The sequence below is a fragment of the Enterobacter cloacae complex sp. 385G4 genome, from assembly GCF_057320665.1.
The window spans coordinates 170916-227372 of record NZ_JBXWDD010000006.1; the positions used below are offsets into that span (position 1 = coordinate 170916).

The following is a 56457-nucleotide window of genomic DNA, read 5'->3' on the forward strand; positions in this document are numbered from 1 at the left end:
ACTGCTGGCGAAAATAAGATGCGTTGCGCTTCCCACCAGAGCGGCATCAATGGCAATCGCCCCGAAAGGGATCACATCCACAAGCGAGGCAGGATCGACCAGAACAAGGTAATGGCCCTTCCCGAGCACGGCCATATAGCGGTGAAAGCCAAGATCGTTCTGTGCGGTAAGCCACGCGCTGTAGCCATCTTCGGTGATACGCATGGGGGGAGGATAAGCGGCGGATTTACTGGCCTGCTCAAGCGAAGAGCAGAGGGGTTTAAGGTTGTCGATATAGATCACCTCCTGGATATAGCGCCACGAGAACGCGACCCGACGTATTTCCCTCAAATGCAGGGGACTACAGGGAACGCCCTTAAATCCCTGCAGGTGATTTAACGCTTCTTTAGCCTGATCCACGACCCTGTCGGTGCGCATCAGCACCCGGGAAGCATAGCTATCCAGCGCATCAACAAATTTCTCTTCTGCCTGGCGATGGGCAAGCCAGATGCTGAGGCAAATGGGAACCAGCACGGAAAAGATAAGTACGCCAGTCACCAGACTGACCAGATGTCGGGTTTTCATGCTGTCGTTTCCTTTCTCATATGCCCAAATCCGGACGCTGAGTTTCCTGCCTGAAGAGAAAGATTTTACCGCGAAATGAAATAGTTATAGCACGTGGGGGCTGGGTTTTCATGTTATCTAAAGCAAATTAGAAAATATCCTCAGGAGAGAGAGGGTTGTTTTTTCAACCTTGCCTGGATATTATTTTGTTATGTTATAACAAAACACAAAGGGTTTATGATGAAACCAAACATCCATCCAGCGTATCGCACCGTGGTATTCCACGACACCGGTGCCAATGAATACTTTAAAGTGGGTTCAACCATTAAAACCGACCGCGAAATTGAGCTCGACGGTGAAACGTATCCGTACATCACTATCGAGGTTTCTTCAAAATCGCATCCGTTTTATACCGGTAAGCAAAAAACGTTTTCCACGGATGGCAGCGCAGCGCGCTTCCGCAAGCGTTTTGGCGGTTTTCTTAATGCGAAGCGGGGCTAACCATGCAGGTGCTTAACTCATTGCGCAGCGCAAAACAGCGTCACCCGGATTGCCAGATAGTCAAACGCAAGGGACGCTTATACGTGATTTGCAAATCTAATCCGCGCTTTAAGGCTGTGCAGGGACGTAAAAAAAGACGCTAGACGCGCGTTTATCGCCAGCTTTCCAGGGATCTTTTCTGTTTGCCATCGGCAGTAAAATTGTCGGTGGCAAGCCAGCCTTCAAAGGCGCTCGCCAGCGCCGGCCACTCTTTGTCGAGAATCGAAAACCAGTCGGTATCCCGGTTACGGCCTTTTATGACCAGCGCCTGGCGAAAACGGCCTTCAAACTGAAAGCCCAGACGCAGTGCCGCTTTGCGTGATGGTTCGTTCAGGCTGTTGCATTTCCATTCATATCGCCGGTAGCCCAGGGTATCGAACGCGTACCGCATCAGCAGATATTGCGCTTCTGTTGACATGGGCGTGCGGCTTAACAGCACGGAGAAGTGAACGTGTCCCACTTCCACAACGCCGTTTTTAGGATCGATCCGCATCAGGGCCAGCGTCCCGACCGGGGCCTGGGTCTGATTATCGATAACGGTAAAGTGCATCGGGTCAGATAACTCACACACGCTTGCCACCCATTTGGCAAACTCAGCGGCCGTGGCATCGGGTTCACGCAGTAGCCACGTCCAGCTCCGGGTGTCTCCGGCCAGAGCATAGGCGGAGAACAGCGCCCCGGCATGCTCCACGCGCAGCGGTTCAAGCCGACAATAATGCCCCTGCAGTACCACCCGGGACGGATGAGGGCGAGGCTGCCAGTCGGTAAGGGCTTCGCCCACAGGTTGTCCAAACTCATTGAATGTCTTCATCTTTATTTCCGTGACGTTGAGAAGAGTTCCAGATTAGAAAATTACTGGTTCCTTAAAAAGAACCACTCGGCTATGTTTTGGTGGTACCACAAGGAGATGAGATGAACATACCGGGCGATGAACTTTATACCTTGCTCCATGCTGCGCTTAAAACGCGTGGTGAAGAGACGCTCCAGCGCGCGCTCTATCTCGCTTTGCGGGAGGCCATACTGGGCGGAAGGCTTCGGTCCGGCAGCCAGCTGTCCGGCTCGCGAACGCTGGCGCAGCAGCTTTCCGTTTCACGGAACACCGTCAATGCGGCGCTGGACCAGCTCACGCTCGAAGGCTATTTGCTGCGTAACCGTCAGGGGACGCGGGTGGCGCAATTCGCCCATCGTGCCAGCCCGCGGGTTCTGACCGATCCTGAGGTCAGGCTGGCAAAACGTGTCGTCCAGCTGCCTGCGCCTGTGCCGCGCGACACCCCGGTGATGGCCTTTACGCCGGGAACGCCCGCCATCAACTATTTCCCCTTGCCGCTGTGGCGGCGATTGTACGATCGCGTCCTGCGGGAGGAGGGGAGCGCTCTGCTGGGCTATGGCGACCCGGCCGGTGAGCCGTCGCTGCGGGCAGCCATCGCCCGTCACCTTGCGCTTTCTCGCGGCATTGACTGCGACGCCAGCCAGATTGTGATAACCGAAGGGGCGCTGGAGGGCGTCAATCTGTGCACGATGCTGTTAAGCGAGCCGGGGGATGTCGCCTGGGTGGAAAATCCCGGCTACAGCGGGGCCAAAAGCGCCTTCGTCAAAACCGGCCTTGCGATGACCGGCATACCGGTGGATGACGAGGGAATGTGCTGGGAAGGGCTGCATGCGCCTTCACCTGCGCTCGTTTTCACTTCGCCGTCGCATCAGTTTCCTTACGGGAGCGTGCTCAGCGCGCGGCGGCGTCTGGCGCTGCTGGAACTGGCCCGACAGCACAAGGCGTGGATCATTGAGGACGATTATGACAGCGAGTTCCGCTATGTCGGCGAGCCCGTACCGGCGATGCTGGGCATGGTTAACAACGCGCCCGTTGTGTATCTGGGGACGTTCAGTAAAACGCTGTTTCCGTCGCTCCGAATGGGGTTCATGGTGTTACCGCCAGCGCTGGCGAAAGCGGCGCGTCCGGCCATCGGCTCGCTGCTGCGCGGCGGGCATCGCGCAGAACAGCGCACCCTGGCGCTGTTTATCGAGGAGGGGCACTATGCCCGTCATCTTGCCGCCATGCGTCGCCTGTATCGTAAGCGTTACCGCCAGCTGCGGGAGGTGCTGAGCGCAGAGCTTTATACTCCGCACCGTGTTCTTGCCGGTGAAGGGGGAATGCACCTGACATTGGCGATTGACGGTATCGACGACCAGCGGCTGGTGGAGAAAGCGAGGGCATTTCAGCTGGCACCCGCTGCGCTGAGCGGCTATTACCTGGAGACGAAGCAGGGGCAAACCGGCCTGGTTTTAGGTTACGGCAACACCTCTGCTTCGCAGTTTGCGCCGGGTATCCGACGCCTGCAGGCGTTAATTACGCAGCAGCAGGGCGGGAAAGGGTAAAAACATCATAAAAAGAGAGCTGGCCTTTCGTTGCGATCATTTTCTGCAGCTTCTCTTTGTGCACGGTTTCGACAGCCGGAGAGTGCAGGATGCTGTCGATAAGCTCATTTGGCACAAAACGCGTGTTGTACCATTCGCCGTTGTAGCAGACCCGGAAATCGAGGACGTCGATATCTTCGTAACGGTAGCGGGGATTCACGTCGAAAAAGAAAAAGGCGTTAAACACGACAAACAGCACCACCAGCAGCCAGACGGAGTCCACCAGCGTTTCGGACTTCAGCATGACAATCAGCGTTGCCAGCCAGGCGGCATACATGGCAACAAACAGCCCGGGATGTTTGCGGATAAAGCTAATGCTAAAGCGCGGGCGATTGTCTCGCTTTTCGCGGTGGTTAAGATCGTCGATGGTGGCGGTAAGCAGGCGCTGTATCTCGGTCATTTTTGGCCTTTTGAGAGTTGACAATACAGGGTATCTGCCAATTTTAGGGGAGCCATCCGGCTGAAAAAAGTAACAGTCGGGCGCTAAAAGACCATAACAGTTGGCTCCCCGGATCGTTACAGCGTTTTGATGATTTTCGCCGGGTTGCCGCCCACGACGACGTTAGCCGGCACGTCTTTCGTCACGACGGCACCGGAAGCCACAACCACATTATCCCCGATGGTGACGCCTGGGTTAATGACCGCACGTCCACCAATCCAGACATTATTGCCAATGGTGACGGGCTTACCAAACTCCACTCCGCTGTTACGTTCTTGCGCATCCAGCGGATGGGTGGCCGTATAAATATGAACGCCCGGCGCGAGCATGCAGTTGTCGCCAATATGTACAGGGCAGACATCCAGCATTACGCAATCGAAGTTGGCGTAAAAGTCTTTGCCCAGATAAATGTTATATCCATAGTCACAGCGGAAGCTCGGCTCAATATACGCCCCTTCGCTTTGTCCCAGCAGTTCCGCCAGAATGTTCTGGCGTTCTGTTTTTTCGTCAGGCGCGGTGTGGTTATAGCGGTGAAGCAGATGGCGCGCCCGAAGCCGGTCGGCGCGTAACGTCTCATCACCAGGGCGGTAATGTTCACCTGAAATCATCTTCTGTTTTTCTATGCTCATCGGAAACCTCTCTGGATGTTATTCCTGAAGGGTAATCGCAACAGGCGTTAAGGGGAACGTTCCCGGAAGGCCGATGTGACCACAGTCACAACATTGTTGCTGATGAGCGCGTTTAACACGGAGACCTGGCTTTCGCGCAGGGAGCATAACGGGACAGGTGAATACAGCTTATAACGTGGCGTAGAAACTCTACAGACACACTTCAAAGATTAACGGACAAATTTCCATACAGAAGTAGGGATTTTGTCATACAGCTTATTCATCGTTAGCTCTGCAAGGCGATGGTCAGCGGCTGAATAAAATACCGCCAGTTCATTATCAGAAAGCTCGTATTTATTCTTTTCAATGACGCGTTCAAGGGTGTCAATTGACTGACAACGTCGTAAGCGCATCAAATAATCGATTTTTGTGAGTGGTTTATCAGACATAAATTCACCTTAGTAATTGTAATAATTTTAACAGGAAAGACTAACCGGGTTAGCTCTGCTCACGTTGACGAAACAGCGGAATAGCCGGTTTCCCGATTTACGCCATTTTTGCAAATCCTGAGTGTTAATGCCGTAACTGCTGAACAACATAAAGGTGTCGTCCAGGTATTCATCAATTTGCTCAATGAGCTTATTATCTTCATTGTACTTAATTTTATAATTAAGTGCGAAGGTAGCGATATGCTCTATCAGCTCATTCAATTGTAAATTGATGGCAGACGTTGGGTCATTTACCCAGCCATGGTTGCTTTCATCAAGATTGGCAAGGCAGTCATGGTACAAGGATTCGCAGAGAAATTTCAACTGCGCGATATCATGCCTTTTTGGCGAGTACTCGTCCATAGCGCATCCCCTTCTGAGTGATTTCTTACTCACCGAACATCATTGTCGGGATGGATACATCTGACTTAGCTACATGAGCGCTGTGTTCCTGATAACCTAACTATAAGCCACTCCTTCCTGGATTTCACCGCGCTATTACGAAAAATTACAAATAAAACCGCAGGCTGCGAGCGTCTACGCAAATGTTCATCCGAAACTGAACTTTTTTATCAGGATTAACGATAGTTTTTTCGCTTCCTTACATTTCATTGGCTTAGCTTACAGCCATAAGAAAAGTTCACATCCGGAGTTCCGTTTGTCTTAACTTTTAATTAGGAATATTCCTAACAACTTAAGCAAGGAAATAGATTTAAAAAAATCCTGAGTTCACCTATTAAGTTATCAGTTAAATATGATATGTCTGTTTAAGATGACAGAAAATAAATAGGACCTCAATAAGCTTATTTTATGATTTTTTTTGAAAATGAAAAAGGCCGCAAATGCGGCCTTTTTATTATATGAAACCGGTATCAGTGAGGTTCTACCGAATGACTGTGCTCAACATCTTCATTCTTCCGGCTGAAGCGGCGGCGCACCACCACGAAGAACACCGGGACGAAGAAGATAGCCAGTACGGTCGCGGTGATCATACCGCCCATTACACCTGTACCGACCGCGTTCTGCGCACCGGAGCCTGCACCGGAGCTAATAACCAGCGGCATTACGCCGAGGATGAACGCCAGAGAGGTCATCAGGATTGGACGCAGACGCATACGCACCGCTTCCAGCGTCGCCTCAATAAGGCCTTTACCCTCTTTCTCCATCAGATCTTTGGCGAATTCAACGATAAGTATCGCGTTCTTCGCCGACAAGCCAATGGTTGTCAGCAGGCCTACCTGGAAGTACACGTCGTTGGTCAATCCACGGAACGTTGCCGCAAGCAGCGCACCAATAACCCCGAGTGGAACCACCAGCATAACGGAGAACGGAATTGACCAGCTCTCGTACAGCGCCGCCAGACACAGGAAGACCACAATCAGTGAAATGGCGTACAGGGCAGGGGCCTGGTTACCGGACAGACGTTCCTGATAGGACATACCGGTCCAGTCATAGCCGATACCCGCAGGCAGTTTGCTGGCCAACTCTTCCATCAGGTTCATGGCTTCACCGGTGCTTCGGCCCGGTGCGGCCTGACCCAGGATTTCCATCGACGGCAGACCGTTGTAACGTTCCAGACGCGGAGAGCCGTATTCCCAGTGTGACGTTGAGAAGGATGAGAACGGCACCATCTGACCGTTGCTGCCGCGAACGTACCAGTTGTTAATATCGTTCGGCAACATACGGTACTGCGCTTCGGACATGACGTACACTTTCTTCACGCGACCACGGTCGATGAAGTCGTTGACGTAGCTACCGCCCCAGGCCGCACCCAGCGTGGTATTGATGTCGCTGATGGACACGCCCAGCGCCTGCGCTTTTTCCTGATCGATGTTGATCTTATACTGCGGCGTATCTTCCAGTCCGTTTGGACGTACGCCGACCAGCAGGTCAGGGTGTTTAGCCACTTCGCCGAACAGCTGGTTACGCGCCTGCGTCAGTTTCTCGTGACCCAGACCGCCCTGGTCGATCAGCTGGAAGTCGAAGCCGGTCGCCGTACCCAGTTCAACAATCGCTGGCAGGTTAAAGGCGAAGACCATCGCATCTTTAATCTGCGAGAAGGTGCCCATGGCACGGCCCGTGATCGCTTCAACTTTATTCTCATCGCCCGGACGATCCGCCCAGTCTTTCAGAGAAACGAAGGCGATACCGGTGTTCTGACCACGACCCGCAAAGCCAAAGCCGTTAACCGCAAACACGGATTCAACGTTCGCTTTCTCTTTGGTGAGATAGTAGTCCGTCACTTCGTCCAGCACCTTCTGGGTTCGCTCTTGCGACGCCCCTGCCGGAAGCTGTGCCATCGTCAGGAACACGCCCTGGTCTTCATCTGGCAGGAACGAGCTTGGCAGACGAACGAACAGGAACGCCATCCCCACTACGATGATGATATAGAGCAGCAGATAACGACCGGTGCTGCGCAGGATATTGCCCACGCTGTCGGTGTAGTGGTGTGTGCTCTTATCAAACATGCGGTTAAACCAGCCGAAGAACCCTTTATGCTCGCCGTGACCGCCTTTCTGAACCGGCTTCAGCATGGTGGCACACAGCGCTGGCGTCAGGATCAACGCTACCAGTACCGATAGCGCCATCGCGGAGACGATGGTAATGGAGAACTGGCGGTAAATCGCACCCGTAGAGCCTCCGAAGAAGGCCATCGGGATAAATACCGCGGACAGCACCATCGCAATACCGACCAGTGCGCCCTGGATCTGGCCCATGGATTTACGGGTGGCTTCCTTTGGCGGCAGACCTTCTTCCGCCATCACGCGCTCGACGTTCTCTACTACTACGATGGCGTCATCCACCAGCAGGCCGATGGCGAGCACCATCCCGAACATCGTCAGGGTGTTTATCGAGAACCCAAAGGCTGCAAGGATGGCAAAGGTCCCCAGCAGAACGACCGGCACGGCGATGGTTGGGATCAGCGTCGCGCGGAAGTTTTGCAGGAACAGATACATCACCAGGAACACCAGGATGATTGCTTCTACCAGCGTTTTAACCACTTCGTGAATCGAAATTTTAACGAACGGCGTAGTGTCGTACGGATAAACGATTTTCAGACCTGACGGGAAGAACGGTTCCATCTTCTTCAGTTCCGCACGGATCGCCGTCGCGGTGTCCAGGGCGTTCGCGCCTGTCGCCAGTTTGATACCCAGACCGGACGCCGGTTTACCGTTAAACTTCGCGATGATGTCGTAGTTCTCACCACCCAGCTCAACCCTGGCCACGTCACGCAGACGAACCTGCGAACCGTCCTGGTTCACCTTCAGCAGAATTTTGCTGAACTCATCGGCGGAGGTCAGACGGGTTTGCGCGATAATGGACGCGTTAAGCTGTTGGCCTTTCACCGGCGGCGTACCGCCTAGCTGACCGGCTGCCACCTGGGCGTTCTGCGCTTTAATCGCGTTAATCACGTCAACCGGCGTCAGCTGGAAGTTGTTCAGTTTGTTCGGATCCATCCAGATACGCATCGCGTACTGGGAACCGAACAGCTGAACGTCACCCACACCGGACGTACGGCTGATGGCGTCCTTCATGTTGGCGCCCACGTAGTCGGAAATATCCTCCTGCGTCATGGTGCCGTTGGTGTTAATAACGCCGACAACCATCAGGAAGCTGCTGGACGATTTCTCGACGCTCACACCCTGCTGTTGCACTTCCTGCGGCAGAAGAGGCATTGCCAGCTGCAGTTTGTTCTGCACCTGAACCTGCGCAATGTCCGCATCCGTACCGGATTCAAAGGTCAGGGTGATCTGAACCGTACCGGTGGAGTCACTGTTTGAGGACATGTACATCAGGTTATCGATACCGTTCATGTTCTGTTCGATAACCTGAGTCACGGTATCCTGCACCGTTTTCGCATCAGCCCCCGGGTAGGTTGCGGAGATCGTTACCGCCGGTGGCGCAATCGTTGGATATTGCGCAACAGGCAGCTTCAGGATCGCAAGTCCCCCGGCCAGCATGATGATAATGGCGATCACCCACGCAAATATGGGGCGATCGATAAAGAAATTAGGCATGTCTTAACGGCTCCTGTTTAAGTTAAGACTTGGTTTGTTCTGACTGGCCAGCGGCCGAAGCTTGTTGTTTATCGTCAGATGTCACTTCCTGTGCTTTTACCTGCGCGCCAGGACGTACTTTTTGCAAACCAGTAACAATCACGCGATCGCCATCTTTCAGACCTTCCGTCACCAGCCATTTATCGCCAATCGCCTGCGTGGCGGTGATATTGCGCGTTTCGACTTTGTTATCTGCCCCAACAACCAGTGCGCTAGCATCGCCGCGTGGCGTACGGGTCACACCCTGCTGTGGAACAAGAAGTGCGGTTGGATTCGTTCCTTCTTCCAGACGCGCGCGAACGAACATACCTGGCAGCAGATTTTTGTCAGGGTTCGGGAAAATCGCACGTAAGGTGATGGAACCGGTGGTCTGGTCGACCGTCACATCAGAGAATTCCAGAGTACCTTCCTGCGGGAACTTGATACCGTCGTTGGTAACCAGCTCCACTTTGGCTTTGCCGTTTTCCTGTTTCAGGGTGCCGTTAGCCAGCTCCTGTTTCAGGCGCAGGAAATCGTTGCTGGACTGCGTCACGTCAACGTAGATCGGATCAAGCTGCTGTACGGTAGCCAGCGCAGTGGTCTGCCCGTTCTGCACCAGCGCCCCTTCCGTCACGGAAGATTTACCAATACGACCGCTGATAGGGGAGGTCACTTTGGTATAGGCCAGGTTAATGCGTGCAGTTTCGACAGCCGCTTTGGCTGCTACCACGGCCGCGTTAGCCTGCTGGGCATCTGCCAGCGCGGTATCGTAATCCTGTTGACTGATGTACTTCGTGCCGAGCAGTTTCTGATAGCGGTTCAGCGTCAGCTGAGCGATTTTCGCCGCCGCTTGTGCTTTAGCCAGGTCACCTTTCGCGCTTTCATAAGAAGCCTGATAGGTCGCGGGATCAATCTGATACAGAGACTCACCGGCCTTCACATCGCCGCCTTCGGTAAAGTTACGTTTCAGGATAATGCCGCTAACCTGAGGACGCACTTCCGCAATGCGGTAAGCGTTTGTACGGCCTGGTAATTCTGTGGTGATCTGCAGAGGTTCAGATTTGAGTGTCACAACGCCGACTTCTGGCGCCTGCTGAGCTCCTTGTTGAGCCGGTTTGTCGTCACATCCTGTAAGCGCTAAGCTGCCTGAGAGCATCAGAACGACCGCCAGAGGCGTTAACCCTCTGTTTTTGTTCATATGTAAACCTCGAGTGTCCGATTTCAAATTGATCAAGGGTCCTGAGTCTAAAAACCCATTGCTGCGTTTATATTATCGTCATGCTATGGTACATACATTCACAAATGTATGTAAATCTGACTCCTGTAAATTCACCCACCTATGGCACGAAAAACTAAACAACAAGCGCTGGAAACCCGACAACACATTCTGGATGTGGCAATACGTTTGTTCTCTCAGCAGGGTGTTTCTTCTACCTCGCTGGCGCAAATTGCTCAGGCTGCCGGTGTGACGCGGGGAGCGATTTACTGGCATTTTAAAGACAAGTCAGATCTGTTCAGTGAAATCTGGGAGCTTTCAGAGTCCAGCATTAGCGATCTCGAGAGTGAGTATCGGGCAAAATTCCCTGACGATCCACTCTCAGTATTAAGAGAAATATTAGTATATATCCTTGAAGCAACGGTAGTTGAAGAGCGTCGCAGATTAATGATGGAAATTATTTTCCATAAATGTGAGTTCGTGGGAGAGATGGCGGTTGTGCAGCAGGCGCAGCGCAGTCTCAGCCTGGAGAGCTACGATCGTATCGAACAGAACCTGAACCTGTGTATGCAGGCAAAGCTGTTACCGGCCAATTTACTCACCCGCCGGGCGGCCATCCTGATGCGCAGCTACATTTCAGGTCTGATGGAAAACTGGCTGTTTGCGCCGCAATCCTTTGACCTCAAAGAGGAAGCCCGCAGCTACGTGGCGATTTTACTGGAAATGCTACAGCTCTGCCCGACGCTGCGCAGCGACGCGCCTTCGCTCACGGCCTGAACCCTTCCAGGATTTATCTCAGAGGCTTGCGTTCTCGCTATTCTGCTTCCGACGAGCGTGATATTCTTCACGCCGGACTATTTTCGGTCATCTGCTGACATCATTCACAATTATGCTGCCCATCAATCGCTCGCAACATCCTGTATTTGCATTGCTCTTTGCTATGCTGTTTTTCTTCTCCACCGCGCCGCTTTCCTGGGCCCGCGCAGACAACAGCACTGATATTCCCTCGCGCAGTGAAATTCAGTCGCAGCTCGACACCCTGAACAAACAAAAAGAGCTCTCTCCTCAGGAGAAACTCACCCAGCAGGATCTGACGGAAACGCTGGAAAACATTGATAAGATTGAGCGCGTTAAAGCTGAAACCACCCAGCTTCGTCAGAAGGTAGCGCAGGCTCCGGAGAACATGCGTAAGGCCACGGAAGCGCTGAGCGCGCTGAGCGACGTCGATAACGACGATGAAACGCGCAAAACGCTCTCCACGCTCTCCTTACGCCAGCTGGAATCGCGCGTCGCGCAATTGCTTGACGATCTGCAAACCGCACAGTCTGACCTCGCGACCTACAACAGTCAGCTCGTCTCCCTGCAAACCCAGCCCGAGCGCGTGCAAAACGCGATGTACGCCGCGTCTCAGCAGCTGCAGCAGATCCGCAACCGCCTGAACGGCACGACGGTAGGGGAGGGCACGCTGCGCCCGACCCAGCAAACCCTGCTGCTGGTTCAGCAGTCGCTGCTCAATGCGCAAATCGAACAGCAGCGTAAAAGCCTGGAAGGGAATACGGTGCTGCAGGACACGCTCCAGAAACAGCGTGATTACGTGACGGCGAATATTAATCGTCTAGAGCATCAGCTTCAGCTGTTGCAGGAGGCGGTAAACAGCAAACGCCTGACCCTGACGGAAAAAACCGCTCAGGAAGCCGTCTCGCCGGACGAAACTGCCCGCATTCAGGCCAACCCGCTGGTGAAGCAGGAGCTTGAGGCTAACCACCAGCTCAGCCAGCGCCTGATACTGGCGACGGAAAGCGGCAACTCGCTGGTTCAGCAAAATATTAAAGTGAAGAACTGGCTGGATCGCGCGCTGCAGGCGGAGCGCAACATCAAAGAGCAGATCGCGGTTCTGAAGGGCAGCCTCCTGCTGTCGCGTATTCTCTACCAGCAGCAGCAGACGCTGCCGTCTGCCGACGAGCTGGAGGACATGACCAACCGCATTGCGGATTTACGTCTGGAACAGTTTGACGTCAACCAGCAGCGCGATGCCCTTTTCCAGAGTGATGCTTTCGTCGCCAAAATCGAAGAGGGGCACTCCAGTGACGTAAATCCGGAAGTGCATGACGCGCTGCTCCAGGTGGTGGATATGCGCCGTGAACTGCTGGACCAGCTCAATAAACAGCTGGGCAACCAGCTGATGATGGCAATTAACCTGCAGATCAACCAGCAGCAGCTGGTCAGCGTGTCAAAAAGCCTGCAGGAAATTTTGACGCAGCAGATTTTCTGGGTGAACAGCAACAAGCCGATGGACTGGGACTGGATTAAGTCCTTCCCGGAGACGCTGAAAACGCAGATTAAGAGCATGAAAATCACCGTGAACTGGGAGAAAGCCTGGCCTGCGGTAATGATTGCTTTCCTGGCGGGCTTACCGCTGCTGCTGATTGCCGGTCTGATCCGCTGGCGTTTGAAATGGCTGAAACAGTACCAGGCGAAGCTGGCCTCGGAAGTGGGGCAACTGCGTAACGACAGCCAGCTCCATACGCCAAAAGCGATTCTGATCGATCTCATTCGCGCGCTGCCGGTGTGCCTGATTATTCTGGCCGTGGGCCTGATCCTGCTCACGATGCAGCTTAACGTCAGCGATCTGCTCTGGGCGTTCAGTAAAAAACTGGCTCTGTTCTGGCTGGTATTTGGCGTGTGCTGGAAGGTGCTCGAAAAAGACGGCGTGGCGGTGCGTCACTTCAACATGCCTGCGCAGCTGACCAGCCACTGGCGTCGCCAGATTGTGCGCGTCAGCCTGGCGCTCCTGCCGCTGCACTTCTGGTCGGTAGTCTCCGAGCTTTCCCCGCTGCATCTGATGGATGATGTGCTGGGTCAACTGGTCATTCTGCTCAACCTGCTGCTGATTGCGATCCTGATGTGGCCGATGTGCCGCGACAGCTGGCGTGATAAAGAGTCCCACAATATCCGTCTGGCCACCGTGACGGTGCTGGCGATCATTCCGCTGGCGCTGATGGTGCTTACGGCAACGGGCTACTTCTACACCACGCTGCGCCTGTCCGGGCGCTGGATCGAGACGGTCTATCTGGTGATCGTCTGGAACCTGCTCTATCAGACCGTGCTGCGCGGCTTAAGCGTCGCGGCCCGCCGCATTGCTTACCGTCGTGCCATTGCGCGTCGTCAGCATCAGGTGAAAGAGGGGGCTGAAGGCGCGGAGCCGCAGGAAGAGCCGACCATCGCGCTGGAGCAGGTTAACCAGCAGACGCTGCGTATCACCATGCTGGTGATGATCGCGCTGTTCGCGGTGATGTTCTGGGCGATCTGGTCTGATTTAATTACCGTCTTCGCCTATCTCGACAGTATTACCCTCTGGCAGTACAACGGTACCGAAGCCGGCGCGGCGGTGATGAAAAGCGTCACCATGGGCAGCCTGCTGTTTGCGCTGGTGTCGTCGGTGGTGGCCTGGGCGCTGATTCGTAACCTGCCGGGTCTGCTGGAAGTGCTGGTGCTCTCAAGGCTGAACCTGCGCCAGGGGGCGTCTTACGCCATCACCACCATCCTGAATTACGTCATCATCATCGTCGGGGCGATGACGGTATTCGGCTCGCTGGGCGTCTCGTGGGATAAACTGCAGTGGCTGGCGGCGGCCCTCTCGGTCGGTCTTGGTTTTGGCCTGCAGGAGATCTTCGGTAACTTTGTCTCCGGCCTGATTATCCTCTTCGAACGTCCGGTGCGTATCGGCGATACCGTTACCATCGGTACGTTCTCCGGGACCGTCAGCAAGATCCGAATTCGTGCGACCACCATCACTGACTTCGATCGTAAAGAGGTGATCATCCCGAACAAAGCGTTCGTGACCGAGCGTCTGATCAACTGGTCGCTCTCGGATACGGTGACGCGCGTGGTGATCCGCCTGGGCGTAGCCTATGGATCGGATCTGGATAAGGTGAAAGAGGTGCTGCTGAAGGCGGCGTCTGAGCATCCGAAAGTGATGCACGATCCGGCCCCGGCTGTGTTCTTCACCACCTTTGGGCCGAGTACGCTGGATCACGAGCTGCGTTTATACGTGCGCGAGCTGCGCGACCGCAGCTACACGGTGGATGAGCTTAACCGCTCTATCGATCGTCTGTGCCGTGAAAACGATATTAATATCGCCTTCAACCAGCTTGAGGTTCACCTGCGTAACGAGAAAGGTGATGAGCATACGGAAGTGAAGCGCGACATTAAGGGCGACGACCCGACTCCGGCTTAATCTATTTTCCCTCTCCCACAGGGAGAGGGTTAGGGTGAGGGGGAAGTTTCCCCTCAAAATCCCGCCGCACAATCTCCAGCGCTTTAAGCACCGTCTCGGCCGGGATCTCATGATTCTCCAGCAGCATAATCAAATCGACGGCCAGCTTGACCTCGTCGGGTGCATTTTCCAGTGACATAGATGTGGCTCCAGTTAACGGGTCAAGCGTGCAATCACGCGTTCAATCTCATCCAGCGCCTGACGGCAGCGGACGATGCGGCCTTCCAGCGCGCTAATCTCGCGCATCAATAGCTGCTGCTCTTCCAGCGTTTCGCTATTGTTCAGGCGGGCTTCGCGCTCGCGCTTCATCTCAAACAGACGCCGCTCAAACTCCTGATTCTCCAGCCGCTTGCGCTGCCATTTTCCCAGCCCAGGTGAGGCGCTGTCCCACGCCCGTAGCGGCCAGGCGGCGATTTCGCGGTGCAGGGCGGTGATCTGCTCGGTAAGATGCTCCGCAAGCCACACCACCTGTTCCTGCTGTTCACTCTCAACCGCGTGGCGAAGTTCATCGAGGTTGGTCTGCATCTCAGCAAGGTAATCCTGAATGACGGTGCTGCGGGTGCGGAAAAGCTGCCGGTCAAAGCGCGGTTTTAGCGTGGCGTGTCCCATCAGCGGCGTGGCCTGCGCCCGCAGAGCGATCAGCTGATTTTGCAGCTTCTCAAGAAGCAGTGCTGTTTTCAATGCGCTCTCCAGTGGTAAAGTAGCCGTTCAGTTTGATAACGATTCGCATTATGCAGCGTACTATTTTAATCATCATTGGCTGGCTCGCGGTAGTGCTGGGTACGCTAGGTGTGGTTTTGCCCTTGCTGCCGACCACCCCGTTTATCCTGCTGGCCGCCTGGTGCTTCGCCCGCTCGTCGCCGCGTTTTCACCACTGGCTGCTGTACCGCTCGTGGTTTGGCGGCTACCTGCGGCACTGGCAAAAACACCGGGCCATGCCGCCCGGGGCCAAGCCGCGCGCCATTGCCTTTATCCTGATCACCTTCGCCATTTCGTTATGGCTGGTGAACATGATGTGGGTGCGTATTCTGCTGCTGGCGATCCTGGCCTGCCTGCTGATCTTCATGTGGCGGATCCCCGTGGTTGATGAAAAGCAACAAAAGCACTGAAGCCTCATCATGGCGGTTGCAATTATGGCGCGCAGCCAGTAAATTCGACCGTTTTCGAGCACAGGTGCGCCTGGTCAAAGGTTAAACAACTGTTACTTTGACCGACTCGTCGCGCGCCGTGAGTAACACTGTTTCATTTAGGCACAAACCGATGACCGCAACTGCACAGCAGCTTGAATATCTGAAAAATAGCATCAAAAGCATCCAGGACTATCCAAAGCCTGGCATTCTTTTCCGTGATGTCACCAGCTTGCTGGAAGACCCGAAAGCGTACGCGCTCAGCATTGAACTGCTGGTCGAACGTTATAAAAACGCCGGGATTACCAAAGTAGTAGGTACCGAAGCCCGCGGCTTCCTGTTTGGCGCACCGGTTGCGCTGGCGATGGGCGTGGGTTTTGTGCCGGTGCGTAAGCCGCGCAAACTGCCGCGTGAAACCATCGCGGAGAGCTACGAGCTGGAGTACGGCACCGATCAGCTGGAGATCCACGTTGACGCGATCAAGCCCGGCGACAAAGTGCTGGTGGTGGACGATCTGCTGGCAACCGGCGGCACTATCGAAGCGACCGTCAAGCTGATCCGCCGTCTGGGTGGTGAAGTGACCGACGCGGCCTTCATCATCAACCTGTTCGATCTTGGCGGTGAACAGCGCCTGGAAAAACAGGGCATTACCAGCTACAGCCTGGTGCCTTTCCCGGGTCATTAATCCCGGTTTTCACAACCTCGCTCAATGGGTGAGGTTGTGATAGCATTCCCCTCCATAAATTCACCTTCCAGCGTTGCAGAGCCTGCCCATGAGTTATCAGGTGTTAGCCCGTAAATGGCGACCACAAACCTTTGCTGACGTTGTCGGTCAGGAACATGTGCTGACGGCCCTGGCGAACGGCTTGTCGCTAGGTCGCATCCATCACGCCTATCTTTTTTCCGGCACCCGCGGCGTCGGTAAGACCTCTATTGCCCGTCTGCTGGCGAAAGGTCTCAACTGCGAAACCGGGATCACCGCCACCCCGTGCGGCGTATGTGACAACTGCCGCGAGATCGAGCAGGGGCGTTTTGTCGATCTGATCGAGATCGACGCCGCCTCGCGTACCAAGGTGGAAGACACCCGCGATCTGCTCGACAACGTGCAGTACGCCCCGGCGCGCGGCCGCTTCAAGGTCTACCTGATCGATGAAGTGCACATGCTGTCGCGCCACAGCTTTAACGCCCTGCTGAAAACGCTGGAAGAGCCGCCCGCGCACGTTAAATTCCTGCTGGCGACCACCGATCCGCAAAAGCTGCCGGTTACCATCCTGTCGCGCTGCCTGCAGTTCCACCTGAAGGCGCTGGACGTTGAGCAGATCCGCGCGCAGCTTGAGCATATCCTTGATGAAGAGAAGATCGTTCACGAGCCGCGCGCCCTGCAGCTGCTGGCCCGCGCGGCTGACGGCAGCCTGCGTGATGCGCTAAGCCTGACCGACCAGGCGATTGCCAGCGGTGACGGCAAGCTCTCGACCGAAGCGGTCAGCACCATGCTCGGCACGCTGGATGACGATCAGGCGCTGTCGCTCATCGAAGCGATGATTGCCGCCAACGGCGAGCGCGTGATGTCGCTGGTCAACGCGGCCGCTGCCCGCGGTATTGAGTGGGAAGCGCTGCTGGTCGAGATGCTCAGCCTGCTGCACCGCGTGGCGATGCTGCAGCTGTCTCCGTCGGCCATCGGTGCGGACATGGCCGCCATTGAACAGCGGATGCGTGAACTGGCCCGCACCGTGCCGCCTGCCGACGTGCAGCTGTATTACCAGACGCTGCTGATTGGCCGCAAAGAGTTACCGTTCGCGCCGGACCCCAGGATGGGCGTCGAAATGACGCTGCTGCGCGCGCTGGCGTTCCATCCGCGCATGCCGTTGCCGGAACCGGAAGCGCCGCGGCAGTCTTTTGCGCCGGTTGCTCCGACCGCGGTAATGTCACCGCAGCAGGTGCCACCGCAGCCGACGCCGCCGCCACAGCAAAACGTACCGCTGTCGGATGCCACCAGTTCGGTGCTTGCCGCACGCAGCCAGCTGCAGCGTGCGCAGGGAGTAACCAAACCAAAAAAGAGTGAACCGGCAGCGCCAGGAAGAGCGCGGCCGGTGAACAACGCCGCGCTTGAACGACTGGCCTCGGTAACGGAGCGCGTACAGTCGCGTCCGGCACCGTCCGCGCTCGAGCAGAAAGCCCCGGTGAAAGAAGAGGCTTACCGCTGGAAGGCGACCACCGTTGTTGAAACGGTCAAGGAAGTGGTCGCCACGCCGAAAGCGCTGAAAAAGGCGCTGGAGCATGAAAAAACGCCGGAGCTTTCCGCGAAGCTCGCCGAAGAGTCCATCGCGCGCGACGCCTGGGCCGCTGAGGTCAGCAAACTCCAGCTGCCGAAGCTGGTGGAGCAGGTCGCGCTGAACGCCTGGAAAGAGCAGGACGGCAATCAGGTGCGTCTGCACCTGCGTCCGGGCCAGCGGCACCTCAATTCCCCTGGCGCGCAAAAGGCGCTGGCCGAGGCGCTTGCTGCTTTACAGGGTTCACCGGTTGAATTGACTATCATTGAAGATGATAATCCGGCAGTGAAAACGCCGCTTGAGTGGCGCCAGGCCATTTATGAAGAGAAGCTCGCGCAGGCGCGCGAGGCAATTATTGCGGATAACAACATTCAGACCCTGCGCCGGTTCTTCGACGCCGATCTGGATGAAGAGAGTATTCGCCCCATTTGATCGTGAGTCTGACTTACGGTTGTAATCCTTAAACGTGAAAGAAGAGAGAAGCCTATGTTTGGTGGAAAAGGCGGTCTGGGTGGCCTGATGAAGCAGGCTCAGCAGATGCAGGAAAAAATGCAGAAGATGCAGGAAGAGATCGCTCAGCTGGAAGTCACGGGTGAATCCGGTGCCGGTCTGGTCAAGGTGACCATTAACGGTGCGCACAACTGCCGTCGCGTTGAAATCGACCCGAGCCTGCTCGAAGACGACAAAGAGATGCTGGAAGATCTGGTTGCAGCCGCGTTTAACGATGCCGCTCGCCGTATCGACGAAACCCAGAAAGAGAAAATGGCCTCTGTTTCCAGCGGTATGCAGCTGCCGCCGGGCTTTAAGATGCCATTCTGATGCAAACCAGTCCGCTGCTCACGCAGTTAATGGAAGCACTGCGCTGCCTGCCGGGCGTTGGCCCGAAGTCGGCGCAGCGCATGGCGTTTACGCTATTGCAGCGCGACCGCAGCGGCGGGATGCGCCTGGCGCAGGCTCTGACCCGCGCCATGTCAGAAATTGGTCACTGTGCGGATTGCCGGACCTTTACCGAGCAGGACGTGTGTAACATCTGTACGAACCCGCGTCGTCAGGAGAACGGCCAGATTTGCGTGGTGGAGAGTCCGGCGGACATCTACGCCATCGAACAAACCGGGCAGTTTTCCGGCCGCTATTTCGTGCTGATGGGGCATCTCTCCCCGCTGGACGGCATTGGCCCGGACGATATCGGTCTTGACCGCCTTGAACAGCGTCTTGAATCCGAAACGATCAAAGAGGTGATCCTCGCCACCAACCCCACGGTGGAAGGGGAGGCAACCGCCAACTACATCGCCGAGCTGTGCGCGCAGTACGGCGTTGACGCCAGCCGCATCGCCCACGGCGTGCCGGTCGGCGGCGAGCTGGAAATGGTCGACGGCACCACGCTGTCGCACTCTCTGGCCGGACGTCACAAGATTATTTTCTGACCAAACGGAGGCCGCGCGCGCGGCCTCCGCTTGAAAATTTCCCCCCGTATCCCCATCTCTCACTCAACGTTTTAAAACCCCATTAAATGGCATTGTTGAGGTCGACATAGATGAAAGGACAAGAAACCCGTGGTTTCCAGTCAGAAGTAAAACAGCTTCTGCACCTGATGATCCATTCCCTGTATTCCAACAAAGAAATTTTCCTGCGTGAGCTGATTTCCAACGCCTCCGATGCGGCGGACAAGCTGCGCTTCCGCGCGCTGTCCAATCCGGATCTGTATGAAGGCGACGGCGAACTGCGCGTGCGCGTCTCTTTCAACAAAAAGAACCGCACCCTGACCATCGCTGATAACGGCATCGGGATGAACCGCGACGAGGTGATCGACCACCTCGGGACCATCGCCAAATCCGGCACCAAAGCGTTCCTGGAGTCCATGGGCTCTGACCAGGCGAAAGACAGCCAGCTGATTGGCCAGTTCGGCGTAGGCTTCTACTCGGCGTTCATCGTGGCGGACAAAGTCACCGTGCGCACCCGCGCGGCGGGTGACAGCGCCGAGAACGGCGTGCTGTGGGAATCCAAAGGGGAAGGCGAATACACCGTTGATGACATCACCAAAGCGGATCGCGGCACCGAAATCACCCTCCACCTGCGCGAAGGCGAAGATGATTTCCTGAACGACTGGCGCGTACGCTCCATCATCAGCAAATATTCCGACCACATCGCGCTGCCGGTAGAGATTGAAAAACAGGAAGAGAAAGACGGTGAAACCGTTGTTTCCTGGGAGAAAATCAACAAGGCGCAGGCGCTGTGGACGCGTAACAAGGCTGAAATCAAAGACGACGAGTACAACGAGTTTTATAAGCACATCGCTCACGACTTTACCGACCCGCTGACCTGGAGCCACAATCGCGTGGAAGGGAAGCAGGAGTACACCAGCCTGCTGTATATCCCGGCACAGGCACCGTGGGACATGTGGAACCGCGATCACAAGCACGGCCTGAAGCTGTACGTGCAGCGCGTCTTCATCATGGACGACGCCGAGCAGTTCATGCCGAACTACCTGCGCTTTGTTCGTGGACTGATAGACTCCAACGATCTGCCGCTGAACGTCTCCCGTGAAATCCTCCAGGACAGCACCGTCACACGTAATCTGCGTAACGCCCTGACCAAACGCGCGTTGCAGATGCTGGAAAAACTGGCGAAAGACGACGCGGAAAAATACCAGACCTTCTGGAAACAGTTCGGCCTGGTGCTGAAAGAAGGCCCGGCTGAAGACATGGCGAACGTTGAAACCATCGCCAAACTGCTGCGCTTCGCCTCTACGCACACTGACTCCTCCGCCCAGACCGTGTCGCTGGAAGAGTACGTCTCCCGCATGAAGGAAGGGCAGGAGAAGATCTACTACATCACCGCCGACAGCTATGCGGCAGCGAAGAGCAGCCCGCACCTGGAGCTGCTGCGTAAGAAAGGTATCGAAGTGCTGCTGCTTTCTGACCGCATCGACGAGTGGATGATGAACTACCTGACCGAGTTCGACGGTAAGGCGTTCCAGTCCGTTGCCAAAGCCGACGAGTCCATCGACAAGCTGGCGGATGAAGTGGACGAAAGCGCGAAAGAAGCCGAGAAGGCGCTGGAGCCGTTCGTTGAGCGTGTCAAAACCCTGCTGGGCGACCGCGTGAAAGAGGTGCGCTTTACGCACCGTCTGACCGATACTCCGGCGATTGTCACCACCGATGCGGACGAAATGAGCACCCAGATGGCGAAGCTGTTCGCCGCGGCGGGCCAGGCCGTGCCGGAAGTGAAATATATCTTCGAGCTTAATCCGGATCATCCGCTGGTGAAACGCGCGGCGGATACCCAGGATGAAGCTCGCTTTGCCGAGTGGGTTGAACTGCTACTGGATCAGTCCCTGCTGGCCGAGCGCGGCACCCTGGAAGATCCTAACCTGTTCATTAAACGTGTGAATGCGCTGCTGCTGGCGTAACTGACCACGTCTCCCCTGGTCTTCTCCCTCTCCCCGTGGGAGAGGGCCGGGGTGAGGGCACCAGACCGCACTCTCCCAAATTATCTCCCCCCATTAACCGTTTCAGCCTTCCCGCCTTCCTTGAGCCACGCCCGTTCTGGTGGTATTGTTTAGCGCTTTTGAAAAATTGAAACGACATTTGAGGGGATTTTCGCAATGCGTATTATTCTGCTTGGCGCTCCGGGCGCGGGTAAAGGAACTCAGGCTCAGTTCATCATGGAGAAATACGGTATTCCGCAAATCTCCACCGGTGACATGCTGCGCGCCGCTGTAAAATCTGGCTCCGAGCTGGGTAAACAAGCGAAAGACATCATGGACGCAGGCAAGCTGGTAACCGACGAGCTGGTTATCGCGCTGGTTAAAGAGCGCATTGCGCAGGAAGACTGCCGTAACGGTTTCCTGCTGGACGGCTTCCCGCGCACCATTCCTCAGGCTGACGCCATGAAAGAAGCGGGCATCAACGTGGACTACGTGCTGGAGTTCGACGTACCGGACGAGCTGATCGTTGACCGTATCGTTGGCCGTCGCGTGCACGCTGCCTCTGGCCGTGTTTACCACATCAAATTCAACCCGCCTAAGGTTGAAGGCAAAGACGACGTGACCGGCGAAGAGCTGACCACCCGTAAAGACGATCAGGAAGAGACCGTGCGTAAACGCCTGGTGGAATACCATCAGATGACCGCGCCGCTGATTGGCTACTACACCAAAGAAGCGCAGGCGGGTAACACCAAATACGCCAAAGTTGACGGCACCAAAGCCGTGGCTGACGTACGTGCAGAGCTGGAAAAAATCCTCGGCTAATCACGCGCCTCTCACCCGGGTTTCCGGGTGAGAAATATTCTCATCTTACCTATTACAGCAATGGGTTTCGTTTAAACGCATTTCCGCTACAATTGACAACCTATCAAATGGTTAAGAGGCGTGAATGAGTCAGGCGAAAACCGGCATCCTGCTTGCCAATCTGGGCACCCCAGAAGCACCCACTCCAGCGGCGGTAAAACGCTATCTGCGACAATTTTTAAGCGACACGCGCGTCGTGGATTTTCCGAGACTGCTTTGGTGGCCGCTGCTGCGTGGCGTCATTCTGCCGATTCGCTCTCCGCGCGTTGCCAAACTTTATCAGTCCGTCTGGATGGAAGAGGGCTCGCCGCTGATGGTGTACAGCCGTCGTCAGGAAAAAGCGCTTGCCGCCCGTCTGCCGGATATGCCCGTCGCACTCGGCATGAGCTACGGTAAACCTTCTCTGGAAAGCGCCGTCGACGCGCTGCTGGCACAGGGCGTGGATCATATCGTTGTGCTGGCCTTGTATCCGCAGTACTCCTGCTCGACGGTGGCCGCCGTCTGGGACGAGCTGGCGCGTATTCTGAAGACGCGTCGCCGCATTCCGGGCGTGACCTTTATTCGCGATTATGCGGATAACGATCTCTACATTAAGGCGCTTGCCAACAGCGCCCGAGCATCGTTTGAAAAGCACGGCGAACCGGATCTGCTGCTGCTCTCCTATCACGGTATTCCGCAACGTTTCGCCAATGAAGGGGATGATTACCCCCAGCGCTGCCGCGATACCACCCGCGAGCTGGTCTCCGCCCTTGGCCTGCCGCCGGAGAAGGTGATGATGACCTTCCAGTCGCGCTTTGGCCGCGAGCCGTGGCTGACGCCGTACACCGATGAAACCCTCAAAATGCTCGGCGAGAAGGGCGTGAAGCACATTCAGGTGATGTCGCCGGGCTTCTCGGCGGACTGCCTTGAAACGCTGGAGGAGATCGCGGTGCAAAACCGGGAATTTTTCCTTGAGGCCGGAGGCGAAAAGTATGAGTACATTCCGGCGCTTAACGACTCACCTGAGCATATCGACATGATGGTCTCGCTGGTGACGAACAGCCGCTGATCGCACTCCGGGCCGGGTTTGTGCTACCATTCCCGGCCCATATTCTTCGTACAGTTCAGACCATGAAATTTCCCGGTAAACGCAAATCCAAACACTACTTTCCCGTCGATGCCCGCGATCCGCTCCTGCAGCAAATCCAGCCTGAAAATGAAACCAGCGCGGCCTGGGTTGTCGGTATCGACCAGACGCTGGTGGACATTGAAGCGAAAGTGGATGATGAGTTTGTCGCCCGTTACGGTCTGAGCGCCGGTCACTCGCTGGTGATTGAGGACGACGTTGCCGAAGCGCTGTACCAGGAGCTGGTGCGCGAAAATCTGATTACCCATCAGTTCGCTGGCGGCACCATCGGCAACACCATGCACAACTACTCGGTGCTGGCAGATGACCGCTCGGTGCTGCTCGGCGTGATGTGCAGCAATATCGAAATCGGTGGCTACGCCTACCGCTACCTGTGCAACACCTCCAGCCGCACCGATCTGAACTATCTCCAGGGCGTAGACGGGCCGATTGGCCGCTGCTTTACGCTGATCGGCGAATCCGGCGAGCGTACCTTTGCCATCAGCCCGGGACACATGAACAAGCTGCGCGCGGAAAGCATTCCCGAAGAGGTGATCGCGGGCGCGTCTGCGCTGGTGCTGACCTCCTACCTGGTGCGCTGCAAGCCGGGCGAGCCGATGCCTGAGGCGACCATGAAGGCGATTGAGTACGCGAAAAAGTACGACGTGCCCGTCGTTCTGACGCTGGGCACCAAATTCGTGATTGCCGATAACCCGGAGTGGTGGCAGACCTTCCTGAAAGAGCACGTCTCCATTCTGGCGATGAACGAAGAAGAGGCCGAGGCGCTGACCGGTGAAAGCGATCCGCTGCTGGCGTCTGACAAAGCGCTGGACTGGGTGGATCTGGTGCTCTGCACCGCGGGTCCGGTTGGGCTGTATATGGCGGGGTTCACGGAAGAAGAGAGCAAGCGCAAAACCCAGCACCCGCTGCTGCCGGGGGCGATTGCGGAGTTCAACCAGTACGAGTTCAGCCGCGGCATGCGCCACAAAGACTGCGTGAATCCGCTGCGTATCTACTCCCACATTGCGCCGTATATGGGCGGGCCGGAGAAGATCATGAACACTAACGGCGCGGGCGACGGCGCGCTGGCCGCGCTGCTGCATGACATTACCGCGAACGCCTATCACAAAACTAACGTGCCGAACTCCAGCAAGCACAAGTTCAGCTGGCTGACCTATTCGTCGCTGGCGCAGGTGTGCAAGTACGCGAACCGCGTGAGCTATCAGGTGCTGAACCAGCATTCTCCACGCTTAACGCGTGGACTGCCGGAACGAGAAGACAGCCTCGAAGAGGCGTACTGGGACAGGTAAAAGCAAAACGGCAACCTGTGGTTGCCGTTTTTAGTATTTGTTCCCTCTCCCTGTGGAGAGGGCCAGGGTGAGGGCATCAGGCTGCAGCAAACTTACCCCGTAACCGCCTCTTCAACTGGCGGCTTCGTCAGCAGCGTCAGCATGGTGTTCGCAATCTCACGCTCGCCCATCACCACCTGATTCGCGCCGCGCTCGGTAATGTACTCCACCTCGTCGTCATAGTGCGCTCGGGCAATGATCTCAATACCGGGGCACTTCTCACGCGCGGAGGCCACAATCTCACCCGCTTCATAACCGTTTGGAATGGTCAGCAGCAGCCAGCGGGCGCAGTCCAGATGCGCCAGCTCCATGATCTCTTCGTTCGCCGCATTGCCCAGCACCGCACGAATCCCGCGCTCGCGAAGCTCATCCACGCGGGTGCGTGACGTCTCAATCACCACCAGCGGGATCCCCTGCGCCATCAGCTTCTCGCCGAGCAGGCTGCCGACGCGGCCAAAGCCCACCAGCAGGGCGTGATTACAAATATCCACCGGGATCTGCTTCTCTTCTTCCGTTGCCTCTTCCAGCGTCTGCTCTTCGAGGGTTTCGGTCTTCTCGAGGTATTTTTCCAGCAGGGCAAACAATACCGGGTTTAGCATGATGGAGAGGATTGCCCCCGCCAGCACCAGATTTTGCCCCGCCTGTGGCAGCAGGTTCAGGGCCATGCCCAGACCGGCCAGAATAAAGGCGAACTCGCCAATCTGCGCCAGGCTGGCGGCAATGGTCAGCGCCGTGCGCGGGGAGTGGCCGAACATTCGCACCAGGAAGAAAGCCGCGAGCGACTTACCAAAAATAATGATCGCCAGCGTGCCCAGCACGGCCAGCGGCTGCTGGATCAGTACCAGCGGATCGAACAGCATCCCGACGGAGACGAAGAACAGCACGGCAAACGCATCGCGCAGCGGCAGCGTGTCGTGCGCCGCACGGTGGCTCAGCTCGGATTCGTTCAGCACCATCCCGGCGAAGAACGCCCCCAGGGCAAAGGAGACATCAAACAGCTCAACGGCACCGAAGGCGATGCCCAGCGCCAGCGCCAGCACGGAGAGGGTAAACAGCTCGCGGGAGCCGGTCGCCGCGCTGCGGGACATGATCCACGGCACCAGACGGCGGCCCACCAGCATCATGATGGCGATAAAGGCCACCACCTTACCGATGGTGATGCTCATATCCAGCGCCAGCGAGGCGAAGCCGATGTTCTCTTTTTCCATCATCCCGGCGACGGCGGGCAGCAGCACCAGCGTCAACACCATCACCAGATCTTCTACAATCAGCCAGCCAATCGCGATTTGCCCGCGCTGGCTGTCTATCAACTGCCTCTCTTCAAGCGCGCGCAGCAGCACCACGGTACTGGCGGTGGAGAGGCACAGCCCAAAGACGATGCCGGTCATCAGCGACCAGCCCAGCACTGCCGAAAGCGCCATGCCCAGCAGCGTCGCCACCCCTATCTGGGCGATCGCTCCGGGTATGGCGATCGACTTTACCGCCATCAGGTCCTTCAGCGAAAAATGCAGACCGACGCCAAACATCAGCAGGATCACGCCCAGTTCCGCCAGCTCTGGCGCCAGTTTGGTATCCGCCACGAAGCCTGGCGTGAAAGGCCCCGCCAGTACACCCGCTAACAAATAGCCGACAAGAGGAGAAATACGCAGCTTATTGGCAATCATGCCAAGGATAAAAGCGAGCACAAGTCCACCAACAATGGTGGTAATAAGCGGTGTGGCGTGGTGCATTCCGTCTCCTTTCGTGGTGAGTGTTCCATTTTTGGCGTGAATACCAAAAAGCCAGGTAATAGTTTATGACAATTTTTGCCCTTATGTTTATGAATAATTGTTGAAGTTTGAATAAAACGGCAATATGCGATTAAAAAGGCGCATATTGATAAATTCAGAGTGGGGATGAAGAGGAAACCCTTATCGCATAAGGGGGGAGGGTAGCCAAAGCATAACTTTAGCTACCCGTAAATCACGCTTTATGACGATTATCAGGCAGGAATATGGTCAACATCCCAAGAAGCGGCAGGAAAGCGCAAATTTTGTAAACCAGGAAGATGCTGGTGTGATCCGCAACCATCCCTAATACGGCTGCGCCAAGGCCGCCCATCCCAAAGGCGAAACCGAAAAAGAGCCCGGAAACCATACCTATACGGCCCGGCAGCAGCTCCTGAGCATAGACCAGGATGGCGGAAAACGCGGAGGCGAGGATAAAACCGATTATCACGGTTAAAATCCCGGTCCATTCCAGACTTGCGTACGGCAAAATAAGGGTAAACGGTGCCACCCCGAGGATAGAGCCCCAAATGACATATTTACGGCCAATTTTATCCCCCACCGGCCCGCCAATCACCGTTCCTGCGGCCACCGCGAAGAGGAAAGCAAACAGGTGGAACTGTGCGTTTTGTACCGATAATCCGAATTTTTGCATCAGATAAAAGGTGTAATAGCTGCTGATGCTCGCCATATAGAAGTATTTGGAGAAAATCAGCACCAGCAGCACGGAAACCGCAAGAATGACCTTATTACGAGGCAGGGGATTGATAACCTTTGCTTTAGGTTTCCCCTTGTTCACGCGATGCTGGGCGGCGTACCAGCGGCTGATTTGTGCCAGCACGACAATGGCGAGCAGGGCGGCCAGCACAAACCAGGCCACATTGCCTTTGCCATACGGGGCGATAATCACCGCCGCCAGCAGCGGGCCGAGGGAGCTACCGAAGTTGCCCCCTACCTGGAAGAGTGACTGCGCCAGCCCGTGACGGCCACCGGAGGCCATACGCGCCACGCGGGACGATTCCGGATGGAAGACGGACGAGCCGGTTCCCACCAGCGCGGCGGCGAGCAGAACCGCTTCAAAACTGCCTGCCATGGCCAGCAGCACCAGCCCGCTTAAGGTAAAGCACATGCCTATCGGCAGCGACCACGGCATCGGGTATTTATCCGTCCAGTAACCCACCACCGGCTGCAGCAGCGACGAGGCCAGCTGGAAGGTCAGGGTGATCATCCCGATCTGTACGAAGGTTAACGAAAACTCGGACTGCAGCAGCGGGTAGATCGCCAGAATCAACGACTGGATCATGTCGTTGAGCAGGTGCGAGAGGCTGATTGCGCCTAAAACTTTAAAAGAGGTGCGCGACGCCGGCGCGCCCGGAGCGGGCTGGGTTGATTCACTGATTGCCATAAATACCACGTCAATTTGTTATTAGAGATGCAGGGAGTAATTATTATCCGACTAACATACTCGTCCGTGACATTTGAAGAAAGTCGCAATTCTGAAAACTTATTTGTCTATTCTTGTTAGTCACTGTAATTTTTGCCTTTGTCTATTGGTCAGGGAGAGAGAAGATGAAGTTAATGAAGCGGGGCGTCGCGCTGGCGCTTATTGCCGCATGGGGCCTGGCAAGCCTGCCCGCGCAGGCGTATGAAAAAGATAAAACCTATAAAATCACCATTCTGCATACCAACGATCATCACGGTCATTTCTGGCGCAGTGAATACGGCGAGTATGGTCTGTCGGCGCAAAAAACGCTGGTGGACGGCATTCGCAAAGAGGTGGCGGCCCAGGGCGGCAGCGTGCTGTTGCTCTCAGGCGGGGATATTAATACCGGCGTGCCGGAATCGGATTTACAGGATGCTGAACCCGATTTCCGCGGCATGAATTTAATCGGTTACGACGCGATGGCCGTCGGCAACCACGAGTTTGACAATCCGCTGAGCGTGCTGCGCCAGCAGGAGAAATGGTCCAAATTCCCGTTCCTCTCCGCCAATATTTACCAGAAAAGCACCGGCGAACGTCTGTTTAAACCGTGGGCGCTGTTTAAGCGTCAGGATCTCAAAATTGCGGTCATCGGCTTAACCACCGACGATACGGCAAAAATCGGTAACCCTGAGTTCTTCACCGATATCGAATTCCGCAAACCGGCAGACGAAGCGAAGCTGGTGATTCAGGAGCTGCAGCAGAACGAAAAGCCGGACGTGATTATCGCCACTACCCACATGGGACACTACGATAACGGCGAGCACGGCTCCAATGCGCCCGGCGACGTGGAGATGGCGCGCAGCCTGCCAGCGGGCTCGCTGGCGATGATTGTGGGCGGTCACTCGCAGGATCCGGTGTGCATGGCGTCGGAGAACAAAAAGCAGGTGGACTACGTGCCGGGCACGCCGTGTGCGCCAGATCGTCAGAACGGGATCTGGATTGTGCAGGCCCACGAGTGGGGTAAATACGTGGGGCGGGCGGACTTTGAGTTTCGTAACGGTGAGATGAAGCTGGTGCGCTATCAGCTCATCCCGGTGAACCTGAAGAAGAAAGTCACCTACCCGGACGGGAAAAGCGAGCGCGTACTTTACACGCCAGAGATTGCTGAAAACCAGCAGATGCTCTCCCTGCTGACGCCGTTCCAGAACAAAGGCAAGGCGCAGCTGGACGTGAAAATCGGCACGCTGAACGGTCGTCTGGAAGGGGACCGCAGTAAAGTCCGCTTCGTGCAGACCAACATGGGCCATCTGGTGCTGGCGGCGCAGATGGCGCGCACGAATGCGGACTTCGGCGTGATGAGCGGCGGCGGCATTCGTGACTCCATCGAAGGCGGAAACATCACCTATAAAGACGTGCTGAAGGTGCAGCCGTTCGGCAATGTGGTGGTGTATGCGGATATGAGCGGGAAAGAGGTCGTTGACTACCTGACCGCCGTGGCGCAGATGAAGCCGGACTCGGGTGCCTATCCGCAGTTTGCCAACGTCAGCTTTGTGGCGAAGGACGGCAAGCTCAACGATCTCAAAATCAAAGGCGAGCCGGTCGATCCGGCGAAAACCTACCGTCTGGCGACGTTAAGCTTTAACGCCACCGGCGGCGACGGCTATCCGCACATCGATAATAAACCGGGCTACGTAAACACCGGTTTTATTGATGCGGAAGTGCTGAAGCAGTACATCGAGCAGAATTCGCCGATTGACGTGAATGCCTATGAGCCGAAAGGTGAGGTGAGCTGGCAGTAGTGTTGTGCGGCCTGATGTCCTCACTCCAACCCTCTCCCACTGGGAGAGGGTGCGAACACAAAAAACGGTAACGCCTGTTACCGTTTTGCTTTTACCTCGTAGCCGCCACCCGGCTTTTTTTACTCCCGGCGGGCAATATCCGCAAACTTCGCATCCAGCATTTTCGCCAGATCGCCCGCGGCCAGTTCAATATCCAGCCCGCGTTTACCGCCCGAAATATAGATCGTCTCAAATTCCTGCGAAGGCGCATCGATCAGCGTCGGCAGGCGTTTTTTCTGTCCGAGCGGGCTGATCCCGCCCACCAGATAGCCCGTGGTGCGTTGCGCAACCATCGGGTCCGCCATATCGACCTTTTTCGCCCCCAGCGCTTTCGCTACCTTTTTGAGATCGAGCTGTCCGGCAACGGGCGTTACCGCCACGGCGAGGTGTTTCATATCGCCATTCACCGCCACCAGCAGCGTTTTATAGACCTGGTCAGCGTTCAGCCCCAGCTTGCGCACCACTTCATCACCAAAGTTGGTTTCGTTCGGATCGTGATCGTAGGTATGGATCCGGAAAGAAATATTGTTTTTTTCGAGTAATTTAACGGCGGGAGTCATAGCTATCCTTCTTACGACAGACAATTCATGCAGCCAGCATACGCCTGACGTTTGTCTAAAAAATAGCACCATCTTGCGCAATAGTGTTGGCAGTGATGGTCACTTTGAGCGACAATCGGCTCAGCCGAAGGTCACTTCGGTATAATAAAAACGATGAAATTCCTCTTTGACGGGCCAATAGAGATATTGGCCATTTTTTTATTTCAACAGCGACGGCAAATTCCCTTCGCCGTATAAATGCAGCGCCCCGACCGCGACCACGTACTCCCCCGCAGGTAAAGCATGCAGCGTCTCTCGCCAGGCTTTGTTGCGCGCATTCATCAGCACATCATAAAGCGATTCACTGAACGTCGACGGTAGCGCCAGCTTACCGTCCGCGGGCGGCGCATCCAGCCACCAGCCAATCATGGTTTGCAGCAGACGCGCGTTGGTGTGCCAGTGGGTCAGGGTATCATCCAGCAGCATCAGACCGTCGTCAGGAAGCTGGCGCAGGAGCGCAATCTGGCTATCCGTCCCTTCCAGCTCGATGATGGGCATACGGCGCGCCCGCGCCACGTTCAGCAGCTGGTAATCAATGCCATAGTCACCGCGCAGGCCCAGACGCTGCGCCTGCGTGGCCTGCAGCACCATTGCAATTTGCCACAGCGGCAGGGTGTCAATCATGGAGAGCGACACGCCGGTTTCTGCCGCCACGCGCCTCAGCTCCGCGAGCTGGTCGTCGTTCAGGCGCTCCGCCAGCGGGAGATCGCTTTCAAGCCCGGCAAACGGCGACTCGTGGCCGGAAATGTCCGCCTCGACGACCAGCGCGTCGGCGCGCTTCAGGCGTTTTATCAGACCGGATGGCAGAGGAGACATTCCCTGCGTGCCCATATGGATGCTGCCGACCAGGTGCAGGTGTTGCCCGCCGGGAAGCGAGATATCCAGGCCGGGCCAGGCATAGCGGCGGGGGAAGAGGGCGCGAAACGATGCTTTTATACGATTAAACAGACTCATACGCGCTCCATGACCGGAAAGGGTCATGCTAGCGCGTACGAGAACAAGGTTCAATCCTTCGGTTTAAACCGCAGCAGACGGTTGGCGTTGCTCACTACGGTAATGGAGGAGAGTGCCATCGCCGCACCCGCAACCACCGGGTTCAGCAGGGTGCCGGTCAGCGGCCACAAAATGCCCGCGGCAACCGGAATACCGAGCGAGTTATAGACGAACGCCCCCAGCAGGTTCTGCTTCATGTTGCGCAACGTGGCTTTCGAAATGGCCAGGGCGTCGGCAACGCCCATCAGGCTGTGGCGCATCAGCGTAATGGCGGCGGTTTCAATGGCGACATCGCTCCCGCCACCCATGGCTATCCCTACGTCCGCCTGGGCCAGCGCCGGGGCGTCGTTGATGCCGTCGCCCACCATCGCCACCTGGCGACCCTGACTTTGCAGGTTCTTGATGGCATCCGCTTTGCCGTCCGGCAGCACGCCCGCAATCACCTCATCAATACCGGCCTCTTTTGCGATGGCGTTGGCGGTGGTCGGGTTATCCCCGGTCAGCATCACCAGGCGATAGCCCGCGCGGTGCAGGCGCTGTAAGGCATCCACGCTGTCCTGGCGAAGCGGATCGCGCACGGCCAGCAGCGCGGCGGCTTTGCCATCCACCGCCAGCAGAACCGGGGTGGCGCCCCGAGACGCCTGTGCTTTCAGCTCTTCTTCCAGCGCGGACGTATCAACACCGTTTTCATTCAGCAGCGCCTGGTTACCTAGCAGCAGCGCGTGGCCGTCGGCTTCACCGCTGACGCCAAGCCCGCGCAGGGTACGGAAATTGCTGACCTGCGGCAGGGCTGCATCGCCCGCTTTGTCGAGAATGGCGCGGGCCAGCGGGTGGCTGGAACCTTGCTCCAGCGCGGCGGCAAGGCGCAGCGCATCCTCTTGCGCAATGCCTGCGGTGCTCACGGCCACTACCTGCGGTTTGCCTTCGGTCAGCGTACCGGTTTTATCAAAGACAATCGTATCCAGGGTGCTCGCCCGCTGCAGGGCATCCGCATCACGGACCAGCACGCCAAACTCGGCGGCACGGCCCACGCCGGAGATAATCGACATCGGCGTCGCCAGCCCAAGAGCGCACGGACAGGCGATGATCAGCACCGTAGTGGCGATGACCAGGGTGTAAACAATCTGCGGTGCCGGGCCGAAGAAATACCAGATCGCCGCGCTCAGCAGAGCAATGCCGACCACTACCGGCACAAAAATGGCCGAGATTTTGTCAGCAAGCTGGCCAATCTCCGGCTTGCTGCTCTGGGCCTGGCGGACCATGCGGATAATACGCGACAGCGTGGTGTGGCTACCGACGGCACTGGCGCGGAACAGCACGCTGCCGTCCTGCACTACCGTACCGGCATGAACCGCATCGCCCTGTGATTTTTGTTGGGGGATCGGCTCCCCGGTCAACATCGCTTCGTCCAGCCAGGCGTCGCCCTGGGTGATTTCACCGTCGACGGGCACCCGGTCGCCGGTGGTCAGGCGCAGCGTCATGCCCGGCTGTACCTCAGCCAGCGGGACGCTTTTTTCCCCATCGTCCGTGACCACGCGGGCCGTCGGCGGGGTTAAATCGAGCAAGCGTTCCAGCGCTTTCGAGGAGCGCTGACGGGCGCGCGCTTCCAGCATGTGGCCCAGGTTAATCAGGCCGATAATCATGGCGCTGGCTTCATAATAGAGATGGCGGGCTTCCATCGGGAACCACTGGGGCCAGACGTTCACGCTCATGGAGTAAAGCCACGCCGCGCCGGTACCGAGCGCAACCAGCGTATCCATCGTCGCCGTGCGGTTTTTCAGGCTCTTCCAGGCGCTGGTATAAAAATGCCCACCTGCAAAGACCATGACCGCAAGGGTAATTAAACCAATCACCAGCCACAGCGTGCGGTTATCTGCGGTGACCATCATGTTGTCACCCATCATGCCCCACACCATCACCGGAATACCGACCAGCAGGGCGACGATCGCCTGCCAGCGGAAGCGCTTCATGGTGGCAATAGCCGTTTCCTGCTGGCGTTCGCGGCGCTCGGCATCATCTTCGATGGCCTCCGCCCCGTAGCCCGCTTTTTCCACGGCCTGCACTAAATCTGCGGCGGAGGCACTGCCCATCACCAGCGCAGTACGCTCCGCAAGGTTGACCCGTGCCTGTGCGACGCCCGGTACCGCCTGCAGGGCGTTCTGCACGCGGGAGACGCAGCTGGCGCAGCTCATGCCGTTGATCAGCAGCTGTTGGCTGTCATCAATATCATCTGCTGCCGGAAGCTCAGGAGTGGCCGCTGTCAGCGCTTCCGACGGGGATGATGACTCTGCCAGCGGGTTAGCCTTTGGGTGGCTTAACTCCGCCCCATAACCGGCCTGTTTAATAGTATCAATCAGCGCGTCCGCGCTGGCGCTGCCGGTCACGGCGGCATGGTCGATAGTCACTTCAGCGCTTTCAACGTCAGGACGCTGTTCCAGGCTTTCTTTAACACGTTTGACGCAGTGGCCGCAGGAGAGGCCGTCCAGCGTCAGGTCGATAGTGTGAGACATAACAAAACTCCCGTATAATATATTGGTCAGTTGTTGACCGGAGTAACGCTTTTCGCTAACTGTTATGAAGGTTAAACCTTCCCTCAAGGGGAAGGTCAAGGGGGAAATGTGAATATCAGTGACGTGGCAAAAAAAACCGGCTTAACCAGCAAGGCGATCCGCTTTTATGAAGAGAAGGGGCTGGTAACGCCACCGCTGCGCAGTGAAAACGGCTACCGCAGCTACACGCAGCTGCATCTCGATGAGCTGACGCTGCTGCGCCAGGCAAGACAGGTGGGGTTTAACCTGGAAGAGTGCGGCGAGCTGGTTAACCTGTTTAACGATCCGAAGCGCCACAGCGCGGACGTGAAAAAACGCACGCTGGAAAAAGTGGCGGAGATCGAGCGCCACATCATCGAGCTACAGGCGATGCGCGAACAGCTGCTGCAGCTGGCGGAATCCTGTCCGGGTGATGACAGCGCCGACTGCCCGATTATTGATAATCTTGCCGGCTGCTGCCATCGCAAAACCCACGTCTAGCAGGCTTTTACCCGCAGCGTAATCCCTTCCACCGCAATGACCTCAACCTGCGTTCCGGCACTGAGGTCGTCGTCGGCCACCACCGGCCACGAGCTGTCGCCCACGCGCATGTGCCCGCGCCCGTTCACCAGCGCGGCGTCAAGCGTAAAGCGCTTGCCGACAATCTGCTGTCCGCGCTGGTTGAGATGCGCGTCCAGCGGTTTCTGCTCTTTGACCTGACGGTTAAGCCAGCGCCACCACAGCCAGGCGGCAACCAGCGTCAGCACGGCAAACAGCGCGCCCTGCCACGCCCAGCCCAGAGGAAGGATCCAGACCAGCAGGCCCGTAATGACAGCGGCAACACCGCTCCAGAGCAGGTAGCCGTTGCCGCCAAGCATCTCCGCCGCCAGCAATAAGCCACCGAGGCTTAGCCAGAAGGCATGAGGATGTGCAACGATGAGCTCAATCATTTTTTACGCTCGTTTCCGCTGTCTTTGATCAGTTCGGCGATCCCTGCGATAGAGCCCATCAGGCTGCTGGCGTCCAGGGGCATCATCACCACTTTGCTGTTGTTCGCGGAGCCGATCTCTTTCAGCGCATCGGTATATTTTTGCGCCACGAAGTAGTTCACGGCCTGGATATCACCGGCGGCAATCGCCTCGGAGACCATCTGTGTCGCACGGGCTTCCGCTTCTGCGGAACGTTCACGCGCTTCCGCCTGTAAGAACGCGGACTGACGGTCGCCTTCGGCTTTCAGGATCTGCGACTGTTTTTCCCCTTCCGCTTTGAGGATCTCCGCCTGACGGACCCCTTCGGCTTCCAGAATATAGGCACGCTTGGTACGCTCGGCCTTCATCTGCGCGTTCATGGAGGCGATCAGCTCTGCCGGTGGGCGCACGTCGCGGATCTCAATACGGGTGACTTTGATCCCCCACGGGTTCGTTGCCTCGTCAACAATGTGCAGCAGGCGGGTATTGATGCTGTCGCGCTGGGAGAGCATTTCGTCCAGCTCCATCGAGCCGAGCACGGTACGGATGTTGGTCATCGTCAGGTTGACGATCGCCAGCTCCAGGTTGCTCACCTCATAGGCCGCTTTCGGCGCATCAATCACCTGAATAAAGCAGACGGCATCAATGGTAACGTTGGCGTTATCTTTGGAGATCACTTCCTGAGAGGGGATATCCAGCACCTGCTCCATCATGTTGATCTTGCGACCAATCCGGTCCATGAACGGCACAATCAGGCTTAGGCCGGGCTGCAGCGTGTTGGTATAGCGGCCGAAGCGCTCTACGGTCCACTGGTAACCCTGAGGGACAATTTTGACACCTGCGCCCACGATAACCAGCGCGACGAATATAAGGACGGGAACAACGATGAGCATAAAAACCTCCTGTTTTGCATGCTTTGATGAGAAAAAGCGCGTGTTTACTATTCGTAAGTATATCGGCTAATGGGCTAAAATTCGCCCCGTCCGACGGGCGGGGCAGAGCGTTAGTGGTAGCTGTAGGTAAAGTCAGCGATCAGCGCATCGTCACCCGCATCGGCGATGGCTTTCGACAGGCCGTGATAGAAGGTCTCCAGCCCAATCTCTTCGACCTGGCGCAGCTGCTCGCGGATCGGCGCGCAGAACAGTTCCGCATTGCCCGCGCCCACGCGCTTGTTGTTCGGCGGAAGCTGACCGGTGATCCCTTTAAACCAGGTGCGTACCGCGCCCTTCAGAGAGGTGGGTGCGTCGTTGACGGCGTCGTGTCCCGTCAGAATTTGCAGCGTCGGGAACTGGTCTGCACAGACTGCCGTTTTCATACGCGCATAAAACTGGCTGAAGAGTTCGAAAGACTGCAGATCGGTGACTTTGGGTTTGGTCGTTTTGCCCTGAACGTTGCCGGTCTTTTTCGCCGCGGGCTGCGCGGGCGCCAGCTTATTGAGCTGCAGATCGAACAGCAGGTTCGCGTGTTCGCGTCGTTTGCTTACGTCCGGGAAGCGTTCGATAAACGCGCGGATAAATTCCGGCGTCATCAAGTCCGCAAAATCATGGTTGACCAGCCACTGGCCGCGGGCAAACTCACCGGGAGACTGGAACCAGGCCGGAACCTTGCCCGGCTCGAACTCTTTGACATTCCCTCTGCCGTCGATTTCAACGAAGCGAGTGCCGTTATCAAACGCAAAGCGGCAATTCTTCAGCTGAATGACCGGCTTCATCTTCAGCAGGCCCTTAACGAACCGGACAAGCTCTCCCCCGAACACATAAGCCGTAACGGATTCTGAAGCAATGGCAGCAAGCAGCTGATCGATGGTTTTCACGCCGGGTTCAAGTTCAGAAAACTCATAAAAAGTGTGAATATTAGACATTCTTGTACTTCCTTATTGTGTTGCGGGCAGAGCTTAACACCACTTTAACGAATGTTCTAAACCAGGGATACGGAAGTGTCGCTAAGGTCACGGCGTAAACTGTAAAGCGAAAGTGTAAAGCATGTCTAATGAATGCACGGTAAACACAATCGGAAGTCTTGGTGGCGAAAGGGGGCGCTAAAACGCGTTGTGACGAACGTGCGGCACGGATTATGCTAATAACGCTCAGGAGTTACTGGAAAAAATATGAACAACGAAAATGCAGTTTTGCAGATAAAGGACGTCGGCTTTCGTGTCGCAAATAACACGATCCTTCAGCACGTCGGGTTTAACCTTTCTCCCGGTGAGTTCAAGCTGATAACGGGGCCGTCAGGCTGCGGTAAAAGCACCTTACTGAAGATTGTGGCCTCACTGCTGAGCCCAACGGAGGGAACCATTCTGTTTGAAGGGCAGGATATTGCGTCACTTTCCCCGGAAAGCTATCGCCAGCAGGTCTCTTATTGCGTCCAAACGCCCGTGCTTTTTGGCGACACGGTTTTTGATAACCTGATTTTTCCGTGGCAAATCCGCAATAAAACGCCGGAGCCGGAAAAATTCATCGACGATCTGGCCCGTTTTGGCCTGGCGAAGGAGACGCTGACCAAATCCATCAGTGAGCTCTCGGGCGGCGAAAAGCAGCGCGTCTCGCTGATCCGTAATCTGCAGTTCTTACCGAAGGTATTGCTGCTGGATGAGATCACCAGCGCGCTCGATGATGCCAACAAACGCAACGTCAACGAGCTTATTCATCGTTACGCCCGCGAGCAGAATATTGCCGTGCTGTGGGTGACGCACGACTCAAACGAAATTACCCATGCGGATGACGTGATTACGCTCCAGCCGCACGGCGGGAAAATGCAGGAGGCCAACCGTGGGTGAGCATAACATTACCAATGAATCTCTGGCGTTTTCGATGGTGCTGGTGCTGATTGCTATCGTCGTCAGCTACCGGGAAAAGCTGGGCCTGGAAAAAGATATTGTCTGGAGTATCTGCCGCGCGGTGGTTCAGCTCATCATCGTCGGCTATGTGCTGAAGTATATTTTCAACGTCAACCACGCGGTGCTGACGCTGCTGATGGTGCTCTTCATCTGCTTTAACGCGGCGTGGAACGCGCAGAAACGCAGTAAATATATTGATAAGGCGTTTATCTCGTCATTTATCGCGATTACCACCGGGACGGCGCTCACCCTGGCGGTGCTGGTACTCTCTGGCTCGATTGAGTTTACGCCGATGCAGGTGATCCCTATCTCCGGGATGATTGCGGGAAACGCCATGGTGGCCGTTGGCCTGTGCTACAACAACCTCGGCCAGCGTTTCAGCAGTGAACAGCAGCAGCTGCAGGAGAAGTTAAGCCTGGGGGCGACGCCAAAAGTGGCTTCAGCGCGGCTGATTCGTGAGAGCATTCGCTCATCACTGATCCCGACCGTGGATTCTGCCAAAACGGTGGGGCTGGTGAGCCTGCCGGGCATGATGTCGGGGCTGATCTTTGCCGGTATCGATCCGGTAAAAGCGATTAAGTATCAGATCATGGTGACGTTTATGCTGCTTTCCACGGCGAGCCTGTCAACCATCATTGCCTGCTATCTGACCTATCGGAAGTTCTACAACCCGCGCCACCAGCTGGTGGTGACGCCGTTGAAAAAGACGGGGTAATATCGGTTTTTTGTAGGCCCGGTAAGCGTTAGCGCCACCGGGCATTTTTTGTTAGTAGAGCAGCGCGTACAACTGACGACGATACTTCGACGCCAGCGCGTCTCCGGTGCCCAGCGCGGCCAGGATCTCCTGGAACATCTTGCGCGCCTGACCGTCTGCGGCAGCCAGATCTTTCTGCAGGTGGCTGAACAGCAGCTCCAGCGCCTCTTCGTTACGTCCCACCTGATGCAGCTGGAGCGCCAGCTGGCTTGCCAGCGCGGCATCCGCCGGGTTGTCGGCCACCTGCTGCTGCAGCTGCTGAATTTCCGGAGTGTCCGCCGCCTGCTTTAGCAGCTCAATCTGCGCCACCAGCCCCTGATAGCGAGTATCCTGATCCTGCATTGGTACCGTCTTGAGCACGGCTTCCGCGTCTTCTGAACGGTGCAGGGCGATCTGCGTTTCCGCCAGCAGCAGGCCGATCTGGCTGTCCTGGTTCGACAGCTGCCACGCCTCTTTCAGCAGCGGCAGCGCCTCGTCGTATTTGCCTTCCTGCATCAGCACCATCGCTTCCTGCGCTTTCAGCTCTTCTTCGCGCGGCAGCACTTTATCCAGCAGGGCGCGAATCGCCTCTTCCGGCTGGGGGCCCTGGAAGCCATCGACAGGCTGGCCGTTCTGGAACAGATAAACGGTTGGAATGGCGCGCAGACCAAACTGCGACGCCACCATCGGCTCGGCGTCACAGTCCAGTTTCGCCAGAATGAACTGACCGTTGTACTGCGCGGCAAGGCTTTCCAGCACCGGCGTCAGCTGCAGACAGTGCTGGCTGCGCTCAGACCAGAAGTAGAACAGTACCGGTTTAGCCATCGACTGTTCGAGGACCTGTTGCAGGTTTGCTTCTGTAATATTGACGATATTCTGTACGGACATGCGGCTTTCTCTTTTGTCGGTTTACTCTTTACATGGGGATGAGCGTCGTCGCTTCAACTCAGCCGTGCAAAATTTTGTCCATTATCCTGCCCGGCAGCAGGCGCTTTAACCAGCCGACGGCATGGGTGACCAGCGTCACCGGATAGCGCATTTTGGGATGCTCGCTCTCAAAAGCATGGCGCACTTTGGCAACCACCGCCTCTGGCCCGAGGGTAAAACGTGCGGCGATGCCGGGATTTTCGACCGGCTTGTCCGCCTGGGTCTGGTTCACGTTTTCGGTAAAGCGGGTGCGGATCGGCCCGGGTTCAATCAGGCTGACCTTGATGCCGCTGTGGCGCAGCTCCATGCGCAGGGCGTCGGACCAGGCTTCCAGCGCATATTTGCTGGCGGCGTAGGCGCCGCGGCCCGGGGTGGAAATCAGCCCCATCACTGACGATGTCATCACGATGCGCCCTTCGCCGTGCGGCAGCATGGCCGGGAGCAGACGCATGGTGAGCTGATGGACGCCAAAGAAATTGGTTGAAAACTGCTTCTCCAGCGTTTCGCGCGAGAGCGTATCCAGCGGGCCATACACGCCGTAACCGGCATTATTAAAGAGACCGTACAGACGGCCTTCGGTCAGGGCTATCACCTCGTCGGCGGCGCGTTCAACGCTCTCCGGCGAGTCCATATCCAACTGTATGCCGGTAAAGCCCAGCCCGTTCATGCGTTCGACATCGTCAGGCTTGCGGCACGCTGCCAGCACCCTAAATCCCTGGCGCTTTAGTTCAAGCGCGCTTTCAAGGCCGATTCCGCTGGAACATCCTGTAATTAAGACCGATTTTTGCATAACTTTACCTGTCAGGAACTCCGCTGAATTACGAGTCATGTTTAACTAAAGGAGCCAACCGCGTTGCCATCCAGTCGGCAATAAACGGCTGCGCATCGCGATTGGGGTGGATACCGTCGTCCTGCATCCACTGAGGTTTGAGATAGACCTCTTCCATGAAAAATGGCAGGAGCGGAATATCAAACTCTTTGGCAAGCTTAGGGTAGATCGCGCTAAAGGCTTCATTATACCGACGACCGTAGTTGGCGGGCAGGCGAATTTGCATCAGCAGCGGCTGGGCGTTTGCCGCCTTGATGTCCTGCAAAATGGTGCGCAGCGTTTGCTCGGTTTGCTGCGGCTGGAAGCCACGCAGGCCGTCATTACCGCCAAGCTCAACCAGCACCCAGCGCGGTTGATGCTGCTTAAGCAGCGCAGGCAGGCGCGACAGACCCTGCTGCGAGGTATCGCCGCTGATGCTGCCGTTGATAACGGTCGTCTTGCTTTGCCATTTGTCATTGAGCAGAGCCGGCCAGGCCGCGCTGGCCGCCATGCGGTAGCCCGCGCTCAGGCTGTCGCCAAGAATCAGTAACGTGTCCGCTGCCGCCGCGCGGAAGGTCATCAGCATCAAAAACAGGAAGGGCAAATGCCAGCGGAAAACAGTGTTGAAGTTCATCGTCTTAAGAAGTCCGTCGGTCAGGGGGAGCAGGAGCTTTCAATCCTTACCGGAGTTGAACTCGTTGTCAAACGCGCCGAAACCATCGCGCTGATTGGCGAATCCGGTTCCGGCAAGTCTACGCTGCTGGCGATTCTGGCCGGTCTGGACGACGGCAGCAGCGGCGAAGTCCACCTGGTCGGGCAACCGCTGCACCAGCTTGATGAAGAGGCGCGAGCCGCGCTGCGCGCGCGGCATATCGGTTTTGTCTTTCAGTCTTTTATGCTGATCCCGACCCTGAACGCGCTGGAAAACGTCGAGCTCCCGGCGCTGCTGCGCGGCGAAAAGAGTCGCGAAAGCCGCACGCATGCGAAGGCGCTGCTGGAACAGCTCGGCCTGGGCAAGCGCCTCGACCATCTTCCGGCACAGCTTTCCGGCGGCGAGCAGCAGCGCGTGGCGCTGGCGCGGGCGTTTAATGGCCGCCCGGAAGTGCTGTTTGCCGATGAACCCACCGGCAACCTTGACCGTAAAACCGGCGACAAAATTGCTGATCTGCTGTTTTCGCTTAACCGCGAACATGGCACCACGCTGATCCTCGTGACCCACGATCCGCAGCTGGCCGCCCGCTGCGACCGCCGCCTGCGGCTGGTGAACGGTATTCTTCAGGAGGAAGCATGATCGCCCGCTGGTTCTGGCGCGAATGGCGCTCGCCCTCGCTGCTGATTGTCTGGCTGGCGTTAAGCCTGGCGGTGGCCTGCGTGCTGGCGCTCGGCAGCGTCAGCGACCGTATGGAAAAAGGGCTCAGCCAGCAGAGCCGCGAATTTATGGCCGGGGACCGGGCGCTGCAAAGCTCGCGTCCTGTGCCGCCTGGCTGGATTGAGGAAGCGCGCAAGGAAGGGCTAAAGGTGGGGGAGCAGCTCACCTTCCAGACCATGACCTTCGCGGGGGACACCCCGCAGCTCGCCAGCGTGAAGGCCGTGGATGACATCTACCCGATGTACGGGGAATTACAAACCAGCCCGCCGGGGCTAAAGCCGACGCCCGGCACGGTGCTGCTGGCATCGCGCCTGATGGCACTTCTCAACCTGAAACCCGGCGACAGTATTGACGTTGGCGATGCCACGCTGAAAATCGCCGGGGAAGTGGTGCAGGAGCCGGACTCCGGCTTTAACCCGTTCCAGCTCGCGCCGCGCCTGCTGATGAACACCGCTGATGTCGCTAAAACCAACGCCGTCCAGCCGGGAAGCCGCGTCACCTGGCGCTACAAGTTTGGCGGCACGTCCGCGCAGCTGGAGGCGTATGAAAAATGGCTTCTGCCGCAGCTCAAGCCGGAACACCGCTGGTACGGGCTGGAGCAGGACGAAGGGGCGCTCGGCAAATCCCTCGAACGTTCCCAACAGTTCCTGCTGCTGTCGGCGCTGTTAACCCTGCTGCTGGCGGTGGCGGCGGTTGCCGTGGCGATGGGGCACTACTGCCGCAGCCGCTACGACCTGGTGGCGATCCTTAAAACCCTCGGCGCGGGGCGGGCGCAGCTGCGCAAGCTGATCGTCGGCCAGTGGCTGATGCTGCTGGCCCTCTCTGCGCTTACCGGCGGAATAATAGGCCTGCTGTTTGAAAAACTGCTGATGGTGATGCTGAAACCGGTGCTGCCGGCCGCCTTGCCCCCGGCAAGCCTCTGGCCGTGGCTGTGGGCGATGGGCGCGATGACGGTGATCTCGGTGCTGGTGGGGCTGCGCCCGTACCGCCTGCTGCTCGCGACGCAGCCGCTGCGGGTGCTGCGCAATGATGTGGTGGCGAACGTCTGGCCGCTGAAGTTCTATCTTCCGGCGATTATTGCTGTTGCGGTCGGGCTGCTGGCCTGGCTGATGGGCGGCAGCACCCTGCTGTGGGCCGTGCTGGCCGGCGCGGTGGTACTGGCGCTGCTGTGCGGCGTGCTGGGCTGGATACTGCTCAACGTCCTGAAAAGGCTGACGGTAAAATCCCTGCCTGTGCGGCTGGCGGTCAACCGCCTGCTGCATCAGCCCTGGTCAACGCTCAGCCAGCTGTCGGCCTTTTCGCTGTCGTTTATGTTGCTGGCGCTGCTTCTCGTGCTTCGCGGAGATCTGCTGGATCGCTGGCAGCAGCAGCTTCCGCCGGAAAGCCCGAACTATTTCCTGATCAACATCGCACCGGAACAGGTGACGCCGCTGAAGGGCTTCCTGTCGGAGCATCACATTATTCCCGAGTCGTTCTATCCCATCGTCCGTGCGCGTCTGACGCAGATCAACGGCCAGTCAACCGAGGGGAACAAGGACGAGTCGCTTAACCGCGAACTCAACCTGACCTGGCAGGAGAAACGTCCCGACCATAACCCGATTACCGCCGGTAGCTGGCCGCCGAAAGCGGGAGAGGTGTCGATGGAAGAGGGGCTGGCGACGCGCCTGAACGTGAAGCTCGGGGACAGCGTGACCTTCACCGGTGATACCCAGGATTTTACCGCCAAAGTCACCAGCCTCCGTAAAGTGGACTGGGAAAGCCTGCGGCCAAACTTCTTCTTCATCTTCCCGCCGGGCGCGCTGGACGGGCAGCCGCAGAGCTGGCTGACCAGCTTCCGCTGGGAAAACGGCAACGGCATGCTGACGCAGCTTAACCGGGAGTTCCCGACGGTGAGCCTGCTGGATATTGGCGCGATCCTCAAACAGGTCGGTCAGGTGCTGGAGCAGGTGAGCCGCGCGCTGGAGGTGATGGTGGTGCTGGTGACAATCTGCGGCATATTGCTGCTGCTGGCTCAGGTGCAGGTGGGCATGCGCCAGCGTCATCAGGAACTGATAGTCTACCGCACGCTCGGCGCGAGTAAGCGGCTGCTGCGGGCGACGCTCTGGAGCGAGTTTGCGCTGCTTGGGCTGGTGGCGGGTCTGGTCGCGGCGATTGGCGCGGAGACGGCGTTGGCGGTGCTGCAGACAAAGGTCTTCGACTTCCCGTGGGAGCCTGACTGGCGTCTCTGGCTAGTACTCCCTCTCTGCGGCGCGGTGCTTCTCTCCCTCTGCGGGGGCTGGCTCGGGGCGCGATTGTTAAAGGGCAAGGCCCTGTTCCGGCAGTTTGTGAATTGATTTGGCATGGTAATAATTACGCACCGGTTTTTTATGCCGGTGCGCAATGCTTAAATAGCACAAAGTGATAATGCCAACGCATTTAGTAGCACAAAACATTAAAAACCCGCCCACACAGCCCGAAAATTTCCGGTTAATATTCACCAGCTAAATATTTAGCAGCGTGTCTATTAAGGAAAAATAATGACTATAAAAAAATCAGCGCTGGCGGCAACGATCGGCGCGGCAGTGGCATTGACTACTTTTGCATCTCAGGCAGAAATCACCGTACTTAAGCAGGATCCTCAGGCGGGTAACCCGCTGAGCCGCCTGAACTTCACCGTTGGCGGCAGCATTCGTCCGCAATTCCAGAACATGACCGGCGATGACGGCAAAAACGGCTACAAGCGTAACGGCTTTGACGGCGGTACCCGCTTCCGTTTCGCGGCAGACTACTACCTGTTCGATGACATCAGCTGGATCAGCTACTACGAGCTTGGTGTGAACATTCCGGCGCAGTTTAACTGGGATAACCACTACGCCGACGGCGCGCACGACACCTCACGCCGTATGCTCTACACCGGCCTGAAGAGCGATACCTGGGGTACGCTGACCTTCGGCCAGCAGAACAGCGTTTACTATGATGTGGTGGGCGCGAAAACCGATATCTGGGACTACGACATGATCGGCCAGGCGCCGGGTAACGGGATCAACGGCGACTACGACGGCTCTTACCGTTCACGCCAGATGCTGAAATATAAGAAAACCGTGGGCGATGCGGACATCTATGCATCCTACCTGTTTGAAGACAGCGAATACCTGCCGGGCAACGGCCTGCGCTACAAGCGGAAAGGTGGCGGCTCACTGGGTATCGATTACCACTTGACCACCGATCTGACCTGGGGCGCTGCGTGGAACTACACCCGTGCGGACATGCGTAATCCGGACAACGGCGACAGCAAATCCTACGACCAGAATATTGTCGGTACTGCGCTGAGCTGGACGCCGGACAACTGGACCTTCTCCGCTGGCGGCGGCTGGTACCAGAACTTCCTGACCACCAAAAAAGTGTCTGTTAACGACTACTTTGCGGGCGACGCGTGGGGTATTGAATACTTCGCAGGGTACAAATTCCCAATCGGTCAGTACGCGGTGAAATCCATCCAGCCTTACTTCATGGGTGACCGCATCGAGTACGTGAACGGCCGTAACTACCAGCGCATCGACAACGGCGTGGGTATCAGCTTCCAGCTGGATTACGGTTTCCGCGTGGATTACGAACACGTGTTCACCTCCAGCACCGACAACCTGGGCGACATGAACCTGGTGCGTCTTCGTTACGACTTCTAAGCGGTCTTGTAGGTTGCGGGCTGATGCCCTCACCCTGACCCTCTCCCACCGGGAGAGGGAACAAACATCAAAAACGGCAACCAGGTTGCCGTTTTGCTTTTACCTCGCCACCCGGCTTTCTTTTAGCGGTTAAGCCAGTCAGCGACCTCGCCGTACGTCCCGCGATAGACAATCTTCTCCGCCTTTTTCTCCAGCTGATAGCCGTACATCGGGTCGTAATAGTCCTTCAGCAGCGGTACAAGCCAGCTGAAGTGCGCGTCGGTGCTGCCCGTTCGCTGTTGTTCGGCAAGTGCCGCGTCCAGTAGCGCCGTAAATTCCGCAAAACGCTGTAGCCCAAGCCGACGGCGAATGGCAAACAGGCCGTGGTGCAGGTACTCGCTGTACTCCTTCCAGCCCGCCTCCTCACCGTACGCGGCAGTAAAATCCGCCCACATGTGGTCAAAATACTCTTCGCGCAGGCGCTCAAGACGGGTTTCAAACGGGTCTTCGACGACAACGATAGGGGCGTCAACCATGCGGTCGCGCAGGCACTCCGGCAGGTGGTTGGAGCCAATCATCCGGCCCTCGTCCTCCAGCACCCAGCGCGCGGCGTCTTTTTTCAAAAGCTCAACCGCAAGGTGATTCTCAAAGCTCGCCTGGGAAAGCTGCGGCGTAAGCGTGCGGCCAAACGACGAGCCGCGATGGTGCGCCAGCCCTTCCAGATCGATGCCCTGCGCGTGCTGCTTCACCAGCAGCGTTTTACCGTTGCCGGTACAGCCGCCAATAAGCACCATCGGCTTTTGCGACTGCTCAATGGTGACCTGAATTGCCGTCTGGCGCAGGGCCTTATAGCCGCCGCGGATCAGCGGGTAGTCGATGCCAGCCTCTTTCAGCCAGGCCTGAGAGATATGCGAGCGCTGACCGCCGCGCGCGCAGCAGAGATAGCCCTCGGGGTGCGCAAGGCTGGCTTCACGCCAGGCGTTAATGCGCGCCTCCCGCGTCTCGCCGCTCACCAGGCTATGGCCGAGCGCCAGCGCGGCGTCGGGTCCCTGGCGCTTATAGCAGGTACCGACGGCGGCACGCTCGTCGTCGTTCATTAAGGGCAGGTTGAGTGCGGCGGGCATCGCACCCTGGGCAAATTCGATCGGCGCGCGAACGTCGATTAAAGGGGTATCAGACGCGAGGATCGCGCGATAGTCCGTTCCATCGTTCATGGTGATTCCAGAAGAAAACTCAGCAGCAATGGGCGGGGATTGTACGCCGGGGAAGGGGAAGGTCAACTCCCCGGCGCAGATGTCTTACTTGAGCTTTGACTGTGCCCAGACAATTCCGCTCGCGTATTCTGGCGGCAGGAGAGGAACGATCGCCTCCAGGGTGGCGCTCAGGCGGTCGGTATCGCTGTCGTTCAGGTTGAGATGACCCACTTTACGACCCGCGCGAACCTCTTTGTCATACCAGTGCAGATGCACCAGCGGCAGCTTCAGCCAGTCGTAGTTCAGATCGGTCCCGATCAGGTTTATCATCACCGACGGGCTGTTAACGACGGGCTGTGGCAGCGGCAGGTCGGTGATGGCACGCAGGTGCAGTTCGAACTGGCTGATGGAGGCGCCGTTTTGCGTCCAGTGGCCGCTGTTGTGCACGCGCGGCGCCAGCTCGTTGATCAGCAGGCCCGACGGCGTGACGAAGCACTCCATCGCCATCACGCCCACGTAGTCCAGCTCGTGCATGATGGCAGAAAGCATCTCTTCCGCCTGCGCCTGCTGGTCGGCATTGGCGTGCGGGAAGGCGACGCTGGTGCGCAGAATGCCGTCCTGATGCAGGTTATGCGTCAGCGGGTAAAACACCGTGCGGCCATCGTGCCCGCGTGCGCCAACCAGCGACACTTCGCCGCTGAAGTTGATGCCCTGCTCAACGATGCACTCGCCGTAGCAGTCGTCCGGCAGCTCGGCGGTGTCGCCTGCGCGCAGGCGCCACTGGCCGCGGCCGTCGTAGCCACCCACGCGGCGCTTCACGATCGCCAGTTCGCCCAGCATGGCGAAGACGTCATTCCACTCGCTTTTATCAGACAACAGCTGCCACGGGGCGGTTGCGAGGCCCAGCTTGTCGAACAGCTGCTTCTGCGTCAGACGGTCGGCAATGATCGGGAACACGTCGCGGTTCACAAAGGCGTTATGGCGCGCCAGCTCGCGGGTCAGGGCGGTTTCCGGCCAGCGTTCAATTTCGGCGGTGATTACGCTCTGATGGAACGGCACCGCTTCCGGCTCGGCGTCCAGCCCGACGGGCCAGACGGCAATCCCCAACGGTTCGCCAGCCTGACGCAGCATGCGGCCCAGCTGGCCGTTGCCGAGGACGCAAACCTGCTTCATGCCGCACCCCGCGGGTCCGGATTATCCAGCACCTCGTCGGTCTGGGCTTTACGCCACTCCGCTAGGCGTTGGTGTAAATCTTTGTCGTGCGTTGCAAGAATTTGCGCGGCCAGCAGGGCGGCGTTCGCCGCGCCCGCTTTGCCAATTGCCAGCGTACCGACAGGAATACCGCGCGGCATCTGGACGATGGAGTAGAGGCTATCGACACCGCTTAACGCGGCGCTTTGAACAGGGACGCCCAGAACCGGCACCAGCGTTTTGGCGGCAATCATGCCCGGCAGATGTGCTGCGCCGCCCGCACCGGCAATAATCACCTCATACCCGTTCTCTTCGGCGCTTTCGGCGAAGCTGAACAGTTTGTCCGGCGTACGGTGTGCGGAAACCACTTCAACGTGGTGCGGAACATTCAGGATTTCAAAGATTTCGGCGGCGAACTGCATGGTAGCCCAGTCGCTTTTGGACCCCATCACGATGGCGACACGCGCCGGATTATTGCGGGAAGACATGCGTCTTAAAACTCCTGTGGTGCGAAACACACTGCTTTCGAGGGCACAGAGAATAGCATGTTATACGGGCAAGGAAAACGGTTGCGTGGCTGAGAAACAAGCGAAACGACGAGAAAACGTTAAAACGGAAAAGCGATCAGTTCGACACCTTCCGGGGTGACTTTGACCATCGAACCCTCAGTATGCCATGCGCCCAATACCACGCGATGGGCCGGTTCACCGTTGACGCTCAGAGAATGCACGTCCGGGCGATGGGTATGACCGTGGATCAGCCACTGAACGCCATGCTTTTCCATCACGCTCACCACAGCTTGCGGGTTAACGTCCATGATGGTCAGAGATTTGCTGCTATTGGCGGCTTTGCTGCCCGCACGCATTCTGGCGGCGATGCGGTTGCGGATAAACAGCGGCAGGGCAAGGAACACCTTCTGGATCCACGGGGTGTGGACCTTGGCGCGAAACGCCAGGTAGCCGGTATCGTCGGTGCAGAGTGTGTCGCCGTGCATGATCAGTACCTTGCGGCCATAGAGATCGAGCACCTGTTCTTCCGGCAGCAGCGTCATACCGCTTTCGCGGGCGTAGCGCTTGCCGAGCAGGAAATCACGGTTGCCGTGAATGAAGTAGCAGGGGACGCCAGAATCTACCAGCGTTTTAATGGCGGCAGCCATTTCACGATGCAGCGGGTTAGGATCGTCGTCGCCAATCCATGCTTCAAACAGATCGCCCAGGATGTACAGCGCATCGGCGCCTTTCGCTTCACCGCGTAAAAAACGCAGAAAACCGGCGGTTATCGCCGGTTCTTCTGTTTGCAGATGCAGATCCGCAATAAAGAGTGTCGCCACGAATTACTCGCTGACGGTCACGCTTGTAATCACAACGTCTTCTTTAGGAACGTCCTGGTGCATGCCGCTGCGGCCGGTAGAGACGGCTTTGATCTTGTCGACCACGTCCATACCTTCAACCACTTCTGCGAACACGCAGTAGCCCCAACCCTGCAGGCTTTCGCCGGAGAAGTTCAGGAAGTCGTTGTCCGCTACGTTGATGAAGAACTGCGCGGTGGCAGAGTGTGGTGCCTGAGTACGGGCCATTGCCAGCGTACCGCGGGTGTTTTTCAGGCCGTTGTTCGCTTCGTTTTTGATCGCTTCTTTGGTCTCTTTCTGGCGCATGCCAGGCTCAAAACCGCCGCCCTGGATCATAAAGCCGTTGATCACGCGGTGGAAAATAGTGTTGTTGTAGAAACCTTCGCGGCAGTAGTCCAGGAAGTTTTTAACTGTTTCAGGCGCTTTGTCATCAAAGGTCTTGATTACGATATCGCCATGATTAGTGTGGAAAGTAACCATTTTTGCATCCTGTTCCGTTATTGTGGTACGTCGACCCGCCTTCGGGTCATATATAGGGGCTTGTTATAGCATAACCACAGGACGCGATCACCTTGCATTGTGTGCTGATCCTATTCCGAATTATGGGTATTATATGGAACAAACAACTCACACACGTGTTTACATGGAATCTTCGATGTTAAAAATCTTTAATACAATGACGCGCCAGAAAGAGGAATTTAAACCTATCCATGCCGGGGAAGTCGGCATGTACGTGTGTGGTATTACGGTTTACGATCTCTGTCATATCGGCCATGGCCGTACCTTTGTCGCGTTCGACGTGGTCTCTCGCTACCTGCGCTTCCTGGGCTATAACCTGAAGTACGTGCGTAACATCACCGACATCGACGACAAAATCATCAAGCGCGCTAATGAAAACGGTGAAAGCTTTGTTGCGCTGGTGGATCGCATGATCGTTGAGATGCACAAAGATTTTGACGCCTTAAATATTCTGCGTCCGGACAGCGAGCCGCGTGCGACCCACCATATCCACGAAATTATCGAGATCACCGAAAAGCTGATCGAACGCGGTCATGCGTACGTAGCGGAAAACGGCGACGTGATGTTCTCCGTGCCGACGGACCCAACCTACGGCGCGCTTTCCCGTCAGGACCTGGACCAGCTGCAGGCCGGCGCGCGCGTGGACGTGGTGGACGTGAAGCGTAACCCGATGGACTTCGTGCTATGGAAGATGTCCAAAGAGGGTGAACCAAGCTGGCCATCCCCGTGGGGCGAAGGCCGTCCGGGCTGGCACATTGAATGTTCAGCGATGAACTGCAAGCAGCTGGGCAACCATTTCGACATTCACGGCGGCGGTTCGGATCTAATGTTCCCGCACCACGAAAACGAAATTGCGCAGTCCACCTGCGCCCACGGCGGCGAGTATGTTAACTACTGGATGCACTCCGGGATGGTGATGGTTGACCGCGAGAAGATGTCGAAATCGCTGGGCAACTTCTTCACCGTGCGCGACGTGCTGAAGTATTACGACGCGGAAACCGTGCGCTACTTCCTGATGTCTGGCCACTATCGTAGCCAGTTGAACTACAGCGAAGAGAACCTGAAGCAGGCGCGCTCGGCGCTGGAGCGTCTGTACACCGCGCTGCGTGGCACCGACAAATCTGTGCCTGCGGCGGGCGGCGAAGCGTTCGAAGCGCGCTTCGTTGAGGTGATGAACGATGACTTCAACACCCCGGAAGCCTACTCCGTACTGTTCGACATGGCGCGCGAAGTGAACCGCCTGAAGTCAGAGGACATGGCGGCGGCGAATGCGCTGGCATCTCATCTGCGTAAGCTCTCTTCCGTGCTCGGCCTGCTGGAGCAGGAGCCGGACGCGTTCCTGCAGAGCGGTGCGCAGGCGGACGACGGTGAAGTGGCGGAGATTGAAGCGCTGATTAAAGCGCGTCTGGAAGCGCGTCAGGCCAAAGACTGGGCGGCGGCGGATGCGGCGCGTAACCGTCTGACCGAGATGGGGATCATTCTGGAAGACGGCCCGCAGGGGACGACCTGGCGTCGTAAGTAAGTCTGTAACGCCCGGTGGCGCTAACGCTTACCGGGCCTACGGGTAAAAGTAGGCCGGGTAAGGCGCAGCCGCCACCCGGCTTTTTTTACCTTCTTTTCCACCACAACATCCCCATCAGCACCACCCCCGGCAGCCACACCCACAGCAGTTCCGAGGTAATGACCTCATGCCCGTACGGCGTGGCGTAGCGCGACAGCGCAAACGGCGCGACCTTAATCACCTGCCACGGCGCAAAGAAGCGCTCGTCTGACCACGGCCACAGCCAGCCGACGCCTTTTCCGCCGGTGGTAACGGAATCCAGCAGGCTGTGCGACAGCAGTGAAACGGTTAAGAACAGCCAGCAGCGCGTCAGGCTGGCCCGGAACCATCGTCGGCCAATCAGCACGCAGAGTATCGGTACCGCAAAGGCAAACAGCAGCGAATGGGTAAAGCCGCGGTGGCCGATAATATTCCCGTAGGCGACGCCGAATTTGAACGCCAGCACGTCGGCGTCCGGCAGCATGGCGAGCACGATCCCGGCAAACAGCAGGCGGGGAGGGATGACTTTCGTTCCCAGACCTAAGCCCAGGCAAAGGGGAACAGCAGCGTGAGTGATAACGGTAGGCATTGCAATTATCCATGGCAAATCACAGCAATATAGCAGCGAATTCGCTGCAGCAAACCTGTGTCAAATTCTGATTTTACGCCGACTCGCGGGCGATAAGCTGCCCGGACAGCGTAATGCGCTGGGTTTGCAGATCCGGCTCCTTAAGCTTGCGGATAATCAGCCCCGCCGCCTGTCGTCCTGTTTCATCGCTGGCCGAAGAGACGTAGGTGAAGGAAGGGGAGGTGAGGTTGACGTGGAGCATATCTTCAAAACCGATCAGCGCCACCTGCTGGGTCAGGAACACGTCTTTCCCCACGGTGCGGCCCACCTGATGAATGCCGGAAATGGAGCCGATCATCGCATCCGGGGAGTGGCAAAGCAGGGCGGTGATGGAGCTGTTTTTCTCCAGCAGCTGGCGCGTTGCCATCGCGGCGGCCTGGGTGTCGTCGCTGCAGGCCGGTGAATAATCATCGCGCCAGACCAGCCCGTTTTGCGTCATCGCGCTGCGAAAGCCGAGCAGGCGCTGCTCGCGAATAAGACAGCCCTCGCGCCCGCCAATGTAGGCGATCGTGCGGTGTCCGCGTTCGATAAGATAGCGTGCGGCCAGGTTCGCCGCCTGGCGATTATCGCGCATGACCAGATTGCATTTTTCGTCCAGCAGAGACTGCGAGACCGCCACCAGCGGCAGCGGGCACTGGCGGATCTGCTCCGGTAAAGCGGCGTTACGGGTGTCAGACGCCAGATAAATAACGCCCGCGACGCCCTGCTGCTTAAACGACAGCAGGGTCCGTTCCAGATGTTCCTGGTCGTTCAGCGGCTGGCCGAGAAACACCATATAACCCTGCTTCTCCAGCTCCTGAACGATGCTCGCCATCACCTTGATGGAAAAGCTGTCGCTGAAGTCGCGCAGGATCAGGCCGATAAGATTGGAGGTGTTGGCGCGGAGGTTGGCAGCGGCAACGTTATGAACATAGCCCAGCGTCGTGATGGCGGCATTGACCTTCTCGATCGTCGCCTCTGAGATTTTCCCTTTCTGACGTAGCACCAGCGACACGGTAGAGACCGAGACGCCCGCGTGCTTTGCGACATCAATGATGCTGACTTTCTTCAAAACCGCTCCCTGAAATTTACCGATTATCAGCCGGATAAGACACGTCTCCCAGCGTACAGGAGACGTGTCGTTCAGGCATCTTATTATTTGCCGATCATGGTGGACATGGTCTGGGCGATAAACTGTGCTCTGGCACCGAAAATCACCTGGATCCCGTTGTCGCCGACGAAGACCACGCCGCGCGCGCCGAGCCCGTTCAGTCCGTCCCTGTCCACCGCATCGCTCTTCGCCACTTCCAGACGCAGGCGGGTGATGCATGAGCCGACGGAGTCAATGTTCTGCGCGCCGCCCAGCAGGCCGATGATTTCGGTGGCAAGTTCGGAATCGGACTTGTCATTCGCGCTGGCGGTCACCTCCGTACGGCCCGGCGTTTTCACGTCGAAGCGACGGATCACGAAGCGGAACGTGAAGTAGTAAATCAGCGCCATCGGAATGCCGATGATAATGGCACTCAGGAAGTTGGTCTGATAGCCGTTAAACGACGGCAGGATCCCGAACGACAGGTAGTCGATAAAGCCCGCCGAGAACGATTTGGCGATATGCGCGTGCAGCAGGTACATGGTCATGTACGCCAGGCCCGCCATGATGGCGTTGAAGACGTACAGAATCGGCGCCACGAAGATAAAGGTGAACTCTACCGGCTCGGTGATCCCCGTCAGGAAGCAGGTGAGGGCAGCGGAGAAGAGAATACCGGCCGCGATTTTCTTATTCTTCGTATGCGCTTCGTGGTACATCGCCAGGCATGCCGCGGGCAGCGCGAACAGCATCAGCGGGAATTCGCCCTGCATGAACTTACCGGCGTTCTGGTAGGTGTCGCTGCTGAAGGATTTCACCCCCTCTTCGAGCATTTTGAACCAGATGGTCTGGTCACCGTGGATCACCTGGCCCGCCTGGGTGGTGTAATCCCCGAACGAATACCAGAAGGACGGATACCAGATGTGGTGCAGGCCGAGCGGGATCAGCGCGCGCTCCACCAGCCCGAAGATAAAGGTTGATGCCGCCTGGTTATCACCGTTTACGATCACGGAGAGCGCGTCGATACCGGCCTGAATATGCTGCCAGACGTACGGTAGCAGCAGCCCCATCAGGAAAGAGAGGAACGCCGTGGCGATCGCCACAAAGCGCTTCCCGGAGAAGAAGCCCAGGAACTCCGGGAGCTGCATGGTGTGGAAGCGGTTGTAGCACCAGGCTGCGAGAATGCCGCAGATAAGCCCGCCGAAGACGCCCATCTGCAGCGTCGGGATGCCGACCACCATGGCATATTTTCCGCCCTGTGAGGCCATTTCCGGCGTAATGCTTAATACGGTACTGATGGTGATGTTAGTGACAAACACCGACACCGCCGCCGAGAGTGCTGCAATGCCGGATTCCGAGGCCAGACCTACAGCAGAGCCGATGGCAAACAGCATCGGCAGGTTATCAAAGATAACCCCGCCAGCGTTCATCATCAGCGGCAGGTGGAACTTATCGCCGAAGGCCAGCAGCAGGCCCGCAGCGGGAAGCAGTGAAATTGGCAGCATTAAGGCGCGACCAATCATCGATAACTTAGACAGCGATTTAACAAACCCTGATATCAGACTCATGCTGATTTCCCCCGAGTAGCGCTTTTTAAGCGCTGTTATTGTAAGTAGAACGTTTTAGTAGAACGTTCTACTTATCGTGGGGAAAGAGTGAAAAACGCGCAACTGAAATCTCACCTTTCAACAGATGAAATAGTGATTATTTGAAGTTGATCGATAAATAACCGTGATGGGTGTGAGGGGATAGAGATAGAAATTGCCGGGTGGCGGCTTCGCCTTACCCGGCCTACAAACGGAGACAGTACGTAGGCCCGGTAAGCGCAGCGCCACCGGGCAACAAACGGCTTACGCCGTTACGGTCACGCTCTGCCCTTCAAAACTCACGGTCTGGCCGGCGACAATCTTGCAGCGCTTGCGGGTTTCCACCACGCCGTCTACTTTCACCTGCCCGTCGGCGATAACGATTTTCGCCTGCGCGCCGCTTTCGCTCCAGCCTTCGAGCTTGAGCAGATCGCACAGCTCAACGTGCGGGTGTTTGCCTAATGAAAATGTGGCCATCTTATGCTTCCTCTACATCGTGGTACTCTTCGCATGCCTGCAAAGTATTCTGAATCAGCGTTGCTACAGTCATCGGGCCAACGCCGCCCGGCACTGGCGTAATGTAAGAGGCGCGAGCCGCGGCATCTTCATACACCACGTCGCCGACTACTTTGCCGTTTTCCAGACGGTTAATCCCGACGTCCACGACAATCGCGCCCTCTTTGATCCACTCGCCCGGAATAAAGCCCGGCTTGCCGACCGCGACGATCAGCAGATCGGCGTTTTCAACGTGGTGACGCAGGTTTTTGGTAAAGCGGTGGGTCACGGTGGTGGTGCAGCCGGCCAGCAGCAGCTCCATGCTCATCGGACGGCCCACGATATTGGACGCGCCGATGACCACGGCGTTCAGGCCGTAGGTGTCGATGTTATAACGCTCCAGCAGCGTCACGATGCCGCGCGGGGTGCACGGGCGCAGACGCGGCGCGCGCTGGCACAGGCGGCCCACGTTGTACGGATGGAAACCGTCGACGTCTTTATCTGGCGCGATACGCTCCAGCACCTTCACGTTGTCGATGCCCGCAGGCAGCGGCAGCTGAACCAGAATGCCGTCGATCTCTTTATCGGCATTCAGGGTGTCAATAAGTTCCAGCAGTTCCGCTTCGCTGGTGGTTTCCGGCAAATCGTAAGAGCGGGAGACGAACCCCACCTCTTCACACGCTTTGCGTTTGCTGCCGACATAAATCTGTGATGCCGGGTTGCTGCCAACCAGCACAACGGCCAGCCCGGGAGCGCGTTTTCCGGCGGCTTTACGCGCCTTCACTTTTTCCGCGACCTCAGAGCGCACCTGCTGCGCAATCGTTTTACCGTCAATAATCTTTGCTGCCATCAGAGAGAAGATTCCGTCTGTAACGTTTAAAAGGGGGGATTGCCTGTATTTTGTCAGAAGCGAGCGCCGCTGTCAGTCACCCTTTACGAGTTTTCATCCGTGAGGCGCAAAAACCCTTCTTAAGTGATGGTCAATTTCTTAGACGGGATTAGGATGTGACCTGGCGAAATGGCAGTGTTTTGACATATTTAAAAATTACATCCTGAGCTACTTTGTCTCCTCCGAAATAAGTTTTCAATTATGCAATTGAACGTATTTCTTATTCCCGATTTTTCGCGGGAAGGGTTATTTACATTTTAAAGGAATAGACATGAAACTCAGCAACATTGCTTCTTCTGTTATTGCAACACTGGCCCTGGTCGCGGGTGCCGCTAATGCAGCCGATCCCGTTACGCCGGTTACCGTAAATGGCGGTACCGTGCATTTTAAAGGTGAACTGGTTAATGCTGCTTGTTCAGTAAATACCGATTCTTCCGAGCAGACGGTTAATCTCGGTCAGTATCGTACCGCGAAATTCACCAAAGTGGGCGACACCACCTCTAATATTCCGTTCAACATTGAACTGAATGACTGCGATCCGCTGGTTGCGAAAACCGCTGCCGTTGCTTTCACCGGCCAGATCGACGCGACCGACAAAACCCTGCTGGCCGTGACGTCCGGTAACAACGACAACACCGCGAAAGGCGTGGGTATCGAGATCCTCGATAGCAAATCCAGCGTGCTGACCCCGGACGGTGCCACCTTCTCTGCCGCGAAAGACCTGATTAAAGGGACTAACACCCTGCAATTCACCGCGCGCTACAAATCAACGGCTGCAACCACCGAGCCAGGCCAGGCGAACGCTGACGCCACCTTCGTAATGAAATACGAATAATACCCTCGCACAGGGATGTTCAGGCCTCAGGGACGAG

At 57.1% G+C, this 56457-nt stretch carries 54 protein-coding genes and 1 other annotated feature (1 of these 55 cut by a window edge); of the genes, 23 read left to right on the top strand and 31 right to left on the bottom strand.

What is annotated here, in order from left to right:
• Positions 1-564 carry the 5' portion of an EAL domain-containing protein gene (locus tag AC2FAJ_RS16655; RefSeq protein ID WP_048957838.1) on the bottom strand. The gene continues 1002 nt to the left of window position 1, outside the view, so the window shows 564 of its 1566 coding nt (coding positions 1-564); the start codon lies at positions 562-564; its stop codon lies off the left edge, out of view.
• Between the two features lie 219 nt (positions 565-783).
• On the opposite strand from AC2FAJ_RS16655, the gene AC2FAJ_RS16660 reads away from it, so the two are divergent.
• Together AC2FAJ_RS16660 and ykgO are read left to right on the top strand one after the other, a co-directional pair.
• Positions 784-1044: a type B 50S ribosomal protein L31 gene (locus AC2FAJ_RS16660; protein ID WP_485454338.1), complete on the top strand. Its 261-nt coding sequence runs from the start codon at positions 784-786 to the stop codon at positions 1042-1044.
• Positions 1045-1046: 2 nt separating this feature from the next.
• The gene (gene ykgO, locus AC2FAJ_RS16665; protein WP_003859006.1) at positions 1047-1187 is read left to right on the top strand and encodes a type B 50S ribosomal protein L36; all 141 of its coding nucleotides are present in this window, start codon (positions 1047-1049) and stop codon (positions 1185-1187) included.
• Positions 1188-1195: 8 nt separating this feature from the next.
• Here the strand turns inward: ykgO and AC2FAJ_RS16670 are convergent, their stop codons facing one another.
• Positions 1196-1894 (bottom strand): GNAT family N-acetyltransferase, encoded by a 699-nt coding sequence (locus AC2FAJ_RS16670; RefSeq protein ID WP_485454333.1) that lies wholly within the window; start codon positions 1892-1894, stop codon positions 1196-1198.
• A gap of 101 nt (positions 1895-1995) precedes the next feature.
• Between AC2FAJ_RS16670 and pdxR the strand changes: the two genes are divergently transcribed.
• Entirely contained in the window at positions 1996-3456 is a 1461-nt protein-coding gene (pdxR, locus tag AC2FAJ_RS16675; RefSeq protein WP_041911064.1) for a MocR-like pyridoxine biosynthesis transcription factor PdxR, read from the top strand.
• Here pdxR and AC2FAJ_RS16680 read toward each other — a convergent pair.
• From AC2FAJ_RS16680 to acrA, 6 genes are all read right to left on the bottom strand, one after another.
• A complete protein-coding gene (locus AC2FAJ_RS16680) occupies positions 3428-3895 on the bottom strand; it encodes a YlaC family protein (RefSeq protein ID WP_041911063.1) in 468 nt (155 codons plus the stop codon). The genes pdxR and AC2FAJ_RS16680 overlap by 29 nt on opposite strands.
• 116 nt (positions 3896-4011) lie before the next feature.
• On the bottom strand, positions 4012-4563 hold the full coding sequence (gene maa, locus AC2FAJ_RS16685; protein ID WP_028012187.1) for a maltose O-acetyltransferase: 552 nt from the start codon (positions 4561-4563) through the stop codon (positions 4012-4014).
• A 209-nt stretch (positions 4564-4772) separates the two neighbouring features.
• A complete protein-coding gene (locus tag AC2FAJ_RS16690; RefSeq protein ID WP_008499287.1) occupies positions 4773-4991 on the bottom strand; it encodes an HHA domain-containing protein in 219 nt (72 codons plus the stop codon).
• A 27-nt stretch (positions 4992-5018) separates the two neighbouring features.
• Complete coding sequence (tomB, locus tag AC2FAJ_RS16695; RefSeq protein ID WP_028012188.1) at positions 5019-5393, bottom strand: Hha toxicity modulator TomB; 375 nt, start codon at positions 5391-5393, stop codon at positions 5019-5021.
• A gap of 509 nt (positions 5394-5902) precedes the next feature.
• Positions 5903-9049 (bottom strand): multidrug efflux RND transporter permease subunit AcrB, encoded by a 3147-nt coding sequence (gene acrB, locus AC2FAJ_RS16700; protein WP_041911061.1) that lies wholly within the window; start codon positions 9047-9049, stop codon positions 5903-5905.
• A 22-nt stretch (positions 9050-9071) separates the two neighbouring features.
• Positions 9072-10265, bottom strand: coding sequence for a multidrug efflux RND transporter periplasmic adaptor subunit AcrA (gene acrA / locus AC2FAJ_RS16705; protein ID WP_041911060.1), 1194 nt, complete (start codon positions 10263-10265; stop codon positions 9072-9074).
• Between the two features lie 141 nt (positions 10266-10406).
• On the opposite strand from acrA, the gene acrR reads away from it, so the two are divergent.
• The gene (gene acrR / locus AC2FAJ_RS16710) at positions 10407-11060 is read left to right on the top strand and encodes a multidrug efflux transporter transcriptional repressor AcrR (RefSeq protein ID WP_023310602.1); all 654 of its coding nucleotides are present in this window, start codon (positions 10407-10409) and stop codon (positions 11058-11060) included.
• A 112-nt stretch (positions 11061-11172) separates the two neighbouring features.
• A complete protein-coding gene (mscK, locus tag AC2FAJ_RS16715; RefSeq protein ID WP_045259916.1) occupies positions 11173-14520 on the top strand; it encodes a mechanosensitive channel MscK in 3348 nt (1115 codons plus the stop codon).
• A 1-nt stretch (position 14521) separates the two neighbouring features.
• Here mscK and rsmS read toward each other — a convergent pair whose 3' ends face one another.
• Together rsmS and priC are read right to left on the bottom strand one after the other, a co-directional pair.
• Positions 14522-14698, bottom strand: a complete 177-nt coding sequence (gene rsmS / locus AC2FAJ_RS16720) for a pleiotropic regulatory protein RsmS (protein WP_045631461.1) — start codon at positions 14696-14698, stop codon at positions 14522-14524.
• Between the two features lie 14 nt (positions 14699-14712).
• Positions 14713-15240, bottom strand: a complete 528-nt coding sequence (gene priC / locus AC2FAJ_RS16725) for a primosomal replication protein N'' (protein ID WP_041911058.1) — start codon at positions 15238-15240, stop codon at positions 14713-14715.
• A gap of 50 nt (positions 15241-15290) precedes the next feature.
• Here priC and AC2FAJ_RS16730 point away from each other — a divergent pair, with 50 nt between their 5' ends.
• The 9 genes from AC2FAJ_RS16730 to AC2FAJ_RS16770 all read left to right on the top strand — a co-directional run bounded on the left by AC2FAJ_RS16730 (position 15291) and on the right by AC2FAJ_RS16770 (position 24659).
• Positions 15291-15668, top strand: coding sequence for a DUF454 family protein (locus AC2FAJ_RS16730; RefSeq protein ID WP_041911057.1), 378 nt, complete (start codon positions 15291-15293; stop codon positions 15666-15668).
• 151 nt (positions 15669-15819) lie between these two features.
• Positions 15820-16371: an adenine phosphoribosyltransferase gene (apt, locus tag AC2FAJ_RS16735; RefSeq protein WP_000127359.1), complete on the top strand. Its 552-nt coding sequence runs from the start codon at positions 15820-15822 to the stop codon at positions 16369-16371.
• An 88-nt stretch (positions 16372-16459) separates the two neighbouring features.
• Positions 16460-18388 (top strand): DNA polymerase III subunit gamma/tau, encoded by a 1929-nt coding sequence (dnaX, locus tag AC2FAJ_RS16740; protein ID WP_041911056.1) that lies wholly within the window; start codon positions 16460-16462, stop codon positions 18386-18388.
• Positions 17718-17782, top strand: a sequence feature (DnaX frameshifting element). Its footprint overlaps the gene before it by 65 nt.
• 54 nt (positions 18389-18442) lie before the next feature.
• Positions 18443-18775, top strand: a complete 333-nt coding sequence (locus AC2FAJ_RS16745; protein WP_003858972.1) for a YbaB/EbfC family nucleoid-associated protein — start codon at positions 18443-18445, stop codon at positions 18773-18775.
• Entirely contained in the window at positions 18775-19380 is a 606-nt protein-coding gene (gene recR, locus AC2FAJ_RS16750; RefSeq protein WP_006809843.1) for a recombination mediator RecR, read from the top strand. Before AC2FAJ_RS16745 ends, recR begins: the two co-directional genes overlap by 1 nt.
• A 110-nt stretch (positions 19381-19490) precedes the next feature.
• Positions 19491-21365 carry a molecular chaperone HtpG gene (gene htpG / locus AC2FAJ_RS16755; RefSeq protein WP_333059808.1) on the top strand — a complete coding sequence of 625 codons (1875 nt, stop codon included), beginning with the start codon at positions 19491-19493 and terminating at the stop codon, positions 21363-21365.
• Between the two features lie 195 nt (positions 21366-21560).
• Positions 21561-22205, top strand: coding sequence for an adenylate kinase (gene adk / locus AC2FAJ_RS16760; RefSeq protein ID WP_006809841.1), 645 nt, complete (start codon positions 21561-21563; stop codon positions 22203-22205).
• A gap of 124 nt (positions 22206-22329) precedes the next feature.
• A complete protein-coding gene (hemH, locus tag AC2FAJ_RS16765; protein WP_041911054.1) occupies positions 22330-23292 on the top strand; it encodes a ferrochelatase in 963 nt (320 codons plus the stop codon).
• Positions 23293-23354: 62 nt separating this feature from the next.
• Positions 23355-24659 (top strand): inosine/guanosine kinase, encoded by a 1305-nt coding sequence (locus AC2FAJ_RS16770; protein ID WP_045260696.1) that lies wholly within the window; start codon positions 23355-23357, stop codon positions 24657-24659.
• 92 nt (positions 24660-24751) lie between these two features.
• On the opposite strand, the gene ybaL is transcribed toward AC2FAJ_RS16770, so the two are convergent.
• Both ybaL and AC2FAJ_RS16780 read right to left on the bottom strand, forming a co-directional pair.
• Positions 24752-26428, bottom strand: coding sequence for a YbaL family putative K(+) efflux transporter (ybaL, locus tag AC2FAJ_RS16775; protein ID WP_041911052.1), 1677 nt, complete (start codon positions 26426-26428; stop codon positions 24752-24754).
• A 232-nt stretch (positions 26429-26660) separates the two neighbouring features.
• Positions 26661-27869 (bottom strand): MFS transporter, encoded by a 1209-nt coding sequence (locus AC2FAJ_RS16780; protein WP_028012201.1) that lies wholly within the window; start codon positions 27867-27869, stop codon positions 26661-26663.
• Between the two features lie 164 nt (positions 27870-28033).
• Between AC2FAJ_RS16780 and ushA the strand changes: the two genes are divergently transcribed.
• A complete protein-coding gene (gene ushA, locus AC2FAJ_RS16785; RefSeq protein ID WP_028012202.1) occupies positions 28034-29686 on the top strand; it encodes a bifunctional UDP-sugar hydrolase/5'-nucleotidase UshA in 1653 nt (550 codons plus the stop codon).
• A gap of 119 nt (positions 29687-29805) precedes the next feature.
• Here ushA and ybaK read toward each other — a convergent pair whose 3' ends face one another.
• From ybaK to copA, 3 genes are all read right to left on the bottom strand, one after another.
• Positions 29806-30285 carry a Cys-tRNA(Pro)/Cys-tRNA(Cys) deacylase YbaK gene (ybaK, locus tag AC2FAJ_RS16790; protein WP_008499307.1) on the bottom strand — a complete coding sequence of 160 codons (480 nt, stop codon included), beginning with the start codon at positions 30283-30285 and terminating at the stop codon, positions 29806-29808.
• A gap of 198 nt (positions 30286-30483) precedes the next feature.
• Entirely contained in the window at positions 30484-31278 is a 795-nt protein-coding gene (locus AC2FAJ_RS16795; protein ID WP_045631425.1) for a TraB/GumN family protein, read from the bottom strand.
• Between the two features lie 50 nt (positions 31279-31328).
• Complete coding sequence (gene copA, locus AC2FAJ_RS16800) at positions 31329-33827, bottom strand: copper-exporting P-type ATPase CopA (RefSeq protein WP_047362420.1); 2499 nt, start codon at positions 33825-33827, stop codon at positions 31329-31331.
• Positions 33828-33935: 108 nt separating this feature from the next.
• Between copA and cueR the strand changes: the two genes are divergently transcribed.
• A complete protein-coding gene (gene cueR, locus AC2FAJ_RS16805; protein WP_028012206.1) occupies positions 33936-34346 on the top strand; it encodes a Cu(I)-responsive transcriptional regulator in 411 nt (136 codons plus the stop codon).
• Here the strand turns inward: cueR and AC2FAJ_RS16810 are convergent.
• The 3 genes from AC2FAJ_RS16810 to AC2FAJ_RS16820 all read right to left on the bottom strand — a co-directional run bounded on the left by AC2FAJ_RS16810 (position 34343) and on the right by AC2FAJ_RS16820 (position 36674).
• The gene (locus AC2FAJ_RS16810) at positions 34343-34795 is read right to left on the bottom strand and encodes an NfeD family protein (protein ID WP_028012207.1); all 453 of its coding nucleotides are present in this window, start codon (positions 34793-34795) and stop codon (positions 34343-34345) included. The two genes, cueR and AC2FAJ_RS16810, sit on opposite strands and share 4 nt — an antisense overlap.
• Positions 34792-35706, bottom strand: coding sequence for an SPFH domain-containing protein (locus tag AC2FAJ_RS16815; protein ID WP_008499312.1), 915 nt, complete (start codon positions 35704-35706; stop codon positions 34792-34794). The genes AC2FAJ_RS16810 and AC2FAJ_RS16815 overlap by 4 nt, the downstream gene beginning before the upstream one ends.
• 110 nt (positions 35707-35816) lie before the next feature.
• Positions 35817-36674 (bottom strand): hypothetical protein, encoded by an 858-nt coding sequence (locus AC2FAJ_RS16820; protein ID WP_041911048.1) that lies wholly within the window; start codon positions 36672-36674, stop codon positions 35817-35819.
• Positions 36675-36920: 246 nt separating this feature from the next.
• Between AC2FAJ_RS16820 and fetA the strand changes: the two genes are divergently transcribed.
• Both fetA and fetB read left to right on the top strand, forming a co-directional pair.
• Positions 36921-37592 carry an iron efflux ABC transporter ATP-binding subunit FetA gene (gene fetA, locus AC2FAJ_RS16825; protein WP_060573177.1) on the top strand — a complete coding sequence of 224 codons (672 nt, stop codon included), beginning with the start codon at positions 36921-36923 and terminating at the stop codon, positions 37590-37592.
• Positions 37585-38367, top strand: coding sequence for an iron efflux ABC transporter permease subunit FetB (gene fetB, locus AC2FAJ_RS16830; RefSeq protein ID WP_041911046.1), 783 nt, complete (start codon positions 37585-37587; stop codon positions 38365-38367). The genes fetA and fetB overlap by 8 nt, the downstream gene beginning before the upstream one ends.
• A gap of 51 nt (positions 38368-38418) precedes the next feature.
• Here the strand turns inward: fetB and AC2FAJ_RS16835 are convergent, their stop codons facing one another.
• From AC2FAJ_RS16835 to tesA, 3 genes are read right to left on the bottom strand one after another with little or no spacing between them, the layout of a single operon-like run.
• The gene (locus AC2FAJ_RS16835; protein ID WP_041911045.1) at positions 38419-39273 is read right to left on the bottom strand and encodes a co-chaperone YbbN; all 855 of its coding nucleotides are present in this window, start codon (positions 39271-39273) and stop codon (positions 38419-38421) included.
• Between the two features lie 58 nt (positions 39274-39331).
• Positions 39332-40141 (bottom strand): SDR family oxidoreductase, encoded by an 810-nt coding sequence (locus tag AC2FAJ_RS16840; RefSeq protein ID WP_102863616.1) that lies wholly within the window; start codon positions 40139-40141, stop codon positions 39332-39334.
• A complete protein-coding gene (tesA, locus tag AC2FAJ_RS16845; RefSeq protein ID WP_041911043.1) occupies positions 40131-40754 on the bottom strand; it encodes a multifunctional acyl-CoA thioesterase I/protease I/lysophospholipase L1 in 624 nt (207 codons plus the stop codon). Before tesA ends, AC2FAJ_RS16840 begins: the two co-directional genes overlap by 11 nt.
• On the opposite strand from tesA, the gene ybbA reads away from it, so the two are divergent.
• The 3 genes from ybbA (at position 40725) to AC2FAJ_RS16860 (ending at position 45151) form a co-directional block, all read left to right on the top strand.
• Complete coding sequence (gene ybbA / locus AC2FAJ_RS16850; protein ID WP_041912055.1) at positions 40725-41411, top strand: putative ABC transporter ATP-binding protein YbbA; 687 nt, start codon at positions 40725-40727, stop codon at positions 41409-41411. The two genes, tesA and ybbA, sit on opposite strands and share 30 nt — an antisense overlap.
• Positions 41408-43822 (top strand): putative ABC transporter permease subunit YbbP, encoded by a 2415-nt coding sequence (gene ybbP / locus AC2FAJ_RS16855; RefSeq protein ID WP_060573181.1) that lies wholly within the window; start codon positions 41408-41410, stop codon positions 43820-43822. Before ybbA ends, ybbP begins: the two co-directional genes overlap by 4 nt.
• Positions 43823-44005: 183 nt before the next feature.
• Entirely contained in the window at positions 44006-45151 is a 1146-nt protein-coding gene (locus AC2FAJ_RS16860; protein WP_047367634.1) for a porin, read from the top strand.
• A gap of 122 nt (positions 45152-45273) precedes the next feature.
• Here AC2FAJ_RS16860 and mnmH read toward each other — a convergent pair whose 3' ends face one another.
• The 5 genes from mnmH to ppiB all read right to left on the bottom strand — a co-directional run bounded on the left by mnmH (position 45274) and on the right by ppiB (position 49342).
• Positions 45274-46344 (bottom strand): tRNA 2-selenouridine(34) synthase MnmH, encoded by a 1071-nt coding sequence (mnmH, locus tag AC2FAJ_RS16865; RefSeq protein WP_048957414.1) that lies wholly within the window; start codon positions 46342-46344, stop codon positions 45274-45276.
• A gap of 84 nt (positions 46345-46428) precedes the next feature.
• Entirely contained in the window at positions 46429-47496 is a 1068-nt protein-coding gene (purK, locus tag AC2FAJ_RS16870) for a 5-(carboxyamino)imidazole ribonucleotide synthase (RefSeq protein ID WP_041911039.1), read from the bottom strand.
• Positions 47493-48002 (bottom strand): 5-(carboxyamino)imidazole ribonucleotide mutase, encoded by a 510-nt coding sequence (purE, locus tag AC2FAJ_RS16875; protein WP_006809824.1) that lies wholly within the window; start codon positions 48000-48002, stop codon positions 47493-47495. Before purE ends, purK begins: the two co-directional genes overlap by 4 nt.
• A gap of 119 nt (positions 48003-48121) precedes the next feature.
• Positions 48122-48844, bottom strand: a complete 723-nt coding sequence (gene lpxH / locus AC2FAJ_RS16880; protein ID WP_485454334.1) for a UDP-2,3-diacylglucosamine diphosphatase — start codon at positions 48842-48844, stop codon at positions 48122-48124.
• Positions 48845-48847: 3 nt separating this feature from the next.
• On the bottom strand, positions 48848-49342 hold the full coding sequence (ppiB, locus tag AC2FAJ_RS16885; RefSeq protein ID WP_000256009.1) for a peptidylprolyl isomerase B: 495 nt from the start codon (positions 49340-49342) through the stop codon (positions 48848-48850).
• 175 nt (positions 49343-49517) lie between these two features.
• Here ppiB and cysS point away from each other — a divergent pair, with 175 nt between their 5' ends.
• Positions 49518-50903, top strand: coding sequence for a cysteine--tRNA ligase (gene cysS / locus AC2FAJ_RS16890; RefSeq protein WP_041911037.1), 1386 nt, complete (start codon positions 49518-49520; stop codon positions 50901-50903).
• A gap of 85 nt (positions 50904-50988) precedes the next feature.
• On the opposite strand, the gene AC2FAJ_RS16895 is transcribed toward cysS, so the two are convergent.
• The 5 genes from AC2FAJ_RS16895 to folD all read right to left on the bottom strand — a co-directional run bounded on the left by AC2FAJ_RS16895 (position 50989) and on the right by folD (position 55546).
• Complete coding sequence (locus AC2FAJ_RS16895; RefSeq protein ID WP_485454335.1) at positions 50989-51510, bottom strand: metal-dependent hydrolase; 522 nt, start codon at positions 51508-51510, stop codon at positions 50989-50991.
• A 73-nt stretch (positions 51511-51583) separates the two neighbouring features.
• Positions 51584-52600 carry a Mal regulon transcriptional regulator MalI gene (malI, locus tag AC2FAJ_RS16900; RefSeq protein ID WP_028012222.1) on the bottom strand — a complete coding sequence of 339 codons (1017 nt, stop codon included), beginning with the start codon at positions 52598-52600 and terminating at the stop codon, positions 51584-51586.
• A gap of 83 nt (positions 52601-52683) precedes the next feature.
• Positions 52684-54183: a PTS transporter subunit EIIC gene (locus tag AC2FAJ_RS16905; RefSeq protein WP_028012223.1), complete on the bottom strand. Its 1500-nt coding sequence runs from the start codon at positions 54181-54183 to the stop codon at positions 52684-52686.
• Between the two features lie 282 nt (positions 54184-54465).
• Positions 54466-54678 (bottom strand): ribosome-associated protein YbcJ, encoded by a 213-nt coding sequence (gene ybcJ, locus AC2FAJ_RS16910; RefSeq protein ID WP_028012224.1) that lies wholly within the window; start codon positions 54676-54678, stop codon positions 54466-54468.
• 1 nt (position 54679) lies between these two features.
• Complete coding sequence (gene folD / locus AC2FAJ_RS16915; protein WP_028012225.1) at positions 54680-55546, bottom strand: bifunctional methylenetetrahydrofolate dehydrogenase/methenyltetrahydrofolate cyclohydrolase FolD; 867 nt, start codon at positions 55544-55546, stop codon at positions 54680-54682.
• Positions 55547-55856: 310 nt separating this feature from the next.
• Here folD and fimA point away from each other — a divergent pair, with 310 nt between their 5' ends.
• Entirely contained in the window at positions 55857-56420 is a 564-nt protein-coding gene (gene fimA, locus AC2FAJ_RS16920; protein WP_028012226.1) for a type 1 fimbrial major subunit FimA, read from the top strand.
• The last annotated feature ends 37 nt before the right edge of the window (positions 56421-56457 follow it).

Excerpts from the sequence above, each read along its gene's own strand:
- ppiB (WP_000256009.1), bottom strand. The coding sequence starts at position 49,342 with ATGGTTACTTTCCACACTAATCATGGCGATATCGTAATCAAGACCTTT.
- AC2FAJ_RS16730 (WP_041911057.1), top strand. The coding sequence starts at position 15,291 with ATGCAGCGTACTATTTTAATCATCATTGGCTGGCTCGCGGTAGTGCTG.
- ybcJ (WP_028012224.1), bottom strand. The coding sequence starts at position 54,678 with ATGGCCACATTTTCATTAGGCAAACACCCGCACGTTGAGCTGTGCGAT.
- rsmS (WP_045631461.1), bottom strand. The coding sequence starts at position 14,698 with ATGTCACTGGAAAATGCACCCGACGAGGTCAAGCTGGCCGTCGATTTG.
- AC2FAJ_RS16780 (WP_028012201.1), bottom strand. The coding sequence starts at position 27,869 with ATGGCAATCAGTGAATCAACCCAGCCCGCTCCGGGCGCGCCGGCGTCG.
- mscK (WP_045259916.1), top strand. The coding sequence starts at position 11,173 with ATGCTGCCCATCAATCGCTCGCAACATCCTGTATTTGCATTGCTCTTT.
- ybbP (WP_060573181.1), top strand. The coding sequence starts at position 41,408 with ATGATCGCCCGCTGGTTCTGGCGCGAATGGCGCTCGCCCTCGCTGCTG.
- ybaL (WP_041911052.1), bottom strand. The coding sequence starts at position 26,428 with ATGCACCACGCCACACCGCTTATTACCACCATTGTTGGTGGACTTGTG.
- AC2FAJ_RS16810 (WP_028012207.1), bottom strand. The coding sequence starts at position 34,795 with ATGATTGAGCTCATCGTTGCACATCCTCATGCCTTCTGGCTAAGCCTC.
- ybbA (WP_041912055.1), top strand. The coding sequence starts at position 40,725 with ATGCCAGCGGAAAACAGTGTTGAAGTTCATCGTCTTAAGAAGTCCGTC.
- hemH (WP_041911054.1), top strand. The coding sequence starts at position 22,330 with ATGAGTCAGGCGAAAACCGGCATCCTGCTTGCCAATCTGGGCACCCCA.
- fimA (WP_028012226.1), top strand. The coding sequence starts at position 55,857 with ATGAAACTCAGCAACATTGCTTCTTCTGTTATTGCAACACTGGCCCTG.
- ybaK (WP_008499307.1), bottom strand. The coding sequence starts at position 30,285 with ATGACTCCCGCCGTTAAATTACTCGAAAAAAACAATATTTCTTTCCGG.
- maa (WP_028012187.1), bottom strand. The coding sequence starts at position 4,563 with ATGAGCATAGAAAAACAGAAGATGATTTCAGGTGAACATTACCGCCCT.
- htpG (WP_333059808.1), top strand. The coding sequence starts at position 19,491 with ATGAAAGGACAAGAAACCCGTGGTTTCCAGTCAGAAGTAAAACAGCTT.
- ushA (WP_028012202.1), top strand. The coding sequence starts at position 28,034 with ATGAAGTTAATGAAGCGGGGCGTCGCGCTGGCGCTTATTGCCGCATGG.
- recR (WP_006809843.1), top strand. The coding sequence starts at position 18,775 with ATGCAAACCAGTCCGCTGCTCACGCAGTTAATGGAAGCACTGCGCTGC.
- AC2FAJ_RS16905 (WP_028012223.1), bottom strand. The coding sequence starts at position 54,183 with ATGAGTCTGATATCAGGGTTTGTTAAATCGCTGTCTAAGTTATCGATG.
- AC2FAJ_RS16680 (WP_041911063.1), bottom strand. The coding sequence starts at position 3,895 with ATGACCGAGATACAGCGCCTGCTTACCGCCACCATCGACGATCTTAAC.
- adk (WP_006809841.1), top strand. The coding sequence starts at position 21,561 with ATGCGTATTATTCTGCTTGGCGCTCCGGGCGCGGGTAAAGGAACTCAG.
- apt (WP_000127359.1), top strand. The coding sequence starts at position 15,820 with ATGACCGCAACTGCACAGCAGCTTGAATATCTGAAAAATAGCATCAAA.
- acrB (WP_041911061.1), bottom strand. The coding sequence starts at position 9,049 with ATGCCTAATTTCTTTATCGATCGCCCCATATTTGCGTGGGTGATCGCC.
- AC2FAJ_RS16815 (WP_008499312.1), bottom strand. The coding sequence starts at position 35,706 with ATGCTCATCGTTGTTCCCGTCCTTATATTCGTCGCGCTGGTTATCGTG.
- tesA (WP_041911043.1), bottom strand. The coding sequence starts at position 40,754 with ATGAACTTCAACACTGTTTTCCGCTGGCATTTGCCCTTCCTGTTTTTG.
- mnmH (WP_048957414.1), bottom strand. The coding sequence starts at position 46,344 with ATGAACGATGGAACGGACTATCGCGCGATCCTCGCGTCTGATACCCCT.
- dnaX (WP_041911056.1), top strand. The coding sequence starts at position 16,460 with ATGAGTTATCAGGTGTTAGCCCGTAAATGGCGACCACAAACCTTTGCT.
- fetA (WP_060573177.1), top strand. The coding sequence starts at position 36,921 with ATGAACAACGAAAATGCAGTTTTGCAGATAAAGGACGTCGGCTTTCGT.
- folD (WP_028012225.1), bottom strand. The coding sequence starts at position 55,546 with ATGGCAGCAAAGATTATTGACGGTAAAACGATTGCGCAGCAGGTGCGC.
- tomB (WP_028012188.1), bottom strand. The coding sequence starts at position 5,393 with ATGGACGAGTACTCGCCAAAAAGGCATGATATCGCGCAGTTGAAATTT.
- purK (WP_041911039.1), bottom strand. The coding sequence starts at position 47,496 with ATGAAGCAGGTTTGCGTCCTCGGCAACGGCCAGCTGGGCCGCATGCTG.
- AC2FAJ_RS16690 (WP_008499287.1), bottom strand. The coding sequence starts at position 4,991 with ATGTCTGATAAACCACTCACAAAAATCGATTATTTGATGCGCTTACGA.
- copA (WP_047362420.1), bottom strand. The coding sequence starts at position 33,827 with ATGTCTCACACTATCGACCTGACGCTGGACGGCCTCTCCTGCGGCCAC.
- cysS (WP_041911037.1), top strand. The coding sequence starts at position 49,518 with ATGTTAAAAATCTTTAATACAATGACGCGCCAGAAAGAGGAATTTAAA.
- AC2FAJ_RS16835 (WP_041911045.1), bottom strand. The coding sequence starts at position 39,273 with ATGTCCGTACAGAATATCGTCAATATTACAGAAGCAAACCTGCAACAG.
- purE (WP_006809824.1), bottom strand. The coding sequence starts at position 48,002 with ATGTCTTCCCGCAATAATCCGGCGCGTGTCGCCATCGTGATGGGGTCC.
- AC2FAJ_RS16840 (WP_102863616.1), bottom strand. The coding sequence starts at position 40,141 with ATGACTCGTAATTCAGCGGAGTTCCTGACAGGTAAAGTTATGCAAAAA.
- AC2FAJ_RS16820 (WP_041911048.1), bottom strand. The coding sequence starts at position 36,674 with ATGTCTAATATTCACACTTTTTATGAGTTTTCTGAACTTGAACCCGGC.
- acrA (WP_041911060.1), bottom strand. The coding sequence starts at position 10,265 with ATGAACAAAAACAGAGGGTTAACGCCTCTGGCGGTCGTTCTGATGCTC.
- AC2FAJ_RS16670 (WP_485454333.1), bottom strand. The coding sequence starts at position 1,894 with ATGAAGACATTCAATGAGTTTGGACAACCTGTGGGCGAAGCCCTTACC.
- AC2FAJ_RS16860 (WP_047367634.1), top strand. The coding sequence starts at position 44,006 with ATGACTATAAAAAAATCAGCGCTGGCGGCAACGATCGGCGCGGCAGTG.
- AC2FAJ_RS16660 (WP_485454338.1), top strand. The coding sequence starts at position 784 with ATGAAACCAAACATCCATCCAGCGTATCGCACCGTGGTATTCCACGAC.
- ykgO (WP_003859006.1), top strand. The coding sequence starts at position 1,047 with ATGCAGGTGCTTAACTCATTGCGCAGCGCAAAACAGCGTCACCCGGAT.
- AC2FAJ_RS16895 (WP_485454335.1), bottom strand. The coding sequence starts at position 51,510 with ATGCCTACCGTTATCACTCACGCTGCTGTTCCCCTTTGCCTGGGCTTA.
- acrR (WP_023310602.1), top strand. The coding sequence starts at position 10,407 with ATGGCACGAAAAACTAAACAACAAGCGCTGGAAACCCGACAACACATT.
- AC2FAJ_RS16795 (WP_045631425.1), bottom strand. The coding sequence starts at position 31,278 with ATGAGTCTGTTTAATCGTATAAAAGCATCGTTTCGCGCCCTCTTCCCC.
- pdxR (WP_041911064.1), top strand. The coding sequence starts at position 1,996 with ATGAACATACCGGGCGATGAACTTTATACCTTGCTCCATGCTGCGCTT.
- AC2FAJ_RS16770 (WP_045260696.1), top strand. The coding sequence starts at position 23,355 with ATGAAATTTCCCGGTAAACGCAAATCCAAACACTACTTTCCCGTCGAT.
- AC2FAJ_RS16745 (WP_003858972.1), top strand. The coding sequence starts at position 18,443 with ATGTTTGGTGGAAAAGGCGGTCTGGGTGGCCTGATGAAGCAGGCTCAG.